The organism is Halopenitus sp. POP-27 (assembly GCF_029889855.1).
Lineage (GTDB): Archaea > Halobacteriota > Halobacteria > Halobacteriales > Haloferacaceae > Halopenitus > Halopenitus malekzadehii.
Genome location: NZ_JARANU010000010.1, coordinates 1 through 55,850, shown reverse-complemented (window position 1 = coordinate 55,850; position 55,850 = coordinate 1). Strand labels below are relative to the sequence as shown.

General features: G+C 65.5%; 57 protein-coding genes, 2 tRNA genes and 1 pseudogene (1 of these 60 running past the window's edge). 47 read left to right on the top strand and 13 right to left on the bottom strand.

Translation table 11 applies throughout. From position 1 onward, the window contains the following. The 13 genes and pseudogenes from OQF70_RS07805 to OQF70_RS07745 all read left to right on the top strand — a co-directional run. Positions 1–74, top strand: the end of a protein-coding gene (locus tag OQF70_RS07805) for a hypothetical protein (protein WP_280536834.1). The gene continues 166 nt to the left of window position 1, outside the view; only the last 74 of its 240 coding nucleotides appear in the window; its start codon lies off the left edge, out of view; its stop codon occupies positions 72–74. A 45-nt stretch (positions 75–119) separates the two neighbouring features. Then, positions 120–671: a hypothetical protein gene (locus OQF70_RS07800; RefSeq protein ID WP_280536833.1), complete on the top strand. Its 552-nt coding sequence runs from the start codon at positions 120–122 to the stop codon at positions 669–671. A 351-nt stretch (positions 672–1,022) separates the two neighbouring features. Beyond that, positions 1,023–1,193 carry a hypothetical protein gene (locus OQF70_RS07795; RefSeq protein WP_280536832.1) on the top strand — a complete coding sequence of 57 codons (171 nt, stop codon included), beginning with the start codon at positions 1,023–1,025 and terminating at the stop codon, positions 1,191–1,193. Positions 1,194–1,312: 119 nt separating this feature from the next. Beyond that, positions 1,313–5,698, top strand: a complete 4,386-nt coding sequence (locus tag OQF70_RS07790) for a surface glycoprotein (RefSeq protein WP_280536831.1) — start codon at positions 1,313–1,315, stop codon at positions 5,696–5,698. Positions 5,699–5,896: 198 nt separating this feature from the next. After that, complete coding sequence (locus OQF70_RS07785) at positions 5,897–7,621, top strand: S8 family serine peptidase (protein WP_280536830.1); 1,725 nt, start codon at positions 5,897–5,899, stop codon at positions 7,619–7,621. A gap of 109 nt (positions 7,622–7,730) precedes the next feature. Further along, a complete protein-coding gene (locus OQF70_RS07780; RefSeq protein ID WP_280536829.1) occupies positions 7,731–8,903 on the top strand; it encodes a hypothetical protein in 1,173 nt (390 codons plus the stop codon). A 310-nt stretch (positions 8,904–9,213) separates the two neighbouring features. Then, positions 9,214–12,003, top strand: a complete 2,790-nt coding sequence (gene csg, locus OQF70_RS07775) for an HVO_2072 family ArtA-dependent S-layer glycoprotein (protein ID WP_280536828.1) — start codon at positions 9,214–9,216, stop codon at positions 12,001–12,003. Positions 12,004–12,308: 305 nt separating this feature from the next. Beyond that, positions 12,309–13,514: a hypothetical protein gene (locus OQF70_RS07770; RefSeq protein WP_280536827.1), complete on the top strand. Its 1,206-nt coding sequence runs from the start codon at positions 12,309–12,311 to the stop codon at positions 13,512–13,514. After that, the gene (locus tag OQF70_RS07765; RefSeq protein ID WP_092817039.1) at positions 13,511–14,176 is read left to right on the top strand and encodes an ABC transporter ATP-binding protein; all 666 of its coding nucleotides are present in this window, start codon (positions 13,511–13,513) and stop codon (positions 14,174–14,176) included. Before OQF70_RS07770 ends, OQF70_RS07765 begins: the two co-directional genes overlap by 4 nt. 40 nt (positions 14,177–14,216) lie before the next feature. Then, the gene (locus OQF70_RS07760; protein ID WP_092817040.1) at positions 14,217–15,359 is read left to right on the top strand and encodes an ABC transporter permease; all 1,143 of its coding nucleotides are present in this window, start codon (positions 14,217–14,219) and stop codon (positions 15,357–15,359) included. A gap of 115 nt (positions 15,360–15,474) precedes the next feature. Then, on the top strand, positions 15,475–15,711 hold the full coding sequence (locus OQF70_RS07755; protein WP_280536826.1) for a hypothetical protein: 237 nt from the start codon (positions 15,475–15,477) through the stop codon (positions 15,709–15,711). Between the two features lie 182 nt (positions 15,712–15,893). After that, positions 15,894–16,237 (top strand): annotated as a pseudogene (locus tag OQF70_RS07750) (DUF6516 family protein). Between the two features lie 25 nt (positions 16,238–16,262). Beyond that, the gene (locus OQF70_RS07745; RefSeq protein WP_177167474.1) at positions 16,263–16,712 is read left to right on the top strand and encodes a hypothetical protein; all 450 of its coding nucleotides are present in this window, start codon (positions 16,263–16,265) and stop codon (positions 16,710–16,712) included. A gap of 168 nt (positions 16,713–16,880) precedes the next feature. On the opposite strand, the gene OQF70_RS07740 is transcribed toward OQF70_RS07745, so the two are convergent. Beyond that, a tRNA-Gly gene (locus tag OQF70_RS07740) sits at positions 16,881–16,951 on the bottom strand. 440 nt (positions 16,952–17,391) lie between these two features. On the opposite strand from OQF70_RS07740, the gene OQF70_RS07735 reads away from it, so the two are divergent. Genes OQF70_RS07735 through secY form a run of 25 tightly spaced genes read left to right on the top strand, consistent with a single transcriptional unit; the run spans position 17,392 to position 31,852 of the window. Next, entirely contained in the window at positions 17,392–18,243 is an 852-nt protein-coding gene (locus OQF70_RS07735) for an RNA methyltransferase (RefSeq protein WP_092817042.1), read from the top strand. Positions 18,244–18,253: 10 nt separating this feature from the next. Next, on the top strand, positions 18,254–19,270 hold the full coding sequence (locus tag OQF70_RS07730; protein WP_092817043.1) for a 50S ribosomal protein L3: 1,017 nt from the start codon (positions 18,254–18,256) through the stop codon (positions 19,268–19,270). Positions 19,271–19,273: 3 nt separating this feature from the next. Further along, positions 19,274–20,020: a 50S ribosomal protein L4 gene (rpl4p, locus tag OQF70_RS07725; RefSeq protein WP_092817044.1), complete on the top strand. Its 747-nt coding sequence runs from the start codon at positions 19,274–19,276 to the stop codon at positions 20,018–20,020. Then, positions 20,017–20,271, top strand: a complete 255-nt coding sequence (locus OQF70_RS07720) for a 50S ribosomal protein L23 (protein ID WP_092817045.1) — start codon at positions 20,017–20,019, stop codon at positions 20,269–20,271. The genes rpl4p and OQF70_RS07720 overlap by 4 nt, the downstream gene beginning before the upstream one ends. Beyond that, on the top strand, positions 20,272–20,994 hold the full coding sequence (locus tag OQF70_RS07715; RefSeq protein WP_092817046.1) for a 50S ribosomal protein L2: 723 nt from the start codon (positions 20,272–20,274) through the stop codon (positions 20,992–20,994). Continuing rightward, a complete protein-coding gene (locus OQF70_RS07710; protein ID WP_092817047.1) occupies positions 20,991–21,416 on the top strand; it encodes a 30S ribosomal protein S19 in 426 nt (141 codons plus the stop codon). Before OQF70_RS07715 ends, OQF70_RS07710 begins: the two co-directional genes overlap by 4 nt. 3 nt (positions 21,417–21,419) lie before the next feature. Then, the gene (locus tag OQF70_RS07705; protein ID WP_280536824.1) at positions 21,420–21,899 is read left to right on the top strand and encodes a 50S ribosomal protein L22; all 480 of its coding nucleotides are present in this window, start codon (positions 21,420–21,422) and stop codon (positions 21,897–21,899) included. Next, positions 21,899–22,882 carry a 30S ribosomal protein S3 gene (locus OQF70_RS07700; RefSeq protein ID WP_280536823.1) on the top strand — a complete coding sequence of 328 codons (984 nt, stop codon included), beginning with the start codon at positions 21,899–21,901 and terminating at the stop codon, positions 22,880–22,882. Before OQF70_RS07705 ends, OQF70_RS07700 begins: the two co-directional genes overlap by 1 nt. Before the next feature lie 2 nt (positions 22,883–22,884). Next, positions 22,885–23,097 carry a 50S ribosomal protein L29 gene (rpmC, locus tag OQF70_RS07695; RefSeq protein WP_280536821.1) on the top strand — a complete coding sequence of 71 codons (213 nt, stop codon included), beginning with the start codon at positions 22,885–22,887 and terminating at the stop codon, positions 23,095–23,097. A gap of 46 nt (positions 23,098–23,143) precedes the next feature. Beyond that, on the top strand, positions 23,144–23,650 hold the full coding sequence (locus tag OQF70_RS07690) for a ribonuclease P protein subunit (protein WP_092817051.1): 507 nt from the start codon (positions 23,144–23,146) through the stop codon (positions 23,648–23,650). Continuing rightward, positions 23,641–23,985, top strand: coding sequence for a 30S ribosomal protein S17 (locus OQF70_RS07685; protein ID WP_092817052.1), 345 nt, complete (start codon positions 23,641–23,643; stop codon positions 23,983–23,985). Before OQF70_RS07690 ends, OQF70_RS07685 begins: the two co-directional genes overlap by 10 nt. After that, the gene (locus OQF70_RS07680; protein ID WP_092817053.1) at positions 23,985–24,383 is read left to right on the top strand and encodes a 50S ribosomal protein L14; all 399 of its coding nucleotides are present in this window, start codon (positions 23,985–23,987) and stop codon (positions 24,381–24,383) included. The genes OQF70_RS07685 and OQF70_RS07680 overlap by 1 nt, the downstream gene beginning before the upstream one ends. 2 nt (positions 24,384–24,385) lie before the next feature. Next, positions 24,386–24,742 (top strand): 50S ribosomal protein L24, encoded by a 357-nt coding sequence (rplX, locus tag OQF70_RS07675; RefSeq protein WP_280536819.1) that lies wholly within the window; start codon positions 24,386–24,388, stop codon positions 24,740–24,742. Further along, positions 24,739–25,449 carry a 30S ribosomal protein S4e gene (locus OQF70_RS07670; RefSeq protein ID WP_092817055.1) on the top strand — a complete coding sequence of 237 codons (711 nt, stop codon included), beginning with the start codon at positions 24,739–24,741 and terminating at the stop codon, positions 25,447–25,449. The genes rplX and OQF70_RS07670 overlap by 4 nt, the downstream gene beginning before the upstream one ends. Continuing rightward, positions 25,446–25,958, top strand: coding sequence for a 50S ribosomal protein L5 (locus tag OQF70_RS07665; protein ID WP_092817056.1), 513 nt, complete (start codon positions 25,446–25,448; stop codon positions 25,956–25,958). Before OQF70_RS07670 ends, OQF70_RS07665 begins: the two co-directional genes overlap by 4 nt. Beyond that, entirely contained in the window at positions 25,955–26,137 is a 183-nt protein-coding gene (locus OQF70_RS07660; RefSeq protein ID WP_092817057.1) for a 30S ribosomal protein S14, read from the top strand. Before OQF70_RS07665 ends, OQF70_RS07660 begins: the two co-directional genes overlap by 4 nt. A 2-nt stretch (positions 26,138–26,139) precedes the next feature. Beyond that, positions 26,140–26,532: a 30S ribosomal protein S8 gene (locus OQF70_RS07655; RefSeq protein ID WP_092817058.1), complete on the top strand. Its 393-nt coding sequence runs from the start codon at positions 26,140–26,142 to the stop codon at positions 26,530–26,532. Positions 26,533–26,534: 2 nt separating this feature from the next. After that, the gene (locus OQF70_RS07650; protein ID WP_092817059.1) at positions 26,535–27,071 is read left to right on the top strand and encodes a 50S ribosomal protein L6; all 537 of its coding nucleotides are present in this window, start codon (positions 26,535–26,537) and stop codon (positions 27,069–27,071) included. Further along, positions 27,072–27,773 (top strand): 50S ribosomal protein L32e, encoded by a 702-nt coding sequence (locus OQF70_RS07645; protein WP_280536818.1) that lies wholly within the window; start codon positions 27,072–27,074, stop codon positions 27,771–27,773. Then, positions 27,770–28,231, top strand: coding sequence for a 50S ribosomal protein L19e (locus OQF70_RS07640; RefSeq protein ID WP_280536817.1), 462 nt, complete (start codon positions 27,770–27,772; stop codon positions 28,229–28,231). The genes OQF70_RS07645 and OQF70_RS07640 overlap by 4 nt, the downstream gene beginning before the upstream one ends. Beyond that, positions 28,231–28,788 carry a 50S ribosomal protein L18 gene (locus tag OQF70_RS07635; RefSeq protein WP_092817062.1) on the top strand — a complete coding sequence of 186 codons (558 nt, stop codon included), beginning with the start codon at positions 28,231–28,233 and terminating at the stop codon, positions 28,786–28,788. Before OQF70_RS07640 ends, OQF70_RS07635 begins: the two co-directional genes overlap by 1 nt. Next, a complete protein-coding gene (locus OQF70_RS07630) occupies positions 28,781–29,428 on the top strand; it encodes a 30S ribosomal protein S5 (RefSeq protein ID WP_092817063.1) in 648 nt (215 codons plus the stop codon). Before OQF70_RS07635 ends, OQF70_RS07630 begins: the two co-directional genes overlap by 8 nt. Next, positions 29,428–29,892, top strand: coding sequence for a 50S ribosomal protein L30 (gene rpmD / locus OQF70_RS07625; protein WP_092817064.1), 465 nt, complete (start codon positions 29,428–29,430; stop codon positions 29,890–29,892). The genes OQF70_RS07630 and rpmD overlap by 1 nt, the downstream gene beginning before the upstream one ends. Beyond that, positions 29,889–30,380, top strand: coding sequence for an uL15m family ribosomal protein (locus OQF70_RS07620; RefSeq protein WP_280536816.1), 492 nt, complete (start codon positions 29,889–29,891; stop codon positions 30,378–30,380). The genes rpmD and OQF70_RS07620 overlap by 4 nt, the downstream gene beginning before the upstream one ends. Positions 30,381–30,382: 2 nt before the next feature. After that, positions 30,383–31,852 (top strand): preprotein translocase subunit SecY, encoded by a 1,470-nt coding sequence (secY, locus tag OQF70_RS07615; protein WP_280536815.1) that lies wholly within the window; start codon positions 30,383–30,385, stop codon positions 31,850–31,852. Positions 31,853–31,992: 140 nt separating this feature from the next. On the opposite strand, the gene OQF70_RS07610 is transcribed toward secY, so the two are convergent. The 3 genes from OQF70_RS07610 to OQF70_RS07600 form a co-directional block, all read right to left on the bottom strand. Next, a complete protein-coding gene (locus OQF70_RS07610) occupies positions 31,993–33,375 on the bottom strand; it encodes an ATP-binding protein (protein WP_280536814.1) in 1,383 nt (460 codons plus the stop codon). Between the two features lie 733 nt (positions 33,376–34,108). After that, on the bottom strand, positions 34,109–35,077 hold the full coding sequence (locus tag OQF70_RS07605; RefSeq protein ID WP_280536813.1) for a hypothetical protein: 969 nt from the start codon (positions 35,075–35,077) through the stop codon (positions 34,109–34,111). 377 nt (positions 35,078–35,454) lie between these two features. Beyond that, on the bottom strand, positions 35,455–36,768 hold the full coding sequence (locus OQF70_RS07600; protein ID WP_280536812.1) for a phosphoribosylamine--glycine ligase: 1,314 nt from the start codon (positions 36,766–36,768) through the stop codon (positions 35,455–35,457). 177 nt (positions 36,769–36,945) lie between these two features. On the opposite strand from OQF70_RS07600, the gene katG reads away from it, so the two are divergent. Both katG and OQF70_RS07590 read left to right on the top strand, forming a co-directional pair. Next, positions 36,946–39,105: a catalase/peroxidase HPI gene (gene katG, locus OQF70_RS07595; RefSeq protein WP_280536811.1), complete on the top strand. Its 2,160-nt coding sequence runs from the start codon at positions 36,946–36,948 to the stop codon at positions 39,103–39,105. 95 nt (positions 39,106–39,200) lie between these two features. Next, positions 39,201–40,103 (top strand): EamA family transporter, encoded by a 903-nt coding sequence (locus OQF70_RS07590; protein WP_280536809.1) that lies wholly within the window; start codon positions 39,201–39,203, stop codon positions 40,101–40,103. 6 nt (positions 40,104–40,109) lie between these two features. On the opposite strand, the gene OQF70_RS07585 is transcribed toward OQF70_RS07590, so the two are convergent. Both OQF70_RS07585 and OQF70_RS07580 read right to left on the bottom strand, forming a co-directional pair. Next, positions 40,110–40,643, bottom strand: coding sequence for a helix-turn-helix domain-containing protein (locus tag OQF70_RS07585; RefSeq protein WP_280536807.1), 534 nt, complete (start codon positions 40,641–40,643; stop codon positions 40,110–40,112). Positions 40,644–40,806: 163 nt separating this feature from the next. Then, positions 40,807–40,891 (bottom strand) — tRNA-Leu (locus tag OQF70_RS07580). A 215-nt stretch (positions 40,892–41,106) separates the two neighbouring features. Here OQF70_RS07580 and OQF70_RS07575 point away from each other — a divergent pair. Further along, the gene (locus tag OQF70_RS07575; RefSeq protein ID WP_280536805.1) at positions 41,107–41,667 is read left to right on the top strand and encodes a DUF420 domain-containing protein; all 561 of its coding nucleotides are present in this window, start codon (positions 41,107–41,109) and stop codon (positions 41,665–41,667) included. A gap of 63 nt (positions 41,668–41,730) precedes the next feature. Here OQF70_RS07575 and OQF70_RS07570 read toward each other — a convergent pair whose 3' ends face one another. The 3 genes from OQF70_RS07570 to OQF70_RS07560 form a co-directional block, all read right to left on the bottom strand. Next, positions 41,731–42,483, bottom strand: a complete 753-nt coding sequence (locus OQF70_RS07570) for a halocyanin domain-containing protein (protein WP_280536802.1) — start codon at positions 42,481–42,483, stop codon at positions 41,731–41,733. A 116-nt stretch (positions 42,484–42,599) separates the two neighbouring features. Next, positions 42,600–44,102: an amidophosphoribosyltransferase gene (gene purF, locus OQF70_RS07565; protein ID WP_280536800.1), complete on the bottom strand. Its 1,503-nt coding sequence runs from the start codon at positions 44,100–44,102 to the stop codon at positions 42,600–42,602. 186 nt (positions 44,103–44,288) lie between these two features. Beyond that, a complete protein-coding gene (locus OQF70_RS07560; protein WP_280536798.1) occupies positions 44,289–45,353 on the bottom strand; it encodes a M20/M25/M40 family metallo-hydrolase in 1,065 nt (354 codons plus the stop codon). 143 nt (positions 45,354–45,496) lie between these two features. Here OQF70_RS07560 and OQF70_RS07555 point away from each other — a divergent pair, with 143 nt between their 5' ends. Continuing rightward, positions 45,497–46,456: a zinc-dependent metalloprotease gene (locus OQF70_RS07555; protein ID WP_280536796.1), complete on the top strand. Its 960-nt coding sequence runs from the start codon at positions 45,497–45,499 to the stop codon at positions 46,454–46,456. 59 nt (positions 46,457–46,515) lie between these two features. Here the strand turns inward: OQF70_RS07555 and OQF70_RS07550 are convergent, their stop codons facing one another. Further along, a complete protein-coding gene (locus tag OQF70_RS07550; RefSeq protein WP_280536795.1) occupies positions 46,516–46,761 on the bottom strand; it encodes a hypothetical protein in 246 nt (81 codons plus the stop codon). A 179-nt stretch (positions 46,762–46,940) separates the two neighbouring features. Between OQF70_RS07550 and OQF70_RS07545 the strand changes: the two genes are divergently transcribed. Beyond that, positions 46,941–48,707, top strand: a complete 1,767-nt coding sequence (locus OQF70_RS07545) for a glutamate--tRNA ligase (protein ID WP_280536794.1) — start codon at positions 46,941–46,943, stop codon at positions 48,705–48,707. A gap of 23 nt (positions 48,708–48,730) precedes the next feature. On the opposite strand, the gene OQF70_RS07540 is transcribed toward OQF70_RS07545, so the two are convergent. Together OQF70_RS07540 and OQF70_RS07535 are read right to left on the bottom strand one after the other, a co-directional pair. Continuing rightward, a complete protein-coding gene (locus OQF70_RS07540) occupies positions 48,731–49,399 on the bottom strand; it encodes a metal-dependent hydrolase (protein ID WP_280536793.1) in 669 nt (222 codons plus the stop codon). Between the two features lie 85 nt (positions 49,400–49,484). Continuing rightward, a complete protein-coding gene (locus OQF70_RS07535) occupies positions 49,485–49,751 on the bottom strand; it encodes a hypothetical protein (protein WP_280536792.1) in 267 nt (88 codons plus the stop codon). Between the two features lie 104 nt (positions 49,752–49,855). Between OQF70_RS07535 and OQF70_RS07530 the strand changes: the two genes are divergently transcribed. The 3 genes from OQF70_RS07530 (at position 49,856) to OQF70_RS07520 (ending at position 53,489) form a co-directional block, all read left to right on the top strand. Then, complete coding sequence (locus OQF70_RS07530) at positions 49,856–51,154, top strand: HD domain-containing protein (RefSeq protein WP_280536791.1); 1,299 nt, start codon at positions 49,856–49,858, stop codon at positions 51,152–51,154. A gap of 31 nt (positions 51,155–51,185) precedes the next feature. Beyond that, a complete protein-coding gene (locus tag OQF70_RS07525; RefSeq protein WP_280536790.1) occupies positions 51,186–52,226 on the top strand; it encodes an amidohydrolase family protein in 1,041 nt (346 codons plus the stop codon). A gap of 150 nt (positions 52,227–52,376) precedes the next feature. Then, positions 52,377–53,489 (top strand): NAD(P)-dependent alcohol dehydrogenase, encoded by a 1,113-nt coding sequence (locus OQF70_RS07520; protein WP_280536789.1) that lies wholly within the window; start codon positions 52,377–52,379, stop codon positions 53,487–53,489. Between the two features lie 25 nt (positions 53,490–53,514). Here OQF70_RS07520 and OQF70_RS07515 read toward each other — a convergent pair whose 3' ends face one another. Further along, entirely contained in the window at positions 53,515–54,150 is a 636-nt protein-coding gene (locus OQF70_RS07515; protein WP_280536788.1) for an HAD family hydrolase, read from the bottom strand. Positions 54,151–54,413: 263 nt separating this feature from the next. Between OQF70_RS07515 and OQF70_RS07510 the strand changes: the two genes are divergently transcribed. Next, entirely contained in the window at positions 54,414–55,700 is a 1,287-nt protein-coding gene (locus OQF70_RS07510; protein WP_280536889.1) for a DUF4010 domain-containing protein, read from the top strand. Positions 55,701–55,850 lie beyond the last annotated feature (150 nt).

The following is a 55,850-nucleotide window of genomic DNA, read 5'->3' as shown; positions in this document are numbered from 1 at the left end:
GCGACGCGTCCGCGGCGGCGGTCGATGATGACGAACGCTCCGAAACCGTCGCGCTGACGGTCGAGCTGTATTGAGTCGCCGGCGACACGGTTATCCCTCGCGTGTGCGTATGACGGACGATGTCGTACTCGCTCGTCACGGAGGCGGAGTTCTGCTGGGTGCTCGAGTGGGTCGAGCCCACGCGCACGGCCGCGATCGCCGAGCACCTGCCGACCTCGCAGACGGGAGTGTATATGCGCTTGCGGCGGTTCGACGGCGCGTACGTCACGCACGAGGCGATCAACGACCGCGATTACGAGTGGCGGCTGACCGACGCCGGCCGCGCGGTCGTCGCCGACGCGGACCTGCCGCCGATCGAGGAGACGGACCTCGGGGAGTATTTCGCCGGGCGACAGACCAGCCTCAACCCGAACACGATCCTGCACGAGATCGCCATCCACGAGGCCGAGTGGATGCCGACGAGCATGCTGTACGATGCGCTGCCGTACGCGAAATCGACGATCCGCGTCCGGCTGATGAACATGCACGACGAGGGGGTCGTCGAGCGCGACGACAGCCGGAAGACGAACCGCTGGCGGCTGACCGACGCCGGCCGCGAGCAACTTGCTGCGGCCGACGACACCACGCCCCACGACGAGACCGAGCGCATCTTCGAAGAACGCCCGCTGTGACGGATGCCCGATGAAGTATCCCCTACCGACTCGATCGCCCCTACCGACTCGATCGCCCCTACCGACTCGATCGCCCCTGCCGACTCGATCGCCCCTGCCGACTCGATCGCCCCTGCCGACTCGATCGCGCGCCGTCCGTGACGTGTCAACGATCTATATAAAACGGAGGGCGACGATCCCGAACGGCGGGAACAGCGGCTCTCCAACCCCATCGAGGCACTTGCGGCACCGTTGAAGGCGTCCGTTAACATTAAGTAAAGACCTCCTAACGTATTGACCGTAGCGCGAGCAAAAGCTACATCTCGAACAAACCAGAGATGAGACTCAGATGACAGCGGCATGAGCGAAGCAATGACAAACGAGGATAGCAACGGCCCGACGGCGCGTACGACGATCGAGGTTGACCGCCAGGTATGGCGCGAGGTTCGCGCCGAGGCTGTGAGCGAAGGTAAAAACGTCTCCGAAAAGCTCGAGGAGATCCTTCGGGATCACGTCGGGCTCGAGGAGGATGCCAATGCGTAACCAGAACATAATGGTACACAGAAGTGCCCGGTCGATCGGGTATAGCGATGGAGGTCGTATTGAATGACAAGTGATACATCTAACACGGGCGCAGCGAGCCCGCCTACGGAGGTGACAGCATGAGCGGCGATCTCGGCGAGAAAGCACGTGCCGCGTTCCTTGCGCTCATTATGGTCACGTCCGTGATGGCCGCGGGCGTGGCGTTTACTGGCTCTGCGGTGGCCGCCGACACGTCTGCGGGATTCGCAGCCGCGAACCCGGCCGACGCTGATTCAAGCATCAGCGATGCTGATCACACATATACGATCAACCTATCAGCAACTGGTAGTGATTATAGCGGTGAAACTCTAGGTGACGCAACAAGTGCGGATACATTCACTATCACAGATAGTGATGATGGCTTCGATTATAGCGGAATTACCGCTAGCGATGTCGCTATAGAGGTTTTCACTAATGATGGATCGCATCGGACTACCTACACCGGTGCTGATCTGACAGTTCAGACTGATAACGATGATACGCTTGAAGTTGATATTGTTGCATCTGCTGGGTCTGGCAATACTGCACTAAACCAGGATGACATCATCCGCATCTCAATGGGGCCCGCTGTTGACACTAATGGTGTCAGCCACACCACGGACACTGATGGAACCTATCAGCTTGATGTCCAGCTGACAACTGCTGGAGGCAGTTCAAGCGGTGTAACTGACTCCTCCACGCTGGACCTGGATCTTCCTGGTCCCGTCAGCGGTGATGGCAACACTTTCTACTCGATTAGTGATGCAGTGACTGATGCTACGACCGGATCGACAATTACTGTCGATTACAGTAGTTATAATGGCGAACTTGACGCGTTCTACACTCAATCCGGCTCACTGACCGCCGCTCAAGTAAGCGCAATCGGTGGGACGAGCGATATCATCATCGAGGGTCAGAACGACCCGACTCACGTCTCGCCCGGTGACGGTAGTAACCACGTCGTTGACATCGCAGAGAACAATGTCACCGTTCGTGGCATCACCTTCGATGATAATGGCTTCCTCAATAGTCAAGCCAATCAGTACATTGTCGTCGGTAACCAGAACGAGATCACGATCGACGACAACACCTTCCTGAACGGTTCCACAGCTGCGAACCCGGTCGTCGACGTTGGCTCAGGTACTGCCTACAACGTCTCGATCACCGACAACGTGTTCGACGTAGGTGGGACTGACGCTATCGCCACCAGCGTTGATCTGGATGGTGACGCCAACGAGTTCCTTGACGTTAGCGGGAACGACATCACGTTCACCGGTGGAAACATTGGTCTTGACGCCGCGGTTGCGCAGACCAACTCCAACGGTGACGAAACGATTGACGCGAACAACATCAACGGTACTGACAACACCGATGGGACTGGCATTTCCGTTAGTGGCGGAGACAATATCGATATCACGGACGGTGAAATCGAGAACGTCGATACCGGTATTACGTCAAGCGCTACTGGAACGTATCTCAACATCACCGGTGTCACGCTGACCGATATCGGTACAGGTACGGCCGTTGCCCAGCCGAATGGGAATGACGTTGGGAACCTCGTCATCGATAACATCGATGTTGAAGGTGACGGCACGGACACAACCGGTGTCAGTGTCGGTTCCACTACCGACGTTGATGTTCTGGACTCGACGATCAACGCCACCGACATCGGTGTTGACGCGCAGGACGCCGCAGCTCACTTCAACGTCTCCAACACGGAGATTACGAACTCGGACACTGACGCCGTTCAGATCTCCGATTCGGACGACGGTGCCGAAGCATCCACGTTCCGCGTGAACAGCGGAACGTCGATTGACCAAGCCGGTACCGCAGGCATCGACATCGGTACCCTTGGTGCGAATGATCCCACGCGCGTCAACGTTGATTCCGTTACAATCAACGGTACCGCCACTGGGGTCAGCTTCAGTGCCGCCGCCGGTAACGATGTCAACGTCACGAACAGCGAGATTACCAACTCAGGCACGGCAGGCCTGGCGTTCACCGGTAATGGTGACAATGATCTCGCCGTTCGAACGCACTTCAACACGTTCGATTCGAACGACATCGCTGTGGACGTTGAAGACGATCTTACGGCGAACAGCGAATCTGTGAGCCTGACCTTCAACGACTTCACCAACAGCGACACGGCTGCTCTGGACACTACCGATCACGGTCAGAGTGGCGCTATTAACGCCAACTACTCCTGGTGGGGCGATGCCACCGGGCCGGACGGCAACGATCAGGTCTCCGGTGCCTACGGCAGCGGTGACAACGTCACGCTGAACAGTGACAGTGACGCCTCGGTCTACCCGTTCCTGACGCACTCCGTCAGCGAGTTCAGCGACGATCAGCGGAACGGTAACGAATGGGTCGTCCTTGAGGACCCGCAGTACCCCGTCGAGGACACGAACAACAACCAGTCGATCGGCGTGACCGTCCTCGAATACGGCGTCACCGGAGCGACGGCCGACAACGTCACGATCAACCCCGGTTCGAGCGTCGGCGAGCGGACTGAAGGCAGCTCCGATGGCACGCAGCTCGATCCGAGCACGATCGACTACTTCAACGTCTCCGAGTCCACGAAGGGCACGGTGACGTTCCAGGCGCTCAGCCAGGCTGACGCCATCGGCGACAGCCAGATGGTCGACCAGACCGTCACGGGCGCCTACGACTACGAGTCCTCGTCGGTCAGTGCCGACGCGGACCAGCTGCGCTCGGGCGAGACGGTCAACGTCACGCTCCAGCTCAACGACGTCGACGGTGAGGCCCACGAACACCAGGGCGTCGACGTCGAGTGGACCTCACAGAACTTCGGCACGGCCGGCGTGACCTACGACGATACGAACACCAACACGTCCAACGAGGGCGTTGCGACGGCCACCATCGCGGCACAGAGCCTCGAGCCGAACGAGAACTTCACCGCTCGCGCGTTCGTCGGACCCGACGAGGACCTCTTCGAGGTCCAGCTCTCGACGTCCACGGGCGCGATCGACGCCGGCAGCTCGCAGCTGTACCTGAACGATCAGGCGACTGACCCTGCCACCGATCCGCAGGTGAACACGACGCACGACGTCGCCGCACAGATCAACGACAGCCAGGACAACCCACTCCAAGGTGAGGACGTCGAGTTCTCGACCAACGGCAGCGCGACCTTCGAGGACGCGACGGTCACCACCGACGAGAACGGCTGGGCGAACACGACGGTGACGCTCGGGACCGATACCGAGACGCTTGCGCTGAACGCCAGCGCCGGCGACTTCAACCCGGACAACACCGATACCGCCCAGATCAACGTCACCACGAAAGCGTCCGACGCCTCCGACCTCGGCTTCGCCACGAGCACCCGCTCGCTGGCCCCCGGCGCGACGCTTGACGTGACGGTCCAGGTCGAGGACGAGTTCGGGAACCACAACACGAGCGCGTCCCTCTCGAACGCGGACGTGACGATGACCTCCAGCGACGATTCGGTCATCAGCGTGGGACAGACCGACCGGACCCTCGACAGTTCCGATTGGAACACCACCTTCACCGTGACCGGTGAGAGTGCCGGCAGCGCGACGCTGAACGTGACCTCCGCCGACGGCAACGTCGCCGCGGTCGAGGACACGTTCACCACCGCCGAGCCGGACGCGATCGAGCTGACCCCGGCGCACAACGTCGCCATCGAGTCGTCGAGCGCCGCCAACCAGGCGGCGCTCGAGGCGCAGTTCGTCGATGCGGACGGCAATGCGCTCGGCGTCAGCAACGAGAACATCACGTTCGCGCGGCAGTCCGGTAGCGCCGCCGAGCTGAACCAGTCCGACAGCTTCACCAAGTCGACCGACGGTGACGGGAACGTCACGATCGACGTGAACGGCACGTCGACCACGGGCGAGACGACGTTCATCGCCGTCGCCGAGAACTTCAGCGTGCAGGGCACGACGACGGTCGTGACCTCGGGCAACGCCGACTCGATCAGCCTGAGTCCCGAGTCCAGCTCGGTCGCCCAGAACGAGTCGACCAACGTCACCGCCGAATACGTCGATGACGAGGGTCGCAACGTGCCGCTGCTCAACGGCATCCAGGTCTCGGCCGACAACGGCGGGATCGACGAGGGAACCGTGACGGCCAGTCCGAACGCTGACGGACAGGTCGTCTCGCAGTTCACCTACAACGCCACCGACGCCACTGCCGGCTCCGCGAACCTGACCGCGCTCGGCAGCGGTCTCACCGGCAGTACGACCGTCTCGGTCACCACGGATGGCGAGACCGGCGACGTCCCGCCGGTGTCGGGTGACTCGCCGCCGACGAACCTCGACGACGACGCGCAGCTCGAGGACGTCAACGGCAACAGTCAATTCGACATCGGTGACGTGCAGGCCCTGTACGACGCACAGGATAGCGATGCCGTGCAGAACAACGTTGAGAGCTTCGACTTCAACGACAACCAGGGAATCGACATCGGTGACATCCAGGCGCTGTACAACGAGTACCAGAACAGCCAGTAACACGCGGTAACCGGCACCGCGCCACACCGCGTTTCGCAGTTCACCTGGGGGAACGACCCCCACGATTTCCTCGGTTTTTCTTTTTGCTGCGTTGCCCCGACCAGCGACGCCCCGAGCGTCAGCGCCGCGCCCGGGCGCCGTTCGCCGCTCCCGACCGCCGGCACCAACACCTAAGGTATCGCGCCCGCATCGTTCCCCGTGTCCCGCCGCTCCATCGTCGCGATCTGCCTCCTGCTCGTCGCCTCGCTCGTCGCGCCCCCCGTCGCCGGCGCCGCCCCGGACCGCCCGGCCGCGTCGTCGACCGCCGCGGCCCAGTCACCGCCCGCGACCGACGCCGCACTCGCGACCGACGCCGCACTCGCGACCGACGCCGCACTCGCGACCGACGCCGCGACGGAGACGATCGTCGTCCGACTACGTGACCCGACCCTCACGGCCGCGGGCGCCGATTCCGCCGCGACGCATCGCACGCACGCACACGAGATACAGTCTCCGCTCGTCGAGTACGTCGCCGCCAGGCAGGGACTCACGATCGAACGCCGGTTCTGGATCACGAATGCGGTGGTGATCTCGGTCGCTTCCGGCGCGCCGCCGGTCGCGGAGCTCCGCGCGATCGACGGGGTGACCGGGATCCACACCAACTTTCGCGTCACCACCACCGCAGCTGCCCCCGACGCGACGGCCCCGACCGGCGCGAACGGAACGCTTTCGGCCGCCGCCACATCGTCGCCGCCGCATCCGGAGGCCCCCGGCGCGGTCGCGGCCGCCAACGCGACCCCGTTCGGGCCGGCCACCGCGGGCGTCGAACGCGTCGGCGCCCCGACCGCGTGGAACCGGAGCGACACCCGCGGCGAGGGAGTGCGGGTCGCGGTCCTCGATACCGGCGTCGACCCGGACCACCCCGACCTCTCGATCGACGCCGAGAACTGGGCCGCCTTCGACGAGACCGGGACCGCGACCGACGCGACGCCACACGACGACAACGGCCACGGCACGCACGTCTCGGGCGCCATCGTCGGCGGAAACGAAAGCGGCGAGTGGATCGGGACCGCGCCTGACGCCACGCTGTTGCACGCGAAGGTGCTCGACGAAAACGGAACCGGAACCTTCGCGCAGTTCGTCGCCGGCCTCCAGTGGGCAGTGGAGGCGGACGCGGATGTCGTCGTGATGAGCTTCGGGACCCAGCAGAAAGCGTCTCCGCTCATCGCCCCGATCGCCACCGCCGAGGCGGAAGGTATCCCGATCGTCGCCGCTGTCGGCAACGGGGGCGCGAACACGAGCACCTCGCCCGGAAACGTCTATGAGTCGACCGCCGTCGGCGCGGTCGACGGAAACGACGCGGTCGCGTCGTTCTCGGGCAGTGAAACCATCGAGACGGCCACGGACTGGGAGAACCCGCCGGACGACTGGCCAGACCGGTACACCGTCCCGGACGTCGTCGCACCGGGAGTAAACGCGAAAAGCAGCGCCGCCGGTGGCGGTTATCGGCGGTCCAGCGGCACCAGTATGGCCACGCCCTACGTCGGGGGCAGCCTTGCGGTGCTGCTCGCCTCGACGAACGCGACGCTTACACCCGACCATCTCCGGGAGCGGATCGCCACCACTGCGGACCCGCCGCCGGAGGGGACCGCAGCTCGTGAAGACCGGTATGGTGCCGGGATCGTCAACGCGACCGGGCTCGTTGAGGCGCCGAACCGGCCGGTCGGAACAATGGCGTTCCCGCCGCGCGACCGCGACGGTGACGGCCACTACGAGGACCTCAACGCGAACGGTGCCCTTGACGTCGGCGACGTGCAGGCCTTCTACGTCACCCGAAACGGCAAGGTCGTTCGGACGCACGTCTCGGCGTTCGACTTCAACGACAACGGACGGATCGACATCGGCGACGTGCAGGCGTTGTACGCACTGTCCCGTGGTCGATAGCGGTTTCGGCCACACAACGGCGTTTCGATCAGGGTCCGACGTACTGCATCCGGCGGCGTTACACTCACTCGAACATTTTTATCCCTTCCGGCTATACCCTCGACCGGATATGATTAACACCGATCGGATCCCGGCTGCCGCGGGAACGCTGCTACTGATCGCGCTCGCGATCACGGTCGCAATCGCGGCCTCGACGGGAAGCATCGCGGCACAAGAATCGACGAACGGCTCCGCGAACCTGGAAGTGGAACTCGAACAGTCGGCCACCGTCTCACAGAACGGGAGCGTGGACGTCACCGCGTACGTCAACAATCTTGGTGACGCCGCCGCGGCCGACACCGAGGTCGAACTCCTCGTTGATGCCGACGGCGACGGGCAGTTCGCGTCCGATGAGGTCGTGACGACCAACGTCACCACAGTCGATGCTGGTGAGTACCTCCCGGTGACGCTGACCTACGAGGACGTCGGGCTGGCGGCGGGCGACTACCAGTATATCGCACGTACGACCGTCAACGGCGAGACGACCGATAGCTTCACCGAGGGGACGCTGACCGTCGAGGCGGCCGATGACGGCGCGTCCGGTGGTGACGGTGCCGGCGGGGGCGACGATTCCACGCAGAACGACACGAGCGACAACCAAACCGGCACGTCCGAGCCGAGTCTCGCCCTCGATCCGCAGTCGACATCGACGACGGTCAACGGCACGTCTATGCTCGACGTGAACTTCCAGAACGCCGACGGCGGCGTCGGTGCCTTCGACGCGATCACCGTGACCGTCGATGACACTGACGTCGCGACCATCACCGACGTCTCCTCGAACGTTAGCACGAATCCCGACACCAGCGTCTCGGCGGACAGATCCGAGGCATCGGTGACCGTGCCGTTCGGAGGCGACACCGCCGACCAGGGCGACGTGACGCTCCTGACGGTCGAGCTGGAAGGACAGGACGAGGGGTCGACCGACGTGTCCGTGAACGCGACGGGTGACGTCGCCGATGAGTCGGGTATGCTCTACGGGATCAACGGGACGGCCGACGGCTCCGTGAGCGTCGCTGCGACGCCCGCAGTCGTCGGGGACACGCCCGCCGCGGATCGTGACGGCGACGGGAAGGCTGAGGACCTCAACGGCAACAACGAGACCGACATCGGCGACGTGCAGGCGCTCTTCAATAGTCGGGACTCGCCGGAGGTCACGCAGAACGCCGACCTCTTCGACTACAACGGCAATGGTGCGGTCGACATCGGGGACATCCAGCAGCTGTTCAATGATGCCCAAGAGTAGGACGGACATCATCAGGTGAAATAACTCCGACCGCGTCCCCGTCATCGAACCCCGGCACCGATCGTCGGAGAAGGGCCCCGGATCGCCGCGCCGTACCATTTTCTCGTTCGGGTGAATGTTTCGTCCCCGTACCGATAGATTTCTGCCCGTTCGTGGTGTGGTACCATCTTGATCACACAAAGTACTTAATAGAGGGAAGTAAATCACGGGTTGGATGCTACGGCCGCAGCGATCGTGGTCGTAGCCAAATCCGGCAAAGCAGTAAACCATGACTACAAGCAAGACACGCAGCATTGCACTCGTGATTATGATGGTGCTCTCTGTGTTCGCCGTTGCAGCTGGACCCGTCAGCGCGGCCGGCAACACGAACGTGGAGCTCCAACCGTCAGAAAACAGTGCCTCGAGCGGAACGGTAGAGTATGACCTCGTATTGACTAATGCCGACGGCGGCGTCGGTGCCTTCGACGCGATCAACGTGACCGTCGCTGACACCAACGCCGCGACCATCGACAGCATCTCCTCCGACATCGGTGCCGCAGAGACGAGCACCTCGGGGGACGATCAGGCGTCGGTGAACGTGCAGTTCGGCGCTGACACCGCCAACACCGGCGCGGTCACCCTCGCGACGATCACCGTTCAGGCGGGGAGCAGCGGTTCCACCGACCTGAACGTCGACGTCACGGGTGACATCTCCGACGAGAGTGGCCAGCTCTACACCATCGACGCGGTCAACGACGCGACGTTCACCGTCGACGATGGTAGCAACGGCGGCGGCAACACCGGCGACGCCCAGCGTGGAGACTCCGGCTCCTGGGACACCTCCACTGGTGAAGGGGATGTCGGCGACAATGCCATCGTCTACCAGGGCGAGGACGACATCGACTTCACCGGTGTGAACGATGTCGCACAGCTCCAGCGTACTGGCGGCTCCGACGAGGGAACGGCCCTTGAGATGCCGATCCCCCAGGATGCATCGACCGGTTCCTACGAGGCTAGCAACGGATTCAGCACCACGGTCGCCACCCCGCGCGTGACGACCCTCGAGGTCCTGAATAACGGTGGCTCCGACGTCGCCGGCGGCATCCTCACCACTGACCAGGATGACGCCGTGGTCAACGCCGAGTACAACTACCAGAGCGCCGAGGACATCGAGCTGACCGTCGAGGACGAGAACGGACTCGACGTCACCGACGAGATCGTCGTGGATGAGCAAAGCATAAGCGGTAACGGCCAGTTCTCCATCGACCCGAACGCGGTCGACGCGGGCGAGTACACCTTCACGGTGGCCGGCGTCGATGACCTCGACTTCGGCTCGGCAAGCGACTCCGTGACGGTCACGATCTCCTCCGACCGGAGCGCATCCCTGAACCTGGACAGCGACGAGGTCGTCCAGGGTCAGAACCTGCAGTACACGATCGAGAACAGTCCGGAAGGGAACTACCACGCAGTCACCATCGACTCCAACAACTTCCGCGACGGGATCACGGACGACCAGGCCGGTAACGTCTTCCGGAACGTCGGCGACACCGCCGAAACCGGCGTCGTTGCCGACGACGGAACGGTCAACCCCAATAACGCCGACATCGCCGATGTCGACTACACCTACGCTGTCGTCGAGATCGACGACGGTAACGGCGTCGGGTCCATCGAGACGCAGTACCTCGACGACTCCTCCATCGATGTTGATCTCTACCCGGCCGACGCCAACCAGGTCAACGCCGATGGTGAGCTGACCGGCGACGTGACTGACAACGAGGCCGACGACGACGCGTCCTTCGACGTGACCGAGGGTGAGGTCTCCCTCGACAGCCCGTCCGGGGCGTACGTCGTTGGCTCCGAGGTTGACGTGAACGGTACCGCCAACGAGGGCGTCGACGAAGTCGCCATCTACGCGCGGAACAACAACGAGTTCGAGCTCGTCACCATCGACGGCGACCGCACGGTCGAAGTCGACAGCGACAACTCCTTCCAGGAGGAGGGAGTCGTCATCTCGCAGGGTACCGGCGGCGGTAACGACATCATCTCGCTGCCCGGCACCTACCGTCTCGGCGTCATCGACTCGGCCGACGCTGACATCGACGGGGACAACGACGTCGACGACGCGCTGTCCACGTCCAACTTCAACAGCGGCGTCAGCAGCACCACGTCGATCTCCGTGACCGACACCGAGCTCGACGGCTCCTTCACGACGATCAACGGCCAGATCGCCAGCGATGACGGTCAGGTCGACGTCGAGGGCACCGCGCCCGGGAAGGACGAGCTCGTGGTCGCCTTCGTCGACTCCCGCGGTAACGCCGAAGCCTACGACGTCACCGTCGACGGCGACGGCACCTTCGACGAGGAGGACCTCAACATCGGAAGCCTGAGCGAAGGCAGTCTCTCCGCGCACATCATCTCGTCCGGTCGTGACGGGACCTTCGGCGACGATACCGCCACCAGCGCGAGCGACTTCGCTGACCTCATCGTGAACGACTACGCCGGCGGCGCAAGCACCGGCAGCCAGGTCCGCGACCGCATCCTCGCCAACTCCGTTGAGGACACGGCGAGCGACGACCTGATCGTCACGGAGAACTTCCGTCTCGCTGACGGCCTGACGACGATCGAGTCCGCGACCGACCCGGTCGCTCTCGACGGGACGCTCACGGTCGAGGGTATGACCAACCGCGCCCCCGAGGACAACACCATCACGGTGGAGCTCCTCAATGAGGACGGCGACTCCATCACCATCGACAGCACGGACTCCTGGGAGACCGACGGCCAGTGGTCCGTCGAGCTGGACCTCTCCGAGGCTGACCTCGAGACCGGTACCTACACGGTCGAATCCGACGACGGTGACAACACCGACCGCGTAGACATCGAGGTCGTCGAAGAGGTCGAAGAGGACACGCCTGCGGACACGCCTGAGGACACGCCTGAGGACACGCCTGCGGACACGCCTGCGGACACGCCTGAGGACACGCCTGCGGACACGCCTGCAGACACCGAGGAACCCGCAGACACGACTGAGCCGTCCGAGTCCGAGACGCCCGGCTTCGGTGCCGTCGTCGCGCTCGTCGCGCTCGTCGCCGCTGCGCTCCTCGCAGTCCGACGCCGTCCCTAACACGGACGCCTAACCACTGACCCTCGCGGGTCAGCTCCGATTTCGCGTTTCTTTATTGCGCTGCTCCGACCGACCAGCCGCAGCACGCGTCGGCGAGGACGGACGCCGTGAGCAGCCACGCTTCCCAACGCTCGATCGCGAACCGGTCGGCTGGGTAACGTGTTTATGCCTCCGCATCCAACCGGAGCTATGACGAATCGAACTGCCGTTCCTCCCCTCCGCTACCGACCCGCCCCTCCACGGCGCGTTCGCTCGACGACCGATCCTGCCCGCACGCCGCACCGACACGCTTCGACCCTCGATCGATGAGGCGGTCGCGACTGCTCCCCGGCCTCCTCGTCCTCGCCGTGCTCGGCGCCGCAGTCGGGATCGCCGCCCAGCCGGCCGCGGCCGACGACCCGAACGTCCGGATCGACGACGTGACGGTCTCGCCGGCAAGTCCGACGACCGACGAGACCGTCACGCTCGACGTCGTGATCGAGAACCTCGAGTCGAGCACGAGCGCCGTCGACGTCACGTCGGTCAACGTGCGCACGTCCGGCGGCGTCGAGACGCACGGCCGCATCGAGAACGTCGGATCCCTCGGTCCCGGCGGGTCGGTCACGGTCCCGCTGTCGGCCACCTTCGAGGAGCCGGGCGACCGGCTGGTGACGGTCTACGTCACCGTCCGCGGCCCGAACGGAGCCCAGGAATCCTACCAGTACCCCGTCTCGATCGAGGTCGAGGAGCCGGTCACCACCGCGGACCTGACCGCGACGACCGCGGCCGACGGCGACGCCGCTACGGTCACGTTCGCCAACTACGGGAACACGAACGCCAGCGAGATCGCGATGACCGCGACCGTCGACGACGAGGTCGTCGACCGCCGATACATCGCCGACGTCGCGCCCGACGGAAACGGTAGCACCGACGTCGATCTCTCGGGCGTGCAAAGCGACGCGGTCACGTTCACTGCGACCTACACCGCCGCCGACGCCGAGCACTCGGTCTCCCGCACCGTCGAACTCGACCGACCGGTCGACGGGGAGGTCCGCCTCACCGGCCTGGAGGTCGTCCCGGCCGGCTCCGGGATCCGGATCCAGGGCGACGCCGCGAACCTGGGCGGCACCGACGCCGAGTCCGTCCTCGTGCGCGTGGGCGAGGCTGACGGGGTGACCCCGGTCGCGCCCGCGCGGGAGTACTTCGTCGGCGGGATCGAGGCCAGCGAGTTCGCCACCTTCGAGCTGACCGCGAGCCTCGACGGCGGCGTCGAGTCGGTCCCGGTCGAGATCTCCTACCTCGTCGACGGCGACCGCGTGACCACGACCCAGCAGGTCACGGTCGACGGCGGCGCGGGCGCGACCGGCGGGACGAATGCGGCCGGCGATGGAGCCGGGAGCGCTGGCAATGGTGCCGGAACCGGATCCGGCGGGGGCGGCCCGCTCGGCGGGCTCGGCGGCGTGGCGATCGGCGCGATCGTCGGCCTCGCCGTGATCGTCGCGGGCGTCCTCGTTCGCCGACGCCGCCGATGAGCGTCATCGTCCTGGAGTCCGTGACGAAGCGCTACGAGAGCGGGGCCGAGACGGTCGTGGCGCTCGACGCCGTCGACTTCCACGCCGACCGCGGCGAGATGGTCTCGATCATCGGCCCCTCGGGGTCGGGCAAGAGCACGATGCTCAACATGATCGGGCTGCTCGACACGCCGACGAGCGGGACGGTCCGGATCGACGACCGCGTCGTGAGCGACTTCTCCGAGGCCGACCTCACCGAGGAGCGCCGGTCCGGGATCGGCTTCGTCTTCCAGGACTTCCACCTGCTGCCGATGCTGACCGCCGTCGAGAACGTCGAACTCCCGTCGATGTGGGACACGTCGGTCGACCGGCGCGACCGGGCGGTCGACCTCCTGCGCCGCGTCGGGCTCGGCGACCGGCTCACGCACACGCCCGACGAGCTGTCGGGCGGGCAGCGCCAGCGCGTCGCGATCGCCCGGGCGCTGATCAACGAACCCGACATCGTGCTGGCCGACGAGCCGACCGGCAACCTCGACCGGGACACCGGGGCGACGATCCTCGACGAGCTCACCCGGTTCACCGACGAGGAGGACGTCGCCGTCGTCTCGGTGACCCACGACGAACAGCTGGTCGAGTACGCCGATCGGGTGGTCGAGCTGATCGACGGGGTGATTCAGGGATGACCGACCGAGTGCTCGACCTGACCGATCGGGTGATCCAGGAATGATCCCCGGCGACCTCCTGACCCGGTTCCCGAGCGTTCTGATGGCGTGGCGGAACCTCGGCCGGAACCGGATGCGGACCGCGCTCGCAGCCCTCGGAATCTTGATCGGCGTCGTCGCGATCGCGTCGCTCGGGATCGCGGGGGTGGCGATCCAGACCCAGGCGAACGCCGACCTCGGCAGCCTCACGAACCAGGTGACCGTCTCCAGCGGTCAGGACAGCCCGACCGACGGCGTCACCGACGACCAGGTGACCCGGATCGAGCGGGTCGTCACCGACGCGCGGGTGGTGCCCCAGAAGACGAACACCACGACGATCGAGTCGCGGGAGGGCGAGGCCTTCGTGGCCGTCACGGGGCTGACCGCGGCCGACGCGCTGTACAACGCGTCCGTGGGTGAGGCGCCGTCCCGGCTCCAGTCCGGCGCGTTGGTGAGCGCCGAGACGGCTCGAGAGTTGGGTCTCGAACTCGGTGACCCGGTCGAGTACGAGGGCCGCCTCTACCGGATCCGGGGGCTGATCGAGGCCGAGGGTGGCTTCGGCGGCGGGGGGAACGAGCTCGTGATCCCGATCTCGGGGCTCTCGGACCAGCAGCACTACGACACCGTGACGATCGTCGCCGCCGACGGCGAGGCGGCGTCCGGGATCGCCGACCGGCTCGAGGCCGAGTTCAACGACGGCGAGGACGAGGAACTGAGCGTCACCAGCTTCGCGAGCGCCCAGGAGAACATCGACTCCTTCCTGAACACGTTGAACCTCGCGCTGTTGGGTATCGGCTCGATCTCGCTGGTCGTCGCCAGCGTCGCGATCCTCAACGTGATGTTGATGTCCACGATCGAGCGCCGCGGAGAGATCGGCGTCCTGCGCGCGGTCGGGATCCGGCGGGGGGAAGTCCTCCGGATGATCCTCACCGAGGCCGCCTTCATCGGCGTGATCGGCGGCCTGCTCGGCGCGATCGTCTCCCTCGGGGTCGGGCTCGTGCTGTTCGACGTCGTCGCCGGCGACCCCCTGCTGGTCCTGCGGTGGGACAGCGTCCGATACCTCGTCGCCGGGTTCGCGTTCGCCGTCGTCGCCAGCGTCCTCAGCGGGCTCTACCCCGCCTGGAAGGCGGCCACCGATCGCCCCGTCGAGGCGCTTCGGGGGTGAGACGTCGGACGAGGGGGTTTCGATCGGTCGGAACGCTTTATCACACCGCTCACGGAACACGACTGGAGGACCGTCGGACGTCGTTGAAACCACCGTTCGAGGGACATCGAGAATTATGGACGAAGAAACTGAGATCTATGCCTACGAGCTGTCAACCGACCACGCACACACGAGAGAACTGTTGGCGGTCGTCGCGGATCTGCTTCCTGATGACACTGCTGCGGGACCCGGCCACCACGGCAGCCGTTCGGCCGCGACGATCGACTCGACGTTCATACGCGAGTGTCTGAAGTGCGGCAAGACGATCGAAATCACGGTCTATGAGGACGATACGTACGAGGGCGGCCACTAATTCGGCGAGGTTACCGTGCCGGACGGGGACAGTGACGGGGAATACGAGACGACGGGTGAGTGGAAGGATCACGACGTGGTGAACTGGACCGGCGAAGCGAATTCGTTCGAGTATTGGGAGTGCGACGACTGCTATTGTTCTAGAAACCAATAGTTTTATTATATTGGTCTATGAACCAATAGATGAGGTTGGCCTCGCTGATCGACGACGACCTCGATGGCGTGAATGCGGGGCAGAAGTATCCGGACGGGACCGTCGTCCGCGTGTTTTGTATGCGGACGGATCGGGATGCGTACCCATCCGGGTGGGCCTACAAGTTCCACTACGGCGTGACGGAACCGGATCCGCCCCACACGCTTGATGATGGGACGATTCGTCGATATGATAACTCCCACGAGGACACCAAAGGACACTAACTGCACGTCGCACCGGATCCCGACCCAGCAATCATCGAGTTCCCGGGGTGGTAGAACTCTGGGAACGGTTCTGGAGCGAGATCCCGAAATCCGAGTTCGAGGTTCTATGAGGCCATCACACCACGGTGATTCCCTATGAACGACACTACGCCACCGCTGCATCCGATGGAGCGCGAACAGCTTCGGGCCGAATCAATCCTCGTCGTGACCGTGACGTCGTCCGATGCGTTCCACGACGACGTCACCGACGGGATCAAGACACTCGACCGGAGTGATGCGGTGGACTCCCCGCCGACGCTCTCGTTCACCAGCTACGACGACCTTATGGGGACGCTAACGCCGCGCGTCCTCGAGCTCATCGAAGCCATCCGCCGCGAAGAGCCAGCCAGCATCAACGAAACCGCACGAGTCGTTGATCGGGACGTGAAGAACGTCCACGAGGAACTCGGTCGGCTCGCCCAGCTGGGCATCGTCTTCTTCGAGGAAGATGGCCAGCGAAAGCGCCCGGTCGTCTGGTTCGACGAACTCGTGATCGACCTCCCGTTCGATCCGGAGGCCGGCGACACGGCAGCCGCTGCGCCGTGACCTCCTGAGAGTCGGTGGTCCATCGAGACGTCACCATCCGTCTCCAAGCGGACGGCTTCCAAGAAAACGGACGACGAGAAACAGCCGTGCTTAGGCATCGGTGTCGTCGATCTTCTGCTTCAGTTGAAGACAACGGAAAATGGCGAAAAGAGGGGCGTGAGCGCCTTATGCACCGGCCGCGATTTGAACGCGGGTTGCAACCATGGCAAGGTTGCGTGATACCACTACACTACCGGTGCGTGCTTCGCATCTGATCCTAACCCGGGTGATAAATAAAAGCGTTCCGTTCCACACCGCCCACGGTCCGCGCTACCAGCCACCCAGATCGCCCGACTGAATCGCGATCGTCGGTCGGCTGAACCACGATCGCGGTCGACGGACGGACGACGCCGGACCGACGACGTCTCACAAGCTCATACGCGCGATCAACTAGTAAAGGGCCACTATAGACCGGAACGGGAACCGTCGACGTGTCGTCCGGTCGGCAGCTCGATCCCGCGACGGCGACCGGACTCGTCCGATAGATGATCGGGCGATCGTCCGCACCCACCGACGCGATCGCGGATCCCGTCAACCCCTCTCAACCGGCGTGTGAAACCCACACAGCCGCAAACTCGTACCGCTACCCTTTTACGCCGTGATCGGGAATACGGGATACAGTCTGGTGACGGGACGATCCATGGACGGACTCACGATCTGTGTGCCGTCCTCGATCGTTCGAGAGGCCGAGGACGAACGCGAGGCAACTCGCAAACTCGGTACCGTGGCCCGCGCGGCCGCGGTCTTCTCGGCGACCCGGCTCGTCGTCTTCCCCGATCGGGAAGGCGAACGACGCCGGGGCGGCGGGTTCGTCGAAGCCGTGCTCCGGTACGCCGCGACGCCCCCCGAGCTCCGAACGGATCTCTGGGGACGACGCGACGAGCTGGCGTACGTCGGCGTGCTCCCGCCGCTTCGTGTCCCGTCACGGACCGGCTCGCCCCCCGACGGGGACGAGTCGACAACACAGGGACTCGTGACCGAGGTCGGACCTGACGGCCGCGTCCGGGTCAATTCCCCGCTGGGGGAACACCCGATCTCACTGCTCGTTCCCGACGGGATGTCGGTCGAGCAGGGGGAGCGCGTCACCATCAGGGTCTCTTCGAGAGAACCGGTCCGCGCCCGCATCACCGGGAAGCCGGAGGACGGTTTCCAGGTCGTGAGCGCGGACCTTCCGGACGTCCTCGCCGCGGGCGAGCTCGCAATCGCGACGTCACGACACGGGGAGGCGCTCTCCGTGTCGCGGCTCGCCGAACTCGCCCCGACGGTGCACGGCGCCGACGATGTCGTCGTCGCCTTCGGCGCACCCGGCAGAGGGCTTCCGGAGATCCTCGGGGTCCGCCCCGAGGACGTCACGGCCGCAGCCGGCGGCCCCGTCGAACCCGATCCGGGGTTCGACCTCTGGCTCAATACGATCCCGAACCAGGGAAGCGAGGTGGTGCGAACGGAGGAGGCGATGTTCGCGTCCCTCGCGTCCCTCACACTCACGGAGTAGGAGTAAACACATGCCACAACCAAGCCGACCACGCAAAGGCTCGCTGGGCTTTGGACCGCGCACACGCGCGTCGAGCGAGGTGCCTCGCATCCGCTCGTGGCCCGACGACGACGGAGCGCCAGCGCTCCAAGGGTTCGCCGGCTACAAGGCCGGAATGACCCACGTCGTGATGGTCAACGACGAAGCCAACTCGCCGCGTGAGGGGATGGAGGAATCCGTTCCCGTCACGGTGGTGGAGACGCCGCCGATGTACGCGGTGGCCCTGCGCGCCTATGAAGACACGCCGTACGGCAAGAAGCCGGTGACGGAGGTCTGGACCAGCGAGTTCCACGAGGAACTCGACCGGACCCTCGATCTGCCGGCCGAAGACACGTTCGAGGAGGACGCCGAGGAGCTCGAGGCGCTGCTCGAGTCGGGCGCCGTGGACGACGTTCGCGTCATCACCCACACCGCCCCGGCCGACCTCTCGAACGTCCCGAAGAAGAAACCCGACGTGATGGAGACCCGCGTCGGCGGCGGCTCGATCGACGAGCGCGCCGAGTTCGCCCTCGATCTCGTTTCCGACGGCGGCGCCCACGAGTTCGGCGACGTCTTCCGTGCGGGCGAGTACACCGACGTCTCCGGCGTCACGAAGGGCAAGGGCACCCAGGGCCCCGTCAAGCGCTGGGGCGTCCAGAAGCGGAAGGGCAAACACGCCCGCCAGGGATGGCGCCGACGGATCGGCAACCTCGGTCCGTGGAACCCCTCTCGGGTCCGCTCGACGGTCCCCCAGCAGGGACAGACCGGGTACCACCAGCGCACCGAGCTCAACAAGCGCCTGATCGACTTCGGCGAGGGCGACGAGGCCTCCGTCGACGGCGGCTTCGTCAATCACGGTGAGGTCGACGGGTCGTACGCGCTGATCAAGGGCTCCGTGCCGGGACCGGACAAGCGACTGATCCGGTTCCGCCCGGCCATCCGACCGAACGACCAACCGCGCCTCGACCCCGAGGTCCGGTACGTATCCACCGCATCCAACCAGGGATAACCTATGAAGGCAACAGTACGAGACCTGGACGGCGAGGACGCGGGAAGCGTGGAGCTTCCCGACGTCTTCGAGACCGCGTTCCGCCCGGACCTCATCCGGCGTGCGGTCTCCGTCGCACAGGCCAACCGAAAGCAGGCGTACGGCGCCGACGAGTTCGCCGGGCTTCGAACCCCGGCGGAGTCGCCAGGCTCCGGCCGCGGGATGGCGCACATCCCCCAGGAGAACGGACAGGCACGCCGCGTTCCGAGCGCCGTGTCCGGCCGGCGCGCCCACCCGCCCAAGGCCGAGAAGGACCAGTCGAAGGACCTCAACGACAAGGAACGGCAGCTCGGCATCCGATCGGCCATCGCGGCCACCACGGACGCCGAGATCGTCGCCGAGCGCGGCCACGCGTTCGACGAGGACCTCGAGCTGCCGCTGGTCGTCTCCGACGACTTCGAGGACCTCGAGAAGACCCAGGACGCGCTCGCGTTCCTGGAGGCGGTCGGGGCTGACGCGGACATCGAGCGCGCCGAGGAGGGCCGCTCGGTCCGCGCGGGTCGCGGGAAGACCCGTGGGCGGAAGTACAAACAGCCCAAGTCGCTGCTCGTCGTCACCGCCGAGGAGCCGTCCCGTGCCGCACGGAACCTCGCCGGCGTCGACGTCGCCACCGCGGCGACGGTCAACGCGGAGGACCTCGCGCCCGGAACGCATCCGGGACGACTCACCGTGTGGACCGAAGGCGCCGTCGAGGAGGTGGCCGACCGATGAGCTCGATCATCGAGCACCCGATCGTCACGGAGAAGGCGATGGACGAGATGGACTTCGACAACAAGCTCCAGTTCCTCGTCGACATCGACGCGACGAAGGGCGACGTCCGCGAGTCCATCCAGGACCGCTACGACGTCACGGTCACGAACGTGAACACACAGATAACGCCGAAGGGAACCAAGAAGGCGACGGTGACGCTGTCGGCCGACGACGACGCCACCGAGGTCGCCTCCCGAATCGGGGTGTTCTAGATGGGACGACGAATTCAGGGACAACGACGCGGACGCGGTGGCTCGACGTTCCGAGCTCCCTCGCACCGCTACAAGGCGGAGCTGTCGCACAAACAGAACGAGTCCGACGGCACGATCGCCGGCGAGATCGTCGGCATCGAGCACGACCCGGCCCGCTCGGCCCCCCTCGCGGAGGTCGAGTTCGAGGACGGCGACCGGCGGCTCGTGCTCGCGCCCGAGGGCGTCTCGACCGGCGAGACGATCCAGGTCGGCGTGAGCGCGGAGATCAAACCCGGGAACACGATGCCCCTCGCGGAGATCCCCGAGGGCGTTCCCGTCTGTAACGTCGAGAGCCAGCCGGGTGACGGCGGCAAGTTCGCCCGTGCGTCGGGCGTCTCGGCGACGCTGATGACCCACGACCGCGACGTCGCGGTCGTGCAACTGCCGAGCGGCCAGGTCAAACGACTCAACCCCGAGGCACGCGCCACGATCGGCGTCGTCGCCGGCGGCGGTCGAACGGAGAAGCCGTTCGTGAAGGCCGGAAACAAACATCACAAGATGAAGGCACGCGGGACGAAGTACCCGCGCGTTCGGGGCGTCGCGATGAACGCCGTCGACCACCCGTTCGGTGGCGGCGGCCGCCAGCACCCCGGACAGCCGAAGTCCGTCTCGCGGGACGCCCCGCCGGGACGCAAGGTCGGCGATATCGCGTCCAAACGCACCGGACGCGGGAGTAACAAATGAGCACCGAATACCGCATCGGCCGCGAGGGCGAGGAGTTCGCCTACCGCGGCCACACGCTCGAGGAGCTGCAGGAACTCGATCTCGACGAGGTCGCGGAACTGCTTCCCGCACGCCAGCGGCGAACCATCGAACGAGGACTGGGCACCGAACAGCGCAAGCTGCTCGAGACCGCCCGTGAGCGAACCGAGGAGGGGACGGCGGATAACCCGATCCGGACCCACCTTCGGGACATGCCGATCCTGCCCGAGTTCGTCGGAGTGACCTTCGAGGTCTACACCGGACAGAGCTTCGAGCGCGTCCGGGTCCGGCCGGAGATGATCGGCCACTATCTCGGCGAGTTCCAGCTCACCCGGACGTCGGTCGAACACGGCCAGGCCGGCATCGGCGCGACCCGATCCTCGAAGTTCGTGCCTCTCAAGTAACCTATGGGAATCAACTACAGCATCGAGGCCGACCCGGAGACCACCGCCAAGGGGATGCTCCGCGAGCGGCCGATCAGCCTGAAGCACAGCAAGGCGATCTCCCGCGAGATCAAAGGGAAGACCGTCTCGGAGGCCGAAAGCTACCTGCACGCGGTCATCAACGAGGAGCAGTCAGTTCCGTTCCGCCAGCACAACAGCGGCGTCGGACACCGGTCCGACATCGATGGCTGGGACGCCGGGCGCTACCCGGAGAAGGCCTCGAAGGACTTCCTCAAGCTCATCGAGAACGTCAAGCACAACGCGACCGAGCAGGGCTTCGACGGCGACGAGATGGTCATCACCCACGTCGCACCGCATAAGGTCGGCGAGCGTCCGGGGCGACAGCCCCGCGCGTTCGGCCGTGCCTCGCCGTCGAACACGACGCTCTGTGACGTCGAGCTCATCATCGAGGAGGCCGACGCGGCCGCGGAGGACACCGAATAATGGCAGACGAACACCAATTCATCGAGAACGGCCTCCAGCGGGCCCAGATTGACGAGTTCTTCGCCGACGAGCTCGGACGCGCGGGCTACGGCGGGATGGACATCGCCAAGACGCCGATGGGGACCCAGATCGTCCTGAAGGCGGAAAAGCCCGGGATGGTCATCGGCAAGGGCGGGAAGAACATCCGAAAGATCACCACGACGCTCGAGGAGCGGTTCGACATGGACGACCCGCAGATCGACGTCCAGGAGGTCGACGAGCCGGACCTCAACGCTCGGATCGTCGCCGACCGCCTCGCGAACGCACTCGAGCGCGGCTGGTACTTCCGAAAGGCCGGCCACACGACGATCGACCGGATCATGGAGTCCGGCGCCCTCGGCGCCGAAATCGTCCTGTCCGGGAAGGTCACCGGCGCGCGATCGCGCGTCGAGAAGTTCAACCGCGGCTACATCAAGCACAACGGCGAGCCCGCCGAGAACGTCGTCGACGAGGGGCAGGGCGTCGCCGTGATGAAGCTCGGAACGATCGGCGTGACGGTCAAGATCATCCCGCCGGGAGCCAAGCTGCCCGACGACTTCGGCCTCCGCGAGGACGCCGAGGTGCCCGAGGTCGAACAGACCGTCGAGGAGGAGGGCGTCGAATCCCTCCTCGAGGAGGAGCCCGAGGAGGTTCCGGACGTCGGCGCCGACGAGGACGTCGACGTGCCGACCGGCGGCCCCGAAGACGTCGACGTCGAGGAGGATCTCGACGAGGAGATCGTCGAGGAGGTCATCGAGGAGACCCAGGAGACGTCCACCGAGGCGACCGACACCGCACCCGCGGAGCCGGTCGAGACGGCAACGCCCGGCGACGAGGACGTCGACGACCTCGACGAGGACGTCGAGGCGGAAGCCGAGGCGCTCGTCGACGAGATGGAGTCCGCCGATGACGACGACGCGGCGGACGCTGATGCCGACGCCGCCGACGGCGAGGAGGAGGCCTGACGATGGCGATCCTCTATCCCGATGAGATCCGCGATATGACCGCTGCCGAACGCGAGGTCGAACTCGAGGAGCTCGAGACCGAGCTGCTCAATCTGAAGGCCCAGCAGGCCGCCGGCGGGATGCCCGAGAGTCCGGGCCGCGTCAGCGAGCTGAAGACGACGGTCGCCCGGATCAAGACGATCCAGGGTGAGGAAGGCGACTTCGACGACGAGTAGCGACCCGGCCCGACACAGCAACACAACCCACACGAAACCATCGACGATGCTCACACCCGACACGCTCACACGACACGAACTCGTCGGCCTCCCGATACGGGTGGCTGACGCCCGCAACGCCGACAGCGTCGGCTGTGCGGGTCGTGTCGTCGACGAGAGCCAGCGAACCCTCAGCGTTCGCACCCCCTCGGGTGACAAGCGCGTTCCCAAGTCCGGAACGACCTTCGAGTTCGCGATCGTCGATCGACCGCGCGTCGGCACCGTCGCCGACGACCGGTCGGCGGTAACTGACGATACGCCCACAGATGAAGCCGCCGGCGGCCGCAAGGCCCCGGGGTCCACGTTCGAACTCGGACCGGATACTGCGGGGGTCCGCCCCCGTCAGTCTCGTCCGTCCGACCCGACCGCAACGGGAGATTCTCCCGATTGCGACGGGGCGGCGAGCCGCTCCCTCGGCGAGTGCGAGGACGTGGTCTACGTTACGGTGGATGGCGACAAACTGCTCTCACGACCCGCCGAACGCACCGAACGAGGTGTCTCAGTATGGCGATAGGAATTGACGTCCCAATGCCTCCGGAGCCTGACAACCCGGAGGAGTACGACTACGAGAAGTGTCCGTTCTACGGACAGCTATCCGTTCGTGGCCAGACCCGTGAGGGAACGGTCGTGTCGACGGATATGGCAAAGACCGTCATCGTCGAGCGGGAATACGACGTGTACGTACCGAAATACGATCGGTACATGAAGCGTCGCTCGCGCATCCCGGCCCACGTGCCGGGCGTGCTCGATTCCCTCTCGGTCGGTGATGAAGTGACGATCGCGGAGACGCGACCCCTGTCGAAGACGAAATCCCACGTCGTCGTCGAAGTGCTGGACGGTGATGCCTGATGGAGGCGCTGAAAGCCGACGTCACGCAGGGACTCGAGAAGGGCTCGCTCATCACGTGTGCGGACAACACCGGCGCGCGCGAGCTCAAGGTCATCAGCGTGCACGGCTACTCCGGCACGAAGAATCGCCACCCCAAGGCGGGGATCGGCGACAAGGTGACCGTCTCGGTCACGAAGGGAACCCCGGAGATGCGACGGCAGGTGCTTGAAGCGGTGGTCGTTCGCCAGCGAAAGGCGATCCGCCGCCCCAACGGCACCCGTGTCCGCTTTGAGGACAACGCCGCCGTCGTCATCGACGACCTCGAGGAGCCGCGGGGCACGGAGATCAAAGGCCCCATCGCTCGTGAGGTCGCCGAACGCTTCGGCAGCATCGCGTCCACCGCGACGATGATCGTCTAACCATGACGCGACAGCCACGCAAACAACGAAACCAGACGGAGAACGCCCCGCTTCACGAGCGGCAGCGACGGGTTCGGGCGACGCTCACAGACGACCTCCGTGCGGAGTTCGACCAGCGGAACGTCCGCGTCAACGCGGGCGACACGGTCGAGATCCTGCGCGGTGACTACGCCGGCGAGACCGGCGAAGTCGTCGACGTCGACCTTCGCGCGGAGACCATCACGGTCGAGGACGTTACCGTCGAGAAGTCCGACGGCGAGGAGGTTCCTCGTCCGCTTCCGGCGAGCAACGTCCGCGTGACGGACCTGAACCTGGAGGACGACCGCCGCGAGGCGCGGCTCCGGGAGGATAACGAATGACGAACCATCAGAAACGACTGGCAGTACCGAACTCCTGGCCGGTCGAACGCAAGACGGACACGTTCACCGTCAAGGCGGGTGCCGGACCACACGGCGAGTCCGGCGTGCCGCTTTTGATCCTGCTGCGGGACGTCCTCGAGTACGTGGACACCCGCAAGGAGGCGCGCTACGCGCTCAACCAGGATTCCGTGTTGGTGAACGGCGACGCCGTCTCCGACGAGGAGCGGCCGATCGGGATGTTCGACATCCTGGCGTTCACCGAACGCGAGGAGTACTACCGCGTCTTCCCCGACGAGGGCGGCCGGCTCGCGCTGACGCCCATCGACGCCGACGCGGCCGATGGCCGCCTCGGCAAGATCGTCGCCAAGACGACCGTGGCTGGGGGCGATTCCCAGCTCACGCTTCACGACGGAACGACGCTGCACGTCGCCGCCGACGAGGCGGGCCAGTACAGCCCGAAGGACTCGATCGTCGTCGACAACGAGTCGAAGGAGATCGTCGCCCACTTCGGCTACGAGGAGGGCGCGCTCGTGACCGCCGTTGCCGGCCAGCACGCCGGCCAGATCGGCACGGTCGAGACGATCGACGTGACTCTCGGGTCCGGCGACAACGCCGTCACCGTGGAGACCGACGACGACGCCTACGAGACGGTCGAGGAGTACGTCGTCGTCATCGACGAGAACTTCACCGGAGGTGACGAGGAATGAGCGCCGAGGAGACGATGCGGCAGCCCTCCATCGAGAAGGTCGTCGTCCATATGGGCGTCGGCGAGGGTGGTGAACCGCTCGCGGACGCCGAGGATATCATCGAGGCCGTCACCGGCCAGCAGTCGGTTCGAACGACCGCCAAGAGCACGATCGCGGAGTTCGACATCCGTCAGGGCGATCCGATCGGTACCAAGGTGACGCTCCGCGGCGACGACGCCGAGGAGTTCCTCGAAACCGCGCTTGAACTGACCGATCTCTCGGTCTCGCAGTTCGACGACCGCGGCAATCTGAGCTTTGGGGTCGACGATCACACGGACTTCCCGAGCCAGGAGTACGACCCGAACGTCGGCATCTACGGAATCGACGTCACGGTCACGATCGTTCGACCGGGATACCGTGTCGCCAAGCGGAACACGGTCACGCGCTCGATCCCGTCGTCCCACCAGATGACGGTCGATGACGCGCGCGAGTTCCTCGAGGCGAACTTCGAGGTGGAGGTTGACGAATGAGCGAAACCGAAACAGACGAACTGGAGACGGGCGAACACGCAGCCAAGCGCACCGACGATCAGGTCGAGTGCCGTCGCTGCAGCCGCAAGCAGGGGCTCGTTGGAAAATACGACATCAACCTCTGCCGGCAGTGTTTCCGCGAGGTCGCCCGAGACATGGGATTCAGGAAGTACAGCTAACGATGGCAGGAAACGATCCACTCTCCGACGCGCTCGCGGGACTCGATAACGCCGAGCGAGTCGGACATCTGTCGTACACGGTAGAGCCCGCCTCAAACGTCATCGGCTCCGTCCTCGAGGTCTTCTACGACCGCGGGTATGTCGACGAGTTCGAGTTCGTCGACGACGGCAAGTCGGGACGCTTCGAGGTCGAACTGAAAGGCGCGATCAACGAATGTGGCGTCGTCAAGCCCCGCTACTCGGCGGGCGCCGACGAGTTCGAGAAGTGGGAGAAGCGGTTCCTCCCCGCCCGCGACTACGGGGCACTCGTCGTGACGACGAGCCACGGCGTGATGAGCCACTACGAGGCCCGCGAACAGGGCATCGGTGGCCAAGTGATCGCATACGTATACTAACCATGAACAGCGTCGAAATCAACATTCCGGACGACGTCTCCGCGGCGATCGATCACCTCGATCTCACCGTCGAGGGCCCGAACGGCAGCGTGACGCGCCGTCTCTGGTTCCCCGACATCGAGGTCTCGATCGAGGACGGCGCGGTCGTCATCGCTTCCGAAAACGAGGACGCGAAGACGAACGCGACCGTGGGTACCTTCGAGAGCCACGTCGCCAACATGATCCACGGCGTGACCGAGGGATGGGAGTACAAGATGGAAGTCTTCTACGCCCACTTCCCGATGCAGGTCACGGTGGAGGGCGACGACGTGGTCATCGAGAACTTCCTCGGTGAGAAGGCTGCCCGACGAACGCCGATCCGCGGCGACACGGACGTACAGGTCGACGGCGAGGAGATCGCGCTCTCCGGCCCCTCCAAGGAGGACGTCGGACAGACCGCCGCCGACATCGAACAGCTAACCCGCGTTTCCGACAAGGACACGCGCGTCTTCCAGGACGGCGTGTACATCGTCGAGAAACCCAAGGCAGGTGGCGTCTAAATGGTAGACGAACTCGAGGACATCAGCGGCGTCGGTCCCTCGAAGGCGGACGCGCTTCGCGAGTCCGGCTACGAGACCGTCGAGGACGTGAAGGCCGCTTCCCAGTCCGAGCTCGCCGAGGTCAACGGCGTCGGTAACGCGCTCGCTGCGCGTATCAAGGCCGACGTCGGCGGACTCGAAGTGGACTCGGAGACGGAAGCCGAGATCGAAGAGGAGACGGACGAGGAGTCGGCCGAGGTGGCCGACGACGAGGACGTCGAGACCGAACTGCGCCCCCGTGGCCACGCCGAGAAGACGCCCGACCTCGACGACGAGACGGCGCGCTCGCTGGCACAGAAACACCGCGAGGGCAAACCGCAGTTCAACCGGCAGGACTACCACAAGAAGAAACGCGTGCCGACGTCCTGGCGGAAACCGCGCGGCGCCCTCTCCAAACAGCGTCGCGGCATCAAGGGGAAAGGCGACACCGTCGAGGCCGGATTCCGGTCCCCGACGGCGGCTCGAGGACTCCACCCGAGCGGCTTCGAGGAGGTTCGTGTGCACAACACGGACGACCTCGAAGGCGTCGACGGCGACACCCAGGCGGTTCGGATCGCCGGCTCGGTCGGCGCGCGCAAGCGTGAACGGATCGAGGAGATCGCCGAGCAGGAGGAGATCCGCGTGCTCAACCCGACCTACGTCGAAGTGGAGGTTGACGAATGACGGATCTGAGCGCACAGAAGCGGCTCGCGGCCGACGAACTCGACGTCGGCAAGGGCCGCGTCTGGTTCGACCCCGACGCACAGGAGGAGATCGCCGACGCGATCACCCGCGAGGACGTTCGCGACCTGATCGATCAGGGGACGATCCGCGCGACGGACGCCAAGACCAACTCCCGCGGTCGAGCCCGCGAGCGCGACGCGAAGCGCTCGTACGGCCACGGCACCGGTGCCGGCTCCCGCAAAGGGAAATCCGGCGCCCGCAGGAGCGATAAGGACGACTGGATGGCACGCATCCGCGCACAGCGTGCACGCCTCAAGGAGCTTCGAGACGAGGAAGACGTCCTCGACCCCTCGGAGTACCGAACGCTGTATAACAAAGCCAGTGGCGGCGACTTCGACGACGTCGCTCGGCTCGAGGCGTACATCGAAACGCAGTACGGATACGAGGTGAGCGACTGATGGCAACAGGACCACGATATACGGTGCCGATGCGCCGTCGTCGCGAGGTTCGGACGGATTACCACCAGAGGTTGCGCCTGCTGAAATCGGGCAAGCCTCGCCTGGTCGCCCGGGTGAGCAACGCTCACGTCAGGGCGCAGCTGGTTACCCCCGGACCGAGCGGCGATGAGACCCACGTGGCGGCCTCGAGCGAGGATCTCGATGCGTACGGCTGGGAGGCTCCCACGGGGAACCTTCCGAGCGCGTACCTCACGGGATTCCTCCTCGGCGGCCGCGCCGTCGCGGACGGCTTCGAGGAAGCCGTCCTCGACATCGGTCTCAACACGGCGACGCCCGGCAACAAGGTGTTCGCAGTACAGGAAGGAGCGATCGACGCGGGACTGGAGATTCCCCACAGCGAGAGCGTGCTGGCCGACTGGTCGCGCAACCGCGGCGAGCACATCGCCGAGTACGCCGAGCAGCTTGAGGAGCCGCTCTACAGCGGGGACTTCTCCGCGACCGAACTACCCGAGCACTTCGACGACGTGCTCGCTACGATCCAGGAGGACTATGAGTAGACACAACGACGGCTGGGAACCGCGAACGCGGCTCGGCCGCAAGGTGCAGGAGGGCGAGGTCTCCTCGATGGAGCAGGCGCTGCAGTCCGGGCTCCCGCTCAAGGAACCGGAACTCGTCGATCAGCTCCTCCCGGGGCTGGAGGACGAAGTCCTCGACATCAATATGGTACAGCGAATGACCGACTCGGGCCGCCGCGTGAAGTTCCGGTGTGTGGTCGTTGTGGGCAACCGCGACGGCTACCTCGGGTACGCACAGGCCCGTGACGAACAGGTCGGCGGCGCGATCCAGAAGGCGATCGAGGTCGCAAAGCTGAACATCATCAAGGTCGACCGCGGCTCGGGCTCGTGGGAGGATCAGCCCGGCGGCACGAACTCCCTCACCCGCACGGCGGAGGGGAAGGCCGGCTCGGTCACCGTCGAGATCAAGCCCGCCCCGCAGGGGCTCGGGCTCGCGGCGGCGCCGACGGTTCGACACATCCTCGAGCTCGCCGGCGTGCAGGACGCCTGGACCAGCTCGAACGGGAACACACGAACGACCGTCAACCTCGCGAAGGCGACGTTCAACGCGCTGGAGAACGCGGCCCAGTCGCGAACGCCCCAGCACGCGCGTGAGGTCCACTACGACGAGGTGAGCGAGTGATGCAGGCGATCGTCCAACTGCGTGGCGACGTGAACATGAACGCCGAGGTGGAAGACACCCTCGAGATGCTCAACATCAATCGCGTCAACCACGCCACGTTCATCCCCGAGACCGACACCTACCGCGGGATGATCACCAAGGTCAACGACTACGTCGCGTTCGGCGAGCCGAGCCACGCGGCGGTCGTGGAGACGCTCACGCGCCGTGGCGAGCCCCTCGAGGGCTCTGCGGACATCGACGATGAGTGGGTCGCCGAACACACCGATTACGACGACGTCGCGTCGCTTGCGACCGCGCTCGTCGACGAGGAGACCACGCTACGCGATCAGGGTCTCTCGCCGGCAGTTCGGCTGCACCCGCCTCGCGGTGGCCACGACGGCATCAAACATCCGGTGATCGAGGGCGGCGAGCTCGGTCGACACGCGACCGAGGAGATCGACGCGCTCCTGGAGGCAATGCGATGACCGACAAGAAGAACCGCCAACGCGGGTCCCGAACGCACGGCGGCGGCAGCCACAAGAACCAGCGCGGTGCCGGTCACCGTGGCGGTCGCGGCGCCGCCGGACGGTCGAAACACGAGTTCCACAACTACGAGCCGCTCGGGAAGTACGGCTTCAAACGGCCCGACGGCGCACAGGAGGACATCAGCGAGGTGTCCGTCCAGAAGCTCGACGAGGACGCGGCGCTGTACGTCGCCGACGACGTCGCCGAGGAGGATGGCGAGACGGTCGTGATCGACGCCCGTGACGTCGCCGAGGACGGCTATGAGGCGGACGTCGTCAAGGTCCTCGGCGGCGGCCAGGTTCGCGGTCAGCTCCGCGTGACGGCCGACGCCTTTACCGCCGGCGCACGCGAGCTGATCGAGGAGGCGGGCGGCGAGGCCGTCCTCTCCGACCGCGCCGAGGAAGCCGAATCAGAAGACACATCCGACGCCGAGGACGACGACGCGTAACCATGAGCTGGAAGGACGCCGCCGAACCAGTGCTCACGCGGATGCCGACGGTCCGGCGTCCGGAGGGCCACGTGCCGTTCAAGCGGAAGATCGCGTGGACGGCCGCGATCCTGATGGTGTACTTCTTCCTTACCAACATCAACCCGTTCGGGTTGGCTGCGGGCCAGAGCAGCGACTTCTTCGGCCAGTTCCGGTCGATCCTGGCCGGCGAACACGGATCGCTGCTGCAGGTCGGTATCGGACCGATCGTCACGGCGTCGATCGTCTTACAGCTGCTCGGCGGTGCGAACCTGCTCGGACTGGACACGAACGATCCCCGCGATCAGGTCCTCTATCAGGGCCTCCAGAAACTGCTCGTGTTCATTGTAACGGCCATGACGGCGGCGCCGATGGTCTTTACCGGCGGGTTCCTGCCGGTCGATACGGCCGTCGCGAACGCGCTCGGCGTGAGCACGTTCCTCGTCCAGCTGATCATCTTCGCGCAGGTGTTCGTCGGCGGCGTGCTCATCCTGTTCATGGACGAGATCGTCAGCAAGTGGGGCGTCGGCTCCGGCGTCGGGCTGTTCATCATCGCCGCCGTCAGCCAGCAGATCGTCGGGGGCTTCTTCAGCTGGTCGGCGCTTGGCCAGGTCGGCTTCTTCGCCGGCTGGTACGGCATCCTCTTTGGCGATCTGACAATCGGGTCGGTCTTCACACCCGATGGACTCCAGAGCCTGCTGTTCGAGCCCGGAAACCTGCTCGCGCTGTTCACCACGGTGTTCATCTTCGTCGTGGTCGTGTACGCGGAGTCGGTTCGCGTCGAGATCCCGCTCTCACACGCTCGTGTGAAGGGCGCTCGCGGGCGGTTCCCGGTGAAGCTCATCTACGCGTCCGTCCTGCCGATGATCCTCGTTCGTGCGCTGCAGGCGAACGTTCAGTTCCTCGGCCAGATCCTCAACCGGACCTGGCAGGGGATGCCCACCTGGCTCGGCATCTACGGGGATCAGGGCCAACCCGTCTCCGGGTTCTTCTACTACGTGAACCCGATCCAACAGCCCCAACAGTGGATGTGGTTCCTCGGCGAGGCGTCCGCGGAACCGTGGATGATCGCGATACGGATCGCGATCGACCTGACGTTCATGATCGTCGGCGGCGCGATCTTCGCCATCTTCTGGGTGGAAACCACCGGGATGGGCCCGGAGGCGACCGCCAAACAGATCCAGAACTCCGGGATGCAGATCCCCGGGTTCCGCCGGAACCCGCAGGTCGTCGAGAAGGTGATGGAGCGGTACATCCCGCAGGTCACCGTCATCGGCGGCGCGCTCGTCGGGTTGCTCGCCGTGATGGCGAACATGCTCGGCACCGTCGGCGGCGTCTCCGGAACCGGGTTGCTGCTTGCGGTCTCGATCACCTACAAGCTCTACGAGGAGATCGCCGAAGAGCAGCTGATGGAGATGCACCCGATGATGCGCCAGATGTTCGGCTCGGAGTAAGAACAACTCTAGAACACACACGACCGTTCTAGGGGTTCTTACGCTAATTTTATCGAACTCACGTGGTCGGTTCTGCGAGTTGCTCGGTTCTGAGCATCAGCTATCGAGCCTCTCTCGCCTCTTGGCGTTTGATAGCGCCGTTACGCGTGTTCTGTAATATCTCCGAGCTCGAACAGTTGTACGTCATCGCGCTCGGACACGGCTTCCTGAACGGACTGTGTCGCACCATTCCGGGTGAATAAGGCGTACTTGGTGTTTCTCTCATCGGTGTCCGGCGTCCATCGAATCTCGGCGGCATGGTCTTCGAGCGAGGCGAGGGCTCCGTAGTCAAGCGGTGCGTTCGTGAACTTGCATTCCCCCACGACCATCGTCCCGTCCGTGGTGAATCCGACGACGTCAACCTCGTGTTCCTTGTACCACCAGCGACCGATATCAAGGAACGTCTCTGCGGGATAGAGCCCCGGGAGTGCGTCTTGGCATAGTCTCTCGAACTCGTGACTCACGAAGTCCGGGAGCTCCGGTTCGATGACCGCATCGTACGCGTTCTCTCCGAGACGTTCATATCGATCTTCCTTACCGTAAACGAACCGGAACCAGAACCGGAACAAGGGATCTAAGATTCGATAGCGGCCGCGGCGTGACTTCGCCTTCTGTTCAGTGATCGGGACCTCCCGCTCAATGAGTCGCAGACGCTCCAACTTCTGTGTGTACGTTGATATCTGCTTCCCGTCGATTCCTATCGCCTGAGCGATCTCGTTCGACGTCGTCTTTCCAGCAGCGATGGCAGTGAGGATCGCAAAATACCGGTTCGGATCTGTGAGTTCGGTACGGAGCACGTACTCCGGTTCGTTGTGGAGATATCCCTTCTGGGAGAGGATTTCTTCGGTGAGAACCGTTCCGAGGTCTCGTCCGAGATCGACGCCATCGAGATAGTACGGAACGCCACCGAAGATTCCCCACGTGAAGATCCGATCTTCGGGCGAATACGCGTCCGGAACGAACTCCTGTGCAGCAGCAAAGTTGAGGGGTCGGAGGTCAAGTCGTTCCGTGAATCGTCCGTACAAGGGACTGTTCCCGAGCAGCGTTGCTTCTTCCATCATACTGATCGACGACCCGACCAGAATGAGCGTTCCCGCGGTGTTCTGGAGCCGCTGGTCCCACAGTCGCTGGATGATCGAAGGGAGACTCTCGTCGGCGTCGATGAGGTAGGGGAATTCGTCTAAGACCACGATTCCGTCCTGATCACCCAGATATCCGAGCAGCGCTTCCCAGTTCCGTTTGATCTGCGTGATACCGGGGAAGGTTTCGGCGGCGACATCGACGAACTCGTCAAGCTGTATCTGGGAGGTGGTCTCCGTAGCCTGATAGACGACCGCGTCGTCACGGTCGGAGAGCGAGTGCTGGACGAGCTGTGTCTTCCCGAGGCGTCGCCGACCGAAAACCACGACCATCTCTGCGTCATCGGATTCATAGCAATCGCGTAGCCGAGCGAGTTCGTCGTCCCGATTCACGAAGTGGTTCATGCGCCCACTCCACCGTGACAGGGAATAATACTTCCGAATAGCCTATTTCAGAATAGGCTAATTCAAACTTGTCTATCGAACTTTCTATCGTCTCTCTTGATCTGCGGAGGTCAGACGACAACGCACATCCGGACTGATTCACCGCTATGTTCAGTAACTGAACACACTCATCCTTTTATGCGCCAGATGTTCGGCTCGGAGTAGCGAACATCTGCAATCTTTCACATTCTTTAGCAGCTCTGAGCGACCGCTTCGTCTTCACCCGTCTCCCTCCGGGGGGTGGTCGCGGTGAGCGACGTCGACCTCTTCGGTCGGCTTGACGCTGCCGAGCAGGTCACTGACGATCAAGAGACTACGGTCGAGTCGTCAGTCGAGCGGACCGAGACCGGAGAGACCGCCCACACTGCGCACACGGCCATCAACTCACCGACCACCACGGGAGGGCAGCGACGGTCCGCCTCTCCTCGGTACATTCGCGGTGTCGGTTCTGCCGGAGTACATTCACACGACTCGAATCGCCGTCTTACACGAGGGGAGATGTGACGTCGAACCGGTCCCACAGTGTCGGTACTACGGTGAAACGCATACCGGGAATTGATGGCCCGGAGAATCACTTGGCCGTCTGTGACGCGTACGAGCGTGCCAAAGGACGTACCACGGAGACCGGAGACGAGACGATGAGTCGACGACGAACGGGGCAGCCGTTACGATTATGTCACCAGTTCCAAACACGTTAGCTATCCTTCTTACCGTTCTGATATAATCGTGTAGTCACTGCTAACGGGAGATGGAACAACAGATGTTCTCGTCCCAGCGATCCCGGGGATGGACGACTTGACCCTTTCGTGTCAGGTGTCGTAGCTTCCGCCATCAGATAGCTCCATCCAGCGTTGATCCGGAAGTAATCTTTGACGACCGGTTCTGGGTACACATCACGAAGGGTATCGTAGATCGAGATTCCTCTGTGCCGGGCCTGGTCACAGTCTGGTTCCGGATAAAACTCACGTGCAAAAAATGCGTACACGTGCGGCGATTCGAATATACCATCCGTGATGGTATCGATCGAAGTTGAGGGTATTTCCCCGTTCTTCGAGATCTCACTTGTATCAATATGGTCCGCAACCGGCTCGACTGCTTCTAATTCGGGCCCCATCTCTTCCGTTCGCTCACACTCCGAGAAATGCTCAATACAACACTCTGGGTACCCGTGTAATGCTCCTTGGTACTGTTCGAACTCGCCGCGATCACCAGTGACAACTGCGTCGATGTTCCGATCGAGAACATCGGTCGGCGCTGGGGCATCGTCCTCGCGGAAGAAGTAAATGCGTGCACCGTAGTTAACTCGCTGAGGCGTTCTCAACCACTCCGGAATGACGAAACACGTGCCGGAGAACTGTTGTTTAAAATACCTCACTTCCGGAAGTTGTTGGAGGAGATCTCTATAACGTGTCGAGGCTGATTTGAGGTTTTCGCGCGTGAGTGAGTCGAAATCGATCTGAATCTGGTCGTAGACCTGGCGTGACTGGGATGCGATGCGTTGACGCTCTGTCAGCGACGAAACGGTCTCAACTGCATCTACTGCTAATTCCTGTCCCCGAAAATACTCATTATCCACCTGAATACTTGCACCGCGTCGTTCCTCTTCCATCACTGCTCGTACGTCCAGTGCTGCAAAGGCCGGAAGGGCTAGAACATCGCTCATATCTACTGATGCCACGAGAAATCACCGTCCTCAATATCTATCCATACTCTAATAAATTTATCCGACGATTAACAATAACTCAACGCTCTTCGTTTTCTCGGCGTGGGTTAGATTTGATCAAGCACCTGCGTAAGCCCCCGTCCTTAAGGAGCAACGCAGGGCGAAGCCCGAGTAGCGCAGTAGGGCGGGGATACAGCGTCCCCGGAAATCGGAGATTTCTGGTGTGGAAACGAATCGCGGAGAGATTCGGTAACGCCTGTAGAGATTGCGCTCTCTACGGGAACCAGTGAGGTTCCTGCAAAGCGCGTCTTGGAAGCAGGAAGCCCTACCCGCAAAGAACGAGCCGCGTCAGCGGCGAGTGAGTAGGGTAGGGTCGTTCACTGTGGCCCGAGATAGCCCCACGCTTGCAGCCGGTCGCCGTCGCCGCTGATCCACCGTTCGCCGATATCGTCCCGGTAGTACATGTTCGGCATCACGATGTCGTCGATGCGGTCGTACGCCTGCTCACGGGCGGCCTGCATCGTGTCACCCTTGCCCGTCACCACGATCGGCATCCCGTTATCGCCGGCCGCGCGCCATTGGCCATCGACCTTCTTCGCGTCCTCGAGATGGATCCCGTCCCGGCTTTCCGTCTCGAAGACCACGGCGGCGTTTCGGGAGTTCTCGTCGTACGTCTGCTCGTCGTCGAACGGGAACGGCGGGAGGACGATGCGAACGGCGATCTGGTAGCCGTTGTGCACCTCCAGTTCGGGGTCGTTCCCGTGTGCAAGATCGTGAAAGAACTCGCCCGTCGAGGACTCGATGGATTCCTCCTGGAGGGCGATCGTCGGATATCCGAACCGCGGCGTGAACTCCAACGGATAGATACCGGTCTCATTGACGATGCAGTTGATGTCGATGCTCCCGACGTACCCTTCGTTGGCGAGCCAGTCCTCGAGTCTACCGAACGTTTCCTCAAACAGTTTGTTCTGCCCCGCCCAGAACATCGACGTTCCCATTTCACCGGTGGATGGACCGATGTTTCCCGGGAACAGCTTCTTGTGCTCGAAGTTGAAGTTGACCTGGTCGATGAACCGATCGCCGTTGAAAAATCCGCAGATGGCGACTTCAACACCCTCGACTTTCCGCTGGAGTTGGAACCCCTTCATCCGGTGTCCCCACGCCTTCTTGTAGGCTCGCAGGACGTCGACGACGTCGCTTCCGTCGTCCTCGTTGCCGACGTACAGGAGACGCTTGACGTTTTGAACTTCGCCGAGTGGTTTGATCACGTATGGGGCAGGATTCTCCAGAACGTGCTGGATGCCGGCATCGAAGTCGTCGAAGATGTGGTGTTCGACAGTATTCACACCGTGATCTTCGAGAATTTCCATTGCATAGCCCCGATCCGCTTCGAGATGATCGGTGTTTGGTGTCCCGCCGACGACGGCGTTCCCGTCCTCACGGAGTTCCTCAGCGAGCGTGCCAGTCCCGATGTCGGAGCCGACCCAGATGTCGTCGAAGATGATGACGTCGGCCCACTCGATCTCGTCGCGCCAGTCGTCGGTTTTCGGCACGAAGCCGTCGCCGATCTCCCGATCGCTTTCCGCCTCGATGTAGTACTTCACGTCGTGACCCTCGCGATGAACCTGCCAGGCGAGATCGGTGATGAGCGCCGCGTCCGCCGAGACGAACAGGAACCGTTCGGATGCCATAGCTGACCATCACCCAGCAGCGACTTGAAGCCTACCCCGGCGAGGCGGCCGGCATATTCGGCCGCAATGGACGCGCAGAAGAGGGATATCGCCCCCGAACAGGTTCCCCGTCGATCGCCGACCGGGCCGGGAAGGTGGACAGAGTTAAGGGGCTAACTACCCAATCAGTTTTTGTATATGACCTGGTCCAATGAGGACTGGTGGCCGAACCTGCTACGACTGGATATTCTCGACGACAACGTCTACGGTGGCAGTCCGTATGACGAGGACTTCGAGTACGCCGAGGAATTCCGGACGCTCGACCTCGATGCGGTGAAGGCGGACATCGAGGACGTAATGACGACCTCCAAGGAGTGGTGGCCGGCCGATTACGGCCACTACGGACCGCTTTTCATCCGGATGGCGTGGCACAGCGCCGGGACGTACCGGACCCTGGACGGTCGCGCCGGGGCGGCCGGCGGCCTGCAACGACTCCCGCCGGAGAGCAGCTGGCCGGACAACATCAATCTCGACAAGGCTCGGCGGCTGCTCCAGCCGGTCAAACAGAAGTACGGCCGCAAGCTCTCGTGGGGCGACCTGATCGTCCTCGCCGGCAACGTTGCTCTCGAGTCGATGGGCTTCGAGACCTACGGCTTCGCCGGCGGCCGCGTGGACGAGTTCAAATCGAACGAGGCGGTCGAGTGGGGTCCCGAGACGGAATGGGAAACCACCTCCCCCGAGCGCTACAAGGAGGGTGAGGCCGGCAACCTCAAGAACCCGCTTGCGAACACCGTGATGGGGCTCATCTACGTGAACCCCGAGGGCCCGAACGGCGAGCCGGACGTCGAGGGCTCCGCGAAGAACATCCGGGAGGAGTTCGACCGGATGGCGATGAACGACGAGGAGACGGTCGCGCTCATCGCCGGGGGCCACACCTTCGGCAAGGTTCACGGAGCCGACAGTCCCGAAGAGCACCAGGGTCCAGAGCCCGAGGCAGCACCCATCGAGGAGCAGGGTCTCGGCTGGAAGCACGACTTCGACGACATCGGCGGGATGATCACGAGCGGTATCGAGGGGCCGTGGACCGACGCGCCGACCCGGTGGGACATGGGCTACATCGACAACCTGCTGGGACACGACTGGACCTCGGTCAAGGGGCCTGGCGGCGCCTGGCAGTGGCATCCGGTCGAGGCGGACGAGATCGAGCACGCCCCGGGCGCGCAGGACTCGTCGAAGACGGAACAGCCGATGATGCTGACGACCGACGTCGCCCTGAAACACGACGACGACTACCGGGAGATCCTGAAGCGGTTCCAGGAGAACCCCGACGAGTTCCAGAAGGCGTTCGCGAAGGCGTGGTACAAGCTCATCCACCGCGACATGGGCCCGCCGGAGCGGTTCCTCGGGCCGGAGGTCCCCGAGGAGACGATGATCTGGCAGGATCCGGTTCCGGACGCCGACTACGATCTGATCGGCGACGCGGAAGCCGCCGAGCTCAAGGAGGACGTCCTCGACTCGGGGCTCTCCATCCAGCAGCTCGCGAAGACCGCGTGGGCGGCGGCGTCGACCTACCGCGACAGCGACAAGCGCGGCGGCGCCAACGGTGCCCGGATCCGGCTCGAGCCCCAGCGGAGCTGGGAGGTCAACGAGCCCGCGGAGCTCGAAACGGCCCTCGAGACCCTCGAGGACGTCCAGGCGGCGTTCAACGAGTCGCGATCGGACGACGTGCGCGTCTCGCTTGCCGACCTGATCGTTCTCGGCGGCAACGCGGCGATCGAGCAGGCGGCCGCCGAGGCCGGCTACGACGTCGAGGTCCCGTTCGAACCGGGCCGCACGGACGCCACCCAGGAGCAGACCGACGTCGAGTCCTTCGAGGTGCTCGAACCGAAGGTCGACGCCTTCCGGAACTACCTCGGCGAGGGCGACTACGACGACCTGTACGACTCACCCGAGGAGCGAATGGTGGACAAGGCGGAGTTGTTGAACCTGTCCGTGCCCGAGCTAACGGCGCTCGTCGGCGGGATGCGCGCCCTGGGCGCGACGTATGACGATTCCGACCGCGGCGTCCTCACCGACCGGCCGGGCGCGTTGACCAACGACTTCTTCGTGAACCTGCTCGACATGGCCTCCGAGTGGGAGCCGGTCGACGAGGACGGATACGTCTTCGAGATCCGCGACCGCGAGACCGGCGACGTCAAGTGGGAAGCCACCCGCCTCGACCTCATCTTCGGCTCGAACTCCCGGCTCCGTGCCGTCGCGGACGTCTACGGAGCCGCGGACGGCGAGGAGAAGCTCGTCGAGGACTTCGTCGCCGCCTGGAGCAAGGTCATGCAGCTCGACCGGTTCGACCTGGAGTGACGACGACCCCCGCATAGGGGCACTCCTCGAGTGACCGGCGGCGTCTTCCGCGACCGATCGTTTCTTTGTTTCTCCCGTCGCAGCGCCGAACACGCGTGGAACTCCTCCAGCTTGCGGGCCTGCTCTTTGCCGCGCTCGCGGCCGTGTTGTGGGCCGTTCACAACGTGATCGTCAGGGTCGCGACCCGGACCGGGACCGTCGCCGACACGCTGGCGGTCGTGCTGGCGGTGAACGTCGTCTGTCTCGTCCCGTTCTCGATGGTCGCCTACTACCCCGACTACGGCCTCACGCCGGTCGCAGCCGGCGCGTTCGCGGCCGCCGGGCTCGCCGGGCTGCTGCTCGGGCGTCTCTGTATGTTCGAGGCGATCACGGCGATCGGCGCCAGCCGGACGACGCCCGTCGTCTCGGCGTCGACGCTGGTCTCGACCGGTCTGGCCGTGTGGTTTCTCGGGGAGACGATCACGGCGAGACATCTCGTGGGCATCTGCTGTATCGTCTTCGGCGTCGCCGTCATCTCCTGGGTGACCGCGGCCGACGCCGGAGACGACGCGTCGGTTCGCGAGACCGGTGTCTCCCTGTCGTTCCCGCTCGCAGCCGCGGTGTTCATCGGGATCGAACCGGTGTTGATCCGCGTCGGGTTGACCGCCGGGACGCCGATCCCCGTCGGCCTCTCGGTGATGATCACGGCGGCGGCAGCCAGCTATCTCGGCTTCCGACGCGTTCGTGACGGGGCGATCTCGCTTCCCCGTCACGGGACGGGCCGCCGCTGGTACGTCTGGGCGGGACTCTCGAGTTCGGCCGGACTGATCGCATACTTCGCCGCGCTGTCGGCCGCACCGGTGGTGATCGTGATCCCGATCGTGCAGGTCTCGCCGCTCGTCGTGCTCGTCATCTCCGCGGCGTTCCTGCCGCGGCGCGTCGAACGCGTCACGCTCCGGCTCGTCCTGGCGGCGGCCGTGGTCGTGGTCGGCGCCACGCTCGTCTCCCTGTCGGGGTGAGTCGGCTTACTCGTCGACGAGCGTCACGTCCAGCCGCTTCTCGAGCGCCTGAATGACCGATCCGCCCACGTTCGCGCGGGAGGCGCGCCCCTGCTCGATGGCGAGGACGTCGTCCTCCGCAAGCCCGGTCTCCTCGGAGAGCTCCTCGATCGTCAATCCGGCCTCCTGGCGGGCCTGCTCGGCTCGTGCGCCGTAGCCGGAAACGAGATACGGGAGTTGGTCGTCCTCGTAATCGGTGCCGTGTTGTTCCCAGTGGCTGGCATCGCCCTTGCCGGCGTCGTACATCTCAGCTTGCTTGCGTGCGAGTTCCTGTGACCGGCTGGGAGAGTCGCCATCTTGACCGGCACCGCCCGACCCGCCACCGGACCCGCCCCCCGATCCCGAATCGGCGCTATCGTCGTGGGGTCGACAGTTCGAGCAGACAAGCAGGGTCGCACCCGCGACCTTCGCCTGTCGGAGGTCGTCAGTCTCTCGTCCGCAAAGCTCGCAGGCGTCGCCGTCGCCGCCGCCGCGTGACGACCCCGTCGAGTATTTGGCCATACCCGGGGTATCGGTCGCAAGGGTTTAAAAGAAACGAGGAATCGGTCGCCGCGACGATCTTGACGACGCTACCGCTCAGGGTGTTGCCGTCGAAGGATTGTGCGTGGGTGCTGTCGTAGGGGACAACACCGTGCATCGGTGTGGCGGGTGTGCCGCCGTACGATGCGTGGGACCGGATTTGAACCGGCGGACCTCTACAGGACAGCGCCCTCAACGCTGCGCCGTTGGCCTGGCTTGGCTACCCACGCGCTCGCGTGTTTTCCGCATTGCCTTCTATCGGAAGGATAGTAAAAGGGCTGTCGATTTTCCGGTTCATCGTGAGACGGGTCCACGCCACGGACGTCCCTGCAGGCGATCGGTTTCGGATCGGCGTTCCCGGAACCGATCGACCGCTCCCGACGATCCACAGGCAGCCCCGATCGGAACGGGAGGTCCTTTCACCGGGGACGCCGTAGGCGTGCGTATGGCCCTTCGAGCTCGCGACCACGTGCCGGCGGTGGCGGGACTGCTGTCGGCTGTCGCGTTGACGATCGTCTTCGCCGCGGTGACCGGATCGATCCCGGCGTCGTTCGTTCCGGATCCCGGTTCCGCAGTACTGTCGACGTTCACCCACCTCAACGCCGTCATCTCCGTGGCGGCGATCGTGACGATCGCGGCCGGCTGGCGCGCGATACGGAACGGCGACGTCCGGCGGCACCGCACCCTGATGGGACTGTCGACCGCCCTGTTCGCCGCCTTCCTGGTGTGTTACCTCTGGCGGCTCATCCTCGTTGGAACCGCCGAGTTTCCCGGTCCCGAGGTGTACTACCGATACGTCTATCTCCCGTTCCTGGCGGTTCACATCCTGCTGGCGATCGTCTGTATTCCCCTCGTCTGTTACGCGCTGGTCTCCGCGCTGACGCGACCGATCGAGGCGATCCCCGAAACGGCACACCGTCGCGTCGGGCGGATCGCGGCCCCGTTGTGGATCGTCTCGTTCGCGATGGGCATCGGCGTCTACCTGCTGTTGCACCACGTCTTCTAACCACCGAGGAGAGTCGGTGGTGATCCCCCGACGAGACCGTCGAGGCGCGGCGTCACCGCGCCGTCACTCCTCGGCGTCGATGTCGCCGAACGCGAGCGCGAACAGGACCGCCACGAACCCGAAGCTGGTGGCGATCGCGAGCAGGTCGCCGCCGGAGAGGGTCACTCCTCCGGATGCCGGCGCCGGCGTGTCCGCCGAGGATCCGTCACCGGTTCCGCCGTCACCGGACCCGGATCCCCCACCGCTTCCGCCATCGTCGCTTTCGCCGTCGCCGCTGCCGTCCCCGCTTCCATCGCCGCCCTCGCCGTCGCCACCGGACGGATCGATGAGGTCGTCGTCGGTGCTGCCGACGGCGACGACGCCCTTCATCCCGACCGCCTCGTGGGGGTCACACTGATACCGAAACGTGCCCTCACTCTCGAAGGTGTGCTCGAAGGTGTGACCGCCCTCCTGGATGAGCTCGGACTCGAAGGCGCCGTCAGCCTCCGACACGTTGTGCTGGCCGCCCTGTCCGGTCCACTCCCACACGACCGTGGTGCCGGGATCGACGAGGATCGCCGGTGGGTCGAACAGCAGCCCGTTGCCGGCGCCGACCGAGACCGTCACCTCGTCCTGGCCCGTCAGATCGACGGTTCCCTCGTAGTTGCTCACGCCCTCGAGCCAGCCGTCGTAGTTCGCCGCCGCCGTCCCGGTCCCGACGGCGAGCCCCGCTGTGGCCGCCGCGGCGCCCGCGCCGAGCCGGAAGAACCCCCGTCGGTCGATGTCCGTCTCGCCGCCGTCCGATGTCGGTTCCCGTGGTGAATCGCTTAGTGACATATCTCTAGGTCCGTGTTTGAGAGGGAATACCCCGTCGGTCGTTCCCGACGGCTGAGACGGGGTGGCGAACATATTCGGCTGGGATCCCCACAAGTCCGGCGTTCGTAAGCCCGGCGTCAGTCGTCGGCGGGCGGCGACTCGCCGATCGCCGGCCGATCGACGTCGCGGTCGGTCGCCTCGTCTTCGACGTCGAAGGGATACTCGCCGGTGACACAGCCCAGACAGAGGTCCTCGTGTCCCGTTCCGAGCGTCTCTGCGATCGCGTCGATCGAGAGGTACGACAGGGAGTCGGCGTCGATCGCCTCGCGGATCTCCTCCGTGGAGCGATCGGCCGCGATGAGCTCATCGCGGGTTGCCATATCGATGCCCAGATAACAGGGTGCGATGATCGGCGGCGCACCGATCCGCATGTGGACCTCCTCGGCGCCGGCGTCCTTCATCAGATCCACGAGCTGGGTCGAGGTGGTTCCCCGGACGATGGAGTCGTCGATGATCGTGACGGTCTTGCCCTCGACGGTCGACCGAATCGGGTTCAGCTTCAGACGGACCGCCCGCTCGCGTTCGTCCTGTGTCGGCATGATGAACGTTCGGCCGACGTAGCGGTTCTTCATCAGTCCCTCCGCGAAGGCGACTCCGTCGTCGTCCTCCGGCCGCGGGTCGCCGTCGGCGGTCGTTTCGGCGGCGGCGTCGGCGTACCCCGAGGCGAACGCCCGGCCCGAGTCGGGAACGGGCATCACGACGTCCGTCTCCACGCCGGCCTCCTCCCAGAGCTTTCGCCCGAGGTTTCGGCGGACCTCGTAGACGAGTTCGTCGTCGATGACCGAGTCGGGGCGCGCGAAGTAGACGTGTTCGAAGAAACAGTGGCCGGTGTGGTCCTCCTCGACGAGCTGGTAGGTGTCATAGCCGGTCCCGTCCGACTCGAGGACGACCAACTCGCCGGGACGGACGTCGCGGACCAGCTCGCCGTCGAGGGTGTCGATCGCCGCCGACTCGGAGGCGAGCACGTAGCCGTCATCCAGCTTCCCGATACACAGCGGCCGGTTCCCCTTCGGGTCCCGAACGCCGAGCACGGTGTCGTCGTGCATGATCGTCAGCGAGTAGGAGCCGTGGATCCGCTCCATCGTCCGTTTGACCGCACGGACGAGGTCGGCGTCGAGGAGGTTCCGCGCGAGGTCGTGGGCGATCACCTCGGTGTCGCCGTCGGAGGTGAACGCGTGTCCCTGGTGGGCCAGGTCGTCGCGGATCTCGGCGGCGTTGACGAGGTTGCCGTTGTGCGAGAGGCCCAGCGATCCGGACTTGAACGAGACCGAGAAGGGCTGGGCACAGCTCTTATCGAGGCTGCCCGCGGTCGGATAGCGCACGTGACCGATCCCCGTGGTTCCGGTGAGCGATTCGAGGTCGTCGAGGTCGAAGGCGTCCCCCACGAGCCCCCGTTCGACGTGGCTGTGCTGTTGAAAGCCGTCGTGGGTGACGATCCCCGCAGACTCCTGCCCGCGGTGTTGGAGCGCGTACAGCGCATAATACAGCGGTCGTGCAGCCGGTCGGTCCTCGAGCGCGACGCCGACGACCCCGCACTTCTCGCGCGGGCCCGCGGCGATCCCGTCCCCTCCGGGTTCCATACCGATCGGTGCGGGATCGATTCGTAAAAAGACTCGTGTTTGTGGCGTGATGGCCCCATCAATCGAGGAAGACGATCCTCGATCGTGGATATATGACGATCGATGTTGGTGAACTAATACGAGGGCACGCACCCGTCACAGACACGCACCCGTCACAGACACGCACCCGTCACAGACACGCACTCGTCACAGGGACACGTGGAAGTCGTCGTACGCGCTCGCGAGATCGGCGACCGCCGCGAGCAGAGCAGCGACGTCGTCGAGGTCGGTCGTGTCGACCACCTCGACGGGGGTGTGCATATATCGGTTCGGGATCGACACCGTCACCGAGGGGATGCCCGATCGGGAGGTGTAGAAGGCGTCAGCGTCGGTTCCGGTTCGGGTCCCGGCAGCCTGGAGCTGGACGTCGACGTCCGCCTCGTCGGTCGCGGCCGATCGGGCGAGCTCGACGAGAACCGGATGGTTGGCGCTGCCGCGAGTGACCACCGGTCCCTCGCCGAGTTCGACCGGGCCGCGCCGCTTGGCCGAGACGTCGGGCGTGTCGGTGGCGTGGGTGACGTCGACCGCGAGGAACGCGTCGGGGTCGAGGTCGTAGCCGACCATCTTCGCCCCCTGGAGGCCGACCTCCTCCTGCACGGTGGAGACCGCATACACGGTCGCGTCGACGTCAGCGGCGACGGCTCGTCGGAGTGCCTCCGCCGCACACCACGTCCCGACCCGGTTGTCCATCCCGCGTGCGGCCAGTCGGGTTCCGGCGAGCTCCCGGAGCGAGGTCGAGACGGTGACCGGATCGCCGATCTCGAGGAGCTCGCGGGCCTCCTCCTCGTCGGCCGCCCCGACGTCGACGAACTGTGCGGAGACGTCCTCGTACTCGTCGTTCGACGTCTCCCGAAGGTGGATCGCCGTCTGCCCGATCACGCCCTGGACCGGTTCGTCCGCGTGGATGGTGACGTGTTGCCCCTTCGAGACGGTGCGGTCGGCGCCGCCGACGGAGGCGATCCGAAGGAACCCGTCATCCAGGATATCCCGGACGATGAATCCGATCTCGTCGGCGTGGCCCGCCACCGCGATCTCGGGGCCCTCACCGGACCCCTCGTGGACCGCGACCGCGTTCCCGTAGGCGTCGGTTCGGACCTCATCGGCGAACGTCTCGACGTAGTCGACCCAGACGCGCTGTCCATCGGTCTCGAAGCCCGACGGGCTCGGCGTGTTCAACAGCGTCTCGAGGAAGTCGCGGCGGCGCTCGTCCATACCGGTCGCTGGACGGGGAGCCGTATCAAACCGACGACTCGACCGACCCACCGCGGGACCGGGTCGGCAGTCAGGGGCGACGCAAACGGTTCGGCGCCCGGAGGCGACACAAGCGCTTTGGGCGCCCGGACCCGAACCCGGGTATGAACCTCCTTCGCAGCGTCCGCACGGTCGCCGAGGCCTCCGGGACCGGCGTCGTGGACTGGGACCGGGTCGGCAGGGCCGCCAAGGAGGGAACCGATCCAGGATCCCTCGACCTCTCGCCGGCCGACCGCGCGGGCTACGCGAGCGACGTCCGGGACGCTCGCGACCGGCTCGGGTCGATCGGCGGGATCTCCTTTGCCGTGCCGCCGACGGTCGAGGTACAGAACCGCCACCACTGGATCGACGCCAACGTCGAGACGTTTCGGACCGTGATGGCGCCCGTTGAGTCACACGCCGCCCCGGCGTTCCCGGAGCTGTCTCGGATCGCGAACACCGGGACGATGTCGGTGCTGCTGGCGTTCCTCGCCCGCAACGTGCTCGGCCAGTACGATCCGCTGTTGCTGGCCGACGAGCCGGACGGCGACCACGGGCTCTACTTCGTCCATCCGAACGTGGTGCGCGTGGCCGACGAACTCGACGTCTCCTACCCGCGGTTTCGCCGCTGGATCGCGTTCCACGAGGTCGCCCACGCCGCCGAGTTCGGCGCGGCGCCGTGGCTGCCGGACTACCTCGAATCGCGGATGGAGGACGGGGTGGCCGCGATCGCCGCCGGCGAGCTGGACCGGGACGCGTTCCGCGAGCTCGACGCCGCGATGACGGCCGTGGAAGGCTACGCCGAGCTGCTGATGGATCGGGCCTTCGACGACGCCACGGACGACCTCCGCCGGAAGCTCGACGCCCGGCGGTCGGGCGGCGGACCGATCTCTCGGATTCTCCGGCAGCTTCTCGGACTCGGACTGAAACGGCGACAGTACGAACGTGGCGTGGCGTTCTTCGATCACGTCGCCGACGAGCGCGGAGTCGCGGCCGCCGCCGCCGTCTGGGACGAGCCGACCGCGCTCCCGACGGACGCCGAGATCGACGACCCCGCGGCGTGGATCCGGCGAGTGAACCCCTGACGATCGCGGGTCGATCCGCGACGGTGCGACCCAATACCCGGTCCCGACGCTTCCGCCAGCTACCGGCGACGTCCGCCCCGGCCGCGGCGCCGGGATGGGGTGAAGCCACTGATCGTTCGGACCACGTACCACAACAGCACGAGCGAGACGAGGAAGCCGCCCCCGAGCGCCGCGAGCAGTTGTGTCGTCGTCGCACCGCCCGCGATCGCCACGCCGCCGGCGGAGGCGGTGACGACGAGCACGAACAGAGCCTTGAGCCAGCCGGTGCCGGCGTCGCGTTCCGACTCGGACATCGGATCGACCATCAGTCGCGTCCCTCCCGTCCCGGTGACATACGTCCCGTTACGGGCGGACGGGCTTGAACGTCGTGGGTCGATGTCGGAACCGACGGCGTCGCCCCGCTCGGAGTGACCGAAACGATCGAAGCAGTCGAGACGGCCGCCGTTCCGGGTCGCTTTTTTAGCGGGCCGCCAACCGGTACCGTATGGACGACCAACTCCGCGAGCGCGTCGAGGCGGCCGCCGAGGAGGCCGCACTGTTCAACGCGCTCAAACACGATAGCGATCCCGACGTCGGTGCCATCATGGGGCCGCTTATGGGATCGAACCCCGACTTCCGGCCGCACGGCGATGCGATCCCCGGCGTCATCGCGCCGATCGTGAACCGGGTCGCCGGGATGGATGCCGCCGAGCGCCGCGACCGGCTCGGGGAGCTTGCGCCCGAGCGCCTCGACGAACTCGAGGCCGACGACGAGGACGACGCCCACGCGCTCCCGGACCTCCCGAACGCCGAGCCCGGCGAGGTCGTGATGCGCGCGGCCCCGAACCCCAACGGCCCGTGGCACATGGGTCACGCCCGGATGCCCTCGGTGATCGGAACCTACGCCGAGCGGTACGACGGTCGATTCATCTGCCGGTTCGACGACACCGATCCCGAGACGAAGCGTCCCGATCTGGACGCCTACGATGCGATCCTCGAGGACATCGAGTATCTCGGGTTCGACCCCGACGTCGTCCTGAAGGCCTCCGATCGGGTGGAGACCTACTACGAACACGCCCGCGAGCTGATCGACCTGGGCGGCGCCTACACCTGTTCGTGCCCGGCCGCCGAGTTCAGCGACTTGAAGGCGAACGCCGAGGCCTGCCCGCATCGCGGGAAGGACGTCGAAACCGTCCACGAGGAGTTTGACGCGATGGTCGCCGGCGAGTATGATCCCGGGGAGATGGTCCTGCGCGTGAAGACCGACATCGACCACAAGAACCCGGCGCTGCGCGACTGGGTGGCCTTCCGGCAGATCGACACGCCGCATCCCCGCGAAGAGGCCGCCGAGTACCGCTGCTGGCCGATGCTCGACTTCCAGTCCGGCGTCGACGACCACCTGACCGGCGTTACCCACATCATCCGGGGGATCGACCTGCAGGACTCCGCGAAGCGTCAGCGGTTCGTCTACGACTACTTCGACTGGGAGTATCCCGAGGTGCTCCACTGGGGACACGTCCAGCTCGACGAGTACGACGTCCAGATCTCGACGTCGACGATCAAGGAGCTGATCGAGGCCGGCGAGCTGACCGGCTGGGACGACCCCCGTGCGCCGACCATCCGGTCGCTTCGTCGCCGCGGGATCCGCGGGCAGGCGATCGTCGACGCGATGATCGACCTCGGGATGTCGACCTCCGACGTCGACCTGGCGATGTCGTCGGTGTACGCGAACAACCGCGAGCTGATCGACGACGAGGCGAACCGGTACTTCCTCGTGCGCGACCGCGCGGACGACCCCGCAGTCGAGCTTACGGTGGCTGACGGTCCCGACGCGGGCCACCCGCCGCTCCATCCCGACCACGAGGACCGCGGCACGCGCACCGTCCCCGCGGCGGACGTCCTCCTCGAGGAGTCCGATCTCCCCGCGGACGGCGACCGTGTCTGGCTGAAGGGCTACGGCTGTGTCCGGTACGATGCCGACGGCGAGGCCCTCGAGTACGTCGACGACGACATCACGGCCGTTCGCGAGGAGGGCGTCTCGGTCGTACACTGGGTTCCCGCCGAGGAATCCCTCGAGACGATGCTGCGGACGGTTGACGGCGACGTGGTTGGCTACGCCGAACCGAGGGTCGCGGATCTGGCGGTCGACGACGTGATCCAGTTCGAACGCGTTGGGTTCGTCCGGATCGACACGTTCGACCCCAACCCCGCCTCGTCGGGCTACGGCCCGACCGGCGAGGAGGACCTGGTCGTCTACTACGCCCACCCCTGATCGACGGACGAACCTCTCCGTCCCTACTCGAGATACCGATCCGGAACCACTCCCCGCAGCGACGCGGGCACGCGAGCCGCGAGTGCGGCCGCGATCCCGGGGAGCCGCCGGCGAACCGTCACGTAGACGGCGGAAACGCCGAGCAGACCCACCGCCAGCGTCTCGAACACGCCGTCGGCGACGAGCAGCACCGGAACCCCCGCGGCGGCCGCGATCGCGAGATCCTCGGGTGATCCGTCATAGCGGATCCACCGCTTGGGCGCGATCCACCGGCCACGAACGTGGTCGTAGACGGCCCGGTCATCGCGACCCTCCCAGGGCCGAAGCTCGAGGCCGCCGCCGAGGACGTCCATCAGGCAGTGGGCTGCCGCGGCAGCGAAGCCGACCGCGAGCGCGATGAGCGCTGGCGTCGACGTCACGACCACGTCGGGAAGCGAGACGAATCCCACACGCGCGGTCGGAGCCGGACCCACCCCGCCGAGGGAGACCGTCGCGGCCACGCCGATCGCGACCGCGGCGGCGGCGTACAGCACCGGAAAGTGGAGCGTCCGTCGGTGCCCTTTATAAAGATCGAGATCGGGGAACGCACCGCCGACGAGGCCCGCAAGCAGCACGACCCCCGCGATCTCGGGGAACTGCACGGCGATCGGTGCGGCGATCGCCATCCCGACGAGCACGTGGGTCGTCTGCATCATTACGTCCTGATAGAGACGACAGAAGACTATGAACCTGTCGGCGCTTCCTCGTCCACGGGTGAGGTGTCCCCGACCGATCGCCTCAGACACCCTCGACCGTCTCGCGATACGCGTTCAGGAGGTCGTTCGCCTCGTTGACGGCGTCCGTGGCGGTCGGCTCGTCGGCCTTGATGTCCTTGAGCTTCTGCTGGTGGCGGGCGACGGTGCCGTGGTCGGGCCCGCGATCCCGATCGGCAAGCGTCCCCAGCCGATCCGCCTGTTCGGCGAGTCGATCGCCGGCACTCCCGTCGATCGCGGTCGCTGCCTCTCGAAGCACGTCGCTCGCGTCTCGTAGCTTTTGGATGCTCATACGATGCGGTTCGTACGGAAGGCACATAGCGATTGTGTCGGTCAGCGATCGTGCCGGCCAGCGATCGTGCCGAGCCTTATAAGCGATGCCGCCGAAGCCGGCGTATGGTCACGATCAAGGACAGCGTCCACGACCACATCCGGATCGACGGGGTGGCCGCGGACCTGTTGGACACCCCCGCGGTCCAGCGGCTGCGGCGTATCTCCCAGCTCGGGACCGTCACGCTCGTGTACCCCTCGGCGAACCACACGCGGTTCGAGCACTCCCTGGGGGTGTACCACCTCGCGAGCCGTGCCCTCGACCACCTCGGAATCGGGGGGATCCAGGCCGACCGGATCGAGGCCGCCGCGATCCTCCACGACGTCGGACACGCCCCGTTCAGCCACAACGTCGAGTCGCTGCTGTACCGTCATACCGGAAAGTACCACGACGACGTCGCGGACCTCGTGGCGGCGGGGGCGGTCGGGGACGTTCTCCGTGACCACGACCTCGATCCGGGCCGGATCGCGGACATCATCGCCGGCGAGGGGCGCTATGCCGGACTGGTCTCCGGAGAGCTCGACGTCGACCGGATGGACTACCTGGTGCGTGATGCCCATCACACCGGGGTCCCGTACGGGACGATCGACACCGGCCGGCTGGTTCGCGAGCTGACGTTCGTCGACGACACGCTCGTGCTCGACGAGGGCAACGTCCAGACCGCCGAGAGCCTGCTGCTCGCACGGGCGCTGATGAATCCCGTCGTCTACACCCACCACGTCGCGCGCATCTCGAAGGCGATGCTGCGCCGGGCGACCGCGCGGCTGCTCGAGACGCCCGACGTGACCGCCGAGATGGTCCGACGGATGGACGACCACGAGCTGATCGTTGCGCTGCGGCGCACCGAGGCCGCACGTCCCATCATCGATCGGTACGACCGACGCGATCTCTACAAGCGAGCCGTCTGGGCGGAGTACGACGACGTTCCGGCGACCGTTCACGATGCCGACCACGATCGCATTCGCGAACTGGAACGGGAGATCGCTGCGACGGCTCGGACCGGCTCCGGACCGGCGGCGGATGCCGACGACGTGGACGGCTCCCACGACGTTGACGGCGTCGACGATGTCGACGATGTCGACGTGATCCTCGACGTTCCGCCGGAGCCATCGATGCGCGAGTCCACCTCGCGGGTCACCGTCAATGGCGACATCCGCCGGCTCGGCGACCAGTCGCCGCTCGTCTCGGCGCTGCGAACCGCCCAGCGCAACCAGTGGCGCCTCGGCGTCTACTGCCCCGAACCGCTCACCGATCGGGTGGGACGGGCGGCCGCCGACGTCCTCGGACTCGATCCGGACTCGCTCATCAGCGACGTCCGGCACGGACTGGAGACGACGCTCGACGAGTTCGAACCGGTGTCGTGACCTTCAAGCGGACTCGGCGGGAGACACCGGTATGCACGTGGAAGGGACGATCCTCCGTGGACCCGACTTCACGCCGGTCGAGGGACGCGTCGTCGTGGCCGACGGCGAGATCGTCGCGATCGAGGAAACGGAGACGGACGGCGACGACGTGATCTGTCCCGCCTTCGTCAACGCACACACCCACATCGGCGACTCGATCGCCAAGGAGGCCGGCGGCGGCCTCTCGCTCGACGAACTCGTCGCGCCGCCGGACGGGCTCAAACACCGACTCCTCCGGGCAGCCGACCGCGAGGAGACGGTCGCCGCGATGGCTCGGTCGCTCCGGTATATGGAGTCGACCGGAACCGGCACGTTCCTCGAGTTCCGGGAGGGCGGCGTCGCGGGCGTCGAAGCGCTTCGGGACGCGCTTGCGGGCGCGGGCGGGGCGGAGTCGGTCGGCGAGCGCGACATCGACGCCGTCATCCTGGGTCGCGAGGAGGAGGCGGTCCTCGAGGTCGCGGACGGTTTCGGCGCCTCGGGGGCGCGGGATGCCGACTTCGACGCCGAGCGAAACGCGACCCGAACCGCCGGCAAGCTCTTCGGCATCCACGCGGGCGAACGCGACGACCTGGACATCAACCCGGCGATGGATCTGGACCCGGACTTTCTCGTCCATATGGTTCACGCGGGCGAGCTCCACCTGGAACGGCTCGCGGACCGGGATACGCCCGTCGTCGTCTGCCCGCGGTCGAACCTCGTGACGAACGTCGGCGTCCCGCCGATCCGCGAACTCGCAGACCGGACGACCGTCGCGCTCGGAACGGACAACGTGATGTTGAACTCGCCCTCGATGTTCCGGGAGATGGAGTTCGCCGCCAAGCTCGCCGACGTCTCCGCGCGGGACGTCCTCCGGATGGCGACGGTCAACGGCGCCGAGATCGCGGGACTGAACCGCGGCGCCATCGAGGAGGGCGCCGACGGCAAGCTGCTGGTCCTCGACGGCGACTCGGACAACCTCGCGGGCGCCGAGGACCTGGTTCGGGCGATCGTTCGACGCGCGGGCGAGGCCGACGTCAAACGCGTCGTGTTGTAAGGCGGTTCGGGCGCCTGGCGTCGGAGACGACGCGAGGGTGTGATGTCGTGAGACGATCGGCGCGTCGGGTGTGGGGACGGGACCAGGGCCGGAGTTGAGGCCGGAGTCGGGGGCACGCTTATGGGCTGATGGACCCATTCATAGATCGCAATGGACGTAGACGCGGCACTCGTTACCGAGCCGGAAGGGGAGTTCGAGATCGACACGGTCCAACTTGAGGAGCCACAGGCGGGCGAGGTGCTCGTCAGGGTCGTCGGGGCCGGCGTCTGCCACACGGATATGATCGTCCGCGATCAGCTCTATCCGACGCCGCTGCCGGCAGTACTTGGCCACGAGGGCTCCGGCGTCGTCGAGGCGATCGGTCCCGGCGTGACCGGTCTCGAACCGGGAGATAACGTCGTGATGAGCTACGACTACGACGGCGATTGCCACAGCTGTCGGGACGGTCATCCGGCCTTCTGTGAGGACTTCTTCGAGCACAACTTCTCGGGCGCCCGTCCCGAGGACGGCACGTCTCCGATCTCACGGGACGGCGAGCGCGTCAGCGGCCGGTTCTTCGGGCAGTCATCGTTCGCGACCCACGCGATCGCGACCGAGCGAAACGTCGTCCCGGTCGACGACGACGTCCCCCTTGAACTGCTCGGCCCGCTTGGATGCGGGATCCAGACGGGCGCCGGCGGGGTCATCAATTCCCTCGACCCGCAGGCGGGCTCGTCGATCGCGATCTTCGGCGCCGGGTCGGTCGGCCTCTCGGCGGTGATGGCCGCCGAGATCAAGGGGTGTACCGAGATCATCTCCGTCGACCTGAAGCCCAACCGGCTCGAGAAGGCCGCCGAGCTCGGCGCGACCGAGACGGTCAACCCGGCCGAGGTCGACGACGTCATCGAGACGGTCCGGGAGCTCACCGGCGGCGGCGTGAACTACGCGCTGGAGACGACCGGCGTCCCCGACGTCGCCGAACAGGCCGTCGAGACGCTCACCCAGCGTGGCACCCTCGGGATCATCGGTGCCCCCGCGCTCGGAACGGAGGCGAGCTACGACGTCAACAACCTCCTGTTGAACGGTCGGACGATCACGGGCATCGTCGAGGGCGACGGCGACCCCCAGCAGTTCATTCCGGACCTGATCGAGTTATACCGGCAGGGGAAGTTCCCCTTCGACGAGCTCGTCACCTACTACGACTTCGAGGACATCCAACAGGCCGTCGAGGACTCCGAAAGCGGCGAGACGATCAAGCCCGTTCTGCGGGTGAGCGAACCCTAACCGCGCCCCCGGCGAGCGGACGAACTCACAGCAGCGGGTCGAAGCTTTCGACCCTGTGGTCGCCGAGCACGCAGCGACCGCGCTCGGCGTGACCGAGCCGCTCGACGTGCACTGCATCGAGGCCGGCGTTCCAGGCGGCCCCGACGTCGCCCTCGCCGTCGCCGGCGTAGTAGCCCCGGGCCCGGTCGGGATCGACGTCGAGGTCGTCCATCGCGAGCTCCAGGGGGGTCGGATCGGGTTTCCAGCCGGTCGACTCGGTACAGCAGACGACCGTATCGAAGTGGTCGTGCAGGTCGAGCGCGTCGAGGACGGGCTCGGTGAGGAACTCCTGACAGTGGGTCACGAGGCCGGTCGGCCCCTCGACGGCCGCGAGGACGCGTTCGGCGTCGGGGTGGAGGTACGTCGACTCCGCCCGAACGCGGGGATCCTCCTCGGCGTGAAAGGCGTCCCAGAAGGCGTCGGGGTCGATTCCCCACGACCGGAGCGTCTCGTTGCGCGATCCGGTCAGTCCGTGCCAGAGGACCCGGGCCTGATCGTCGGAGAAACGCCGACCCAGCCGGTCGCCGACGCGGTCGAAGACGCCACGCGTGTACGCCCACTCGGCGTCGACCAACGTTCCGTCGAGGTCGAACAGGTGGAAGTCGTACGCACTCGCGAGCATACGCGGACCTACGACGCCGACGGAAATGGCCCTTGTGGTGCTCCGGCCCCCGAACTCGATCGGGGACGCAGCCGGGAGGGTCGTCGACGGCGTACTCGGGAGCCGCCGATCGCCAATGAATATATAGATCTATATATGCAAACGTTGCCATCCGTAACATATTCGACGCCGCCCGGTCTACGTCAATCCATGGTCGATCGAACGAGTCCGACGCCGTGGCTGACGTCACCGGGGTCGCCGCCCGCGAGCGGGGGTCGCCGCCGATGCCGCTGATCCAGACGGGCATCGAGAGCACGCTGATCGCCGAGCTCGACGCGTCAGTGACGAAGCTCGTCGTCGCGACGCTGCTGGGGATGTTCCTCGGGCTGGAGCGGGAGTGGTCACACAAGACCGCGGGCATCCGGACGTTCGCGCTCCTGGGTCTGCTCGGCGCGGTCTTCATCGTGCTTGACGCCGGCGGCCTGCTGGTCGTCGGCGGGCTGTTGATCGTCGCCCACGCGATCCTGCTCGGGGTTCGCAGCTTCATCGAGGAGGATCACGAGGGGCTTTCGCTGACGACGTCGGTCTCGATGCTCGTCGCCTACAGCATCGGGGCGCTCGTCGGCGAGGGGCTCTACATCGAGGCGGTGACGGTGGCGGTGTTGTCCTCCCTCCTGTTGGTGTTGAAACGGGAGCTCCACGAGTTCGCGTGGGGGCTCTCGAAGGAGGAAGTGCGGTCGGCCACCGAGTTCGCCATCCTCGCGTTCGTCGTCTATCCGCTGTTGCCCAGCGAGCCGATGGGGCCGTGGAACGCCATCCAGCCGCGGGTCGTCTGGCTGCTCGTGATCGCGATCGCCGCGATCGGCTTTTGCAACTACGCCCTGCTCAAGCGCTACGAGGGACGTGGGCTGGCCGTCACCGGCTTCTTCGGCGGGCTCGTCAACTCGACGGCGGTCATCGCGGAGATCACGAAGCGTGCCGCCGTCGATCCCTCGCTTCGCGACCTGGCCGTTGGCGCCATCCTCCTGGCCAATGCGGCGATGGCGCTCCGAAACGCCGTCGTCGTCGCGGCGTTCGTCCCCACCGAGGCGGTCGCGGTCGGCCTCCCCCTTGGGGGGATCGCAGTCGCCGGCGTTGTGCTATCGATGTGGACCAGCGACTGGGACGCGACGGTCGAGACGGACATCACGTCTCCCTTCAGCACGACGAACGCGTTGACCTTCGGTGCGCTGTTTCTGGTCGTCCTCGTGGTCGCCGCGGGCGCACAGGCGACCGTCGGCGCCAGCGGGTTCCTCATCACGATGTTCCTCGCGGGGCTCGTCTCCTCGGGGACGGCGGTGACCTCGGCGGTCACGTTGGTCAGTACCGGCGGGATCGCGGCCGACACCGCGGTCTGGGGCGTCATCGCCGGGACTACGGCGTCGATCCTGGTCAAGGTCGCCTTCGCCGCCACGATCGACCGGGCGCTCGTCGGGCCGGTTCTCGGGTACAGTCTCGCGCTGATCGTCGTCGGCGTCGGTCTCGGCGCCGGCGCGACGCTTGCCCCCGACGTCCTGGCAGGGACGTGGTGAGACGCCGAGCCGACGTATTGGACCAACCAAAAAACGGAGTGACGTATAGTAAGCGGAAGCCCCGTCCTTTAGGGTGGGGTCTAAGCGATAGGCCCGACCGAACAGCCGCCGACTACTGCTCGGCCGGGGTCTCCAAGTCGTCGGCGGCGT

Bases quoted from the DNA above. Each gene is read 5' to 3' on its own strand.
- OQF70_RS07800 (WP_280536833.1), top strand. From the start codon at position 120: ATGTCGTACTCGCTCGTCACGGAGGCGGAGTTCTGCTGGGTGCTCGAG.
- OQF70_RS07795 (WP_280536832.1), top strand. From the start codon at position 1,023: ATGACAAACGAGGATAGCAACGGCCCGACGGCGCGTACGACGATCGAG.
- OQF70_RS07790 (WP_280536831.1), top strand. From the start codon at position 1,313: ATGAGCGGCGATCTCGGCGAGAAAGCACGTGCCGCGTTCCTTGCGCTC.
- OQF70_RS07780 (WP_280536829.1), top strand. From the start codon at position 7,731: ATGATTAACACCGATCGGATCCCGGCTGCCGCGGGAACGCTGCTACTG.
- csg (WP_280536828.1), top strand. From the start codon at position 9,214: ATGGTGCTCTCTGTGTTCGCCGTTGCAGCTGGACCCGTCAGCGCGGCC.
- OQF70_RS07770 (WP_280536827.1), top strand. From the start codon at position 12,309: ATGAGGCGGTCGCGACTGCTCCCCGGCCTCCTCGTCCTCGCCGTGCTC.
- OQF70_RS07765 (WP_092817039.1), top strand. From the start codon at position 13,511: ATGAGCGTCATCGTCCTGGAGTCCGTGACGAAGCGCTACGAGAGCGGG.
- OQF70_RS07760 (WP_092817040.1), top strand. From the start codon at position 14,217: ATGATCCCCGGCGACCTCCTGACCCGGTTCCCGAGCGTTCTGATGGCG.
- OQF70_RS07755 (WP_280536826.1), top strand. From the start codon at position 15,475: ATGGACGAAGAAACTGAGATCTATGCCTACGAGCTGTCAACCGACCAC.
- OQF70_RS07745 (WP_177167474.1), top strand. From the start codon at position 16,263: ATGAACGACACTACGCCACCGCTGCATCCGATGGAGCGCGAACAGCTT.
- OQF70_RS07735 (WP_092817042.1), top strand. From the start codon at position 17,392: ATGGACGGACTCACGATCTGTGTGCCGTCCTCGATCGTTCGAGAGGCC.
- OQF70_RS07730 (WP_092817043.1), top strand. From the start codon at position 18,254: ATGCCACAACCAAGCCGACCACGCAAAGGCTCGCTGGGCTTTGGACCG.
- rpl4p (WP_092817044.1), top strand. From the start codon at position 19,274: ATGAAGGCAACAGTACGAGACCTGGACGGCGAGGACGCGGGAAGCGTG.
- OQF70_RS07720 (WP_092817045.1), top strand. From the start codon at position 20,017: ATGAGCTCGATCATCGAGCACCCGATCGTCACGGAGAAGGCGATGGAC.
- OQF70_RS07715 (WP_092817046.1), top strand. From the start codon at position 20,272: ATGGGACGACGAATTCAGGGACAACGACGCGGACGCGGTGGCTCGACG.
- OQF70_RS07710 (WP_092817047.1), top strand. From the start codon at position 20,991: ATGAGCACCGAATACCGCATCGGCCGCGAGGGCGAGGAGTTCGCCTAC.
- OQF70_RS07705 (WP_280536824.1), top strand. From the start codon at position 21,420: ATGGGAATCAACTACAGCATCGAGGCCGACCCGGAGACCACCGCCAAG.
- OQF70_RS07700 (WP_280536823.1), top strand. From the start codon at position 21,899: ATGGCAGACGAACACCAATTCATCGAGAACGGCCTCCAGCGGGCCCAG.
- rpmC (WP_280536821.1), top strand. From the start codon at position 22,885: ATGGCGATCCTCTATCCCGATGAGATCCGCGATATGACCGCTGCCGAA.
- OQF70_RS07690 (WP_092817051.1), top strand. From the start codon at position 23,144: ATGCTCACACCCGACACGCTCACACGACACGAACTCGTCGGCCTCCCG.
- OQF70_RS07685 (WP_092817052.1), top strand. From the start codon at position 23,641: ATGGCGATAGGAATTGACGTCCCAATGCCTCCGGAGCCTGACAACCCG.
- OQF70_RS07680 (WP_092817053.1), top strand. From the start codon at position 23,985: ATGGAGGCGCTGAAAGCCGACGTCACGCAGGGACTCGAGAAGGGCTCG.
- rplX (WP_280536819.1), top strand. From the start codon at position 24,386: ATGACGCGACAGCCACGCAAACAACGAAACCAGACGGAGAACGCCCCG.
- OQF70_RS07670 (WP_092817055.1), top strand. From the start codon at position 24,739: ATGACGAACCATCAGAAACGACTGGCAGTACCGAACTCCTGGCCGGTC.
- OQF70_RS07665 (WP_092817056.1), top strand. From the start codon at position 25,446: ATGAGCGCCGAGGAGACGATGCGGCAGCCCTCCATCGAGAAGGTCGTC.
- OQF70_RS07660 (WP_092817057.1), top strand. From the start codon at position 25,955: ATGAGCGAAACCGAAACAGACGAACTGGAGACGGGCGAACACGCAGCC.
- OQF70_RS07655 (WP_092817058.1), top strand. From the start codon at position 26,140: ATGGCAGGAAACGATCCACTCTCCGACGCGCTCGCGGGACTCGATAAC.
- OQF70_RS07650 (WP_092817059.1), top strand. From the start codon at position 26,535: ATGAACAGCGTCGAAATCAACATTCCGGACGACGTCTCCGCGGCGATC.
- OQF70_RS07645 (WP_280536818.1), top strand. From the start codon at position 27,072: ATGGTAGACGAACTCGAGGACATCAGCGGCGTCGGTCCCTCGAAGGCG.
- OQF70_RS07640 (WP_280536817.1), top strand. From the start codon at position 27,770: ATGACGGATCTGAGCGCACAGAAGCGGCTCGCGGCCGACGAACTCGAC.
- OQF70_RS07635 (WP_092817062.1), top strand. From the start codon at position 28,231: ATGGCAACAGGACCACGATATACGGTGCCGATGCGCCGTCGTCGCGAG.
- OQF70_RS07630 (WP_092817063.1), top strand. From the start codon at position 28,781: ATGAGTAGACACAACGACGGCTGGGAACCGCGAACGCGGCTCGGCCGC.
- rpmD (WP_092817064.1), top strand. From the start codon at position 29,428: ATGCAGGCGATCGTCCAACTGCGTGGCGACGTGAACATGAACGCCGAG.
- OQF70_RS07620 (WP_280536816.1), top strand. From the start codon at position 29,889: ATGACCGACAAGAAGAACCGCCAACGCGGGTCCCGAACGCACGGCGGC.
- secY (WP_280536815.1), top strand. From the start codon at position 30,383: ATGAGCTGGAAGGACGCCGCCGAACCAGTGCTCACGCGGATGCCGACG.
- OQF70_RS07610 (WP_280536814.1), bottom strand. From the start codon at position 33,375: ATGAACCACTTCGTGAATCGGGACGACGAACTCGCTCGGCTACGCGAT.
- OQF70_RS07605 (WP_280536813.1), bottom strand. From the start codon at position 35,077: ATGAGCGATGTTCTAGCCCTTCCGGCCTTTGCAGCACTGGACGTACGA.
- OQF70_RS07600 (WP_280536812.1), bottom strand. From the start codon at position 36,768: ATGGCATCCGAACGGTTCCTGTTCGTCTCGGCGGACGCGGCGCTCATC.
- katG (WP_280536811.1), top strand. From the start codon at position 36,946: ATGACCTGGTCCAATGAGGACTGGTGGCCGAACCTGCTACGACTGGAT.
- OQF70_RS07585 (WP_280536807.1), bottom strand. From the start codon at position 40,643: ATGGCCAAATACTCGACGGGGTCGTCACGCGGCGGCGGCGACGGCGAC.
- OQF70_RS07575 (WP_280536805.1), top strand. From the start codon at position 41,107: ATGGCCCTTCGAGCTCGCGACCACGTGCCGGCGGTGGCGGGACTGCTG.
- OQF70_RS07570 (WP_280536802.1), bottom strand. From the start codon at position 42,483: ATGTCACTAAGCGATTCACCACGGGAACCGACATCGGACGGCGGCGAG.
- purF (WP_280536800.1), bottom strand. From the start codon at position 44,102: ATGGAACCCGGAGGGGACGGGATCGCCGCGGGCCCGCGCGAGAAGTGC.
- OQF70_RS07560 (WP_280536798.1), bottom strand. From the start codon at position 45,353: ATGGACGAGCGCCGCCGCGACTTCCTCGAGACGCTGTTGAACACGCCG.
- OQF70_RS07555 (WP_280536796.1), top strand. From the start codon at position 45,497: ATGAACCTCCTTCGCAGCGTCCGCACGGTCGCCGAGGCCTCCGGGACC.
- OQF70_RS07550 (WP_280536795.1), bottom strand. From the start codon at position 46,761: ATGGTCGATCCGATGTCCGAGTCGGAACGCGACGCCGGCACCGGCTGG.
- OQF70_RS07545 (WP_280536794.1), top strand. From the start codon at position 46,941: ATGGACGACCAACTCCGCGAGCGCGTCGAGGCGGCCGCCGAGGAGGCC.
- OQF70_RS07540 (WP_280536793.1), bottom strand. From the start codon at position 49,399: ATGCAGACGACCCACGTGCTCGTCGGGATGGCGATCGCCGCACCGATC.
- OQF70_RS07535 (WP_280536792.1), bottom strand. From the start codon at position 49,751: ATGAGCATCCAAAAGCTACGAGACGCGAGCGACGTGCTTCGAGAGGCA.
- OQF70_RS07530 (WP_280536791.1), top strand. From the start codon at position 49,856: ATGGTCACGATCAAGGACAGCGTCCACGACCACATCCGGATCGACGGG.
- OQF70_RS07525 (WP_280536790.1), top strand. From the start codon at position 51,186: ATGCACGTGGAAGGGACGATCCTCCGTGGACCCGACTTCACGCCGGTC.
- OQF70_RS07520 (WP_280536789.1), top strand. From the start codon at position 52,377: ATGGACGTAGACGCGGCACTCGTTACCGAGCCGGAAGGGGAGTTCGAG.
- OQF70_RS07515 (WP_280536788.1), bottom strand. From the start codon at position 54,150: ATGCTCGCGAGTGCGTACGACTTCCACCTGTTCGACCTCGACGGAACG.
- OQF70_RS07510 (WP_280536889.1), top strand. From the start codon at position 54,414: ATGCCGCTGATCCAGACGGGCATCGAGAGCACGCTGATCGCCGAGCTC.